The 42,569-nt window shown below is 50.2% G+C and carries 34 protein-coding genes; 12 read left to right on the top strand and 22 right to left on the bottom strand.

Annotated elements, in window-relative coordinates; genetic code table 11:
- Positions 1–310 precede the first annotated feature (310 nt).
- Entirely contained in the window at positions 311–1,222 is a 912-nt protein-coding gene (locus LZD49_RS21425; RefSeq protein WP_234669716.1) for a pentapeptide repeat-containing protein, read from the bottom strand.
- A 335-nt stretch (positions 1,223–1,557) separates the two neighbouring features.
- Here LZD49_RS21425 and LZD49_RS21420 point away from each other — a divergent pair, with 335 nt between their 5' ends.
- On the top strand, positions 1,558–2,796 hold the full coding sequence (locus LZD49_RS21420; protein ID WP_234669715.1) for a Tm-1-like ATP-binding domain-containing protein: 1,239 nt from the start codon (positions 1,558–1,560) through the stop codon (positions 2,794–2,796).
- A 38-nt stretch (positions 2,797–2,834) separates the two neighbouring features.
- Positions 2,835–3,701, top strand: a complete 867-nt coding sequence (locus tag LZD49_RS21415; protein WP_234669714.1) for a phosphoenolpyruvate hydrolase family protein — start codon at positions 2,835–2,837, stop codon at positions 3,699–3,701.
- Between the two features lie 116 nt (positions 3,702–3,817).
- Here LZD49_RS21415 and LZD49_RS21410 read toward each other — a convergent pair whose 3' ends face one another.
- The 12 genes from LZD49_RS21410 to LZD49_RS21355 all read right to left on the bottom strand — a co-directional run bounded on the left by LZD49_RS21410 (position 3,818) and on the right by LZD49_RS21355 (position 22,344).
- Complete coding sequence (locus LZD49_RS21410; protein ID WP_234669713.1) at positions 3,818–9,397, bottom strand: choice-of-anchor D domain-containing protein; 5,580 nt, start codon at positions 9,395–9,397, stop codon at positions 3,818–3,820.
- Positions 9,398–9,650: 253 nt separating this feature from the next.
- The gene (locus LZD49_RS21405; RefSeq protein WP_234669712.1) at positions 9,651–10,310 is read right to left on the bottom strand and encodes a peroxiredoxin; all 660 of its coding nucleotides are present in this window, start codon (positions 10,308–10,310) and stop codon (positions 9,651–9,653) included.
- A 62-nt stretch (positions 10,311–10,372) separates the two neighbouring features.
- Positions 10,373–10,525 carry a hypothetical protein gene (locus LZD49_RS21400; RefSeq protein ID WP_234669711.1) on the bottom strand — a complete coding sequence of 51 codons (153 nt, stop codon included), beginning with the start codon at positions 10,523–10,525 and terminating at the stop codon, positions 10,373–10,375.
- Between the two features lie 396 nt (positions 10,526–10,921).
- Positions 10,922–11,275 carry a four helix bundle protein gene (locus LZD49_RS21395; protein ID WP_234669710.1) on the bottom strand — a complete coding sequence of 118 codons (354 nt, stop codon included), beginning with the start codon at positions 11,273–11,275 and terminating at the stop codon, positions 10,922–10,924.
- A 211-nt stretch (positions 11,276–11,486) separates the two neighbouring features.
- Positions 11,487–12,242 carry a LytTR family DNA-binding domain-containing protein gene (locus LZD49_RS21390; RefSeq protein WP_234669709.1) on the bottom strand — a complete coding sequence of 252 codons (756 nt, stop codon included), beginning with the start codon at positions 12,240–12,242 and terminating at the stop codon, positions 11,487–11,489.
- A 5-nt stretch (positions 12,243–12,247) separates the two neighbouring features.
- Positions 12,248–15,436: a histidine kinase dimerization/phosphoacceptor domain -containing protein gene (locus tag LZD49_RS21385; RefSeq protein ID WP_234669708.1), complete on the bottom strand. Its 3,189-nt coding sequence runs from the start codon at positions 15,434–15,436 to the stop codon at positions 12,248–12,250.
- A gap of 83 nt (positions 15,437–15,519) precedes the next feature.
- Positions 15,520–17,757 carry a xanthine dehydrogenase family protein molybdopterin-binding subunit gene (locus tag LZD49_RS21380; RefSeq protein WP_234669707.1) on the bottom strand — a complete coding sequence of 746 codons (2,238 nt, stop codon included), beginning with the start codon at positions 17,755–17,757 and terminating at the stop codon, positions 15,520–15,522.
- A 22-nt stretch (positions 17,758–17,779) separates the two neighbouring features.
- Positions 17,780–18,799: a xanthine dehydrogenase family protein subunit M gene (locus tag LZD49_RS21375; protein WP_255721095.1), complete on the bottom strand. Its 1,020-nt coding sequence runs from the start codon at positions 18,797–18,799 to the stop codon at positions 17,780–17,782.
- Positions 18,792–19,262 (bottom strand): (2Fe-2S)-binding protein, encoded by a 471-nt coding sequence (locus LZD49_RS21370; RefSeq protein ID WP_234669706.1) that lies wholly within the window; start codon positions 19,260–19,262, stop codon positions 18,792–18,794. The genes LZD49_RS21375 and LZD49_RS21370 overlap by 8 nt, the downstream gene beginning before the upstream one ends.
- A 124-nt stretch (positions 19,263–19,386) precedes the next feature.
- Positions 19,387–19,824 (bottom strand): response regulator, encoded by a 438-nt coding sequence (locus tag LZD49_RS21365; protein ID WP_234669705.1) that lies wholly within the window; start codon positions 19,822–19,824, stop codon positions 19,387–19,389.
- 233 nt (positions 19,825–20,057) lie between these two features.
- Positions 20,058–20,810, bottom strand: a complete 753-nt coding sequence (locus LZD49_RS21360) for an SDR family oxidoreductase (protein ID WP_234669704.1) — start codon at positions 20,808–20,810, stop codon at positions 20,058–20,060.
- A 130-nt stretch (positions 20,811–20,940) separates the two neighbouring features.
- Positions 20,941–22,344 carry a sulfatase-like hydrolase/transferase gene (locus tag LZD49_RS21355; RefSeq protein ID WP_234669703.1) on the bottom strand — a complete coding sequence of 468 codons (1,404 nt, stop codon included), beginning with the start codon at positions 22,342–22,344 and terminating at the stop codon, positions 20,941–20,943.
- A 217-nt stretch (positions 22,345–22,561) separates the two neighbouring features.
- Between LZD49_RS21355 and LZD49_RS21350 the strand changes: the two genes are divergently transcribed.
- Positions 22,562–24,958, top strand: coding sequence for an ABC transporter permease (locus LZD49_RS21350; RefSeq protein ID WP_234669702.1), 2,397 nt, complete (start codon positions 22,562–22,564; stop codon positions 24,956–24,958).
- A 27-nt stretch (positions 24,959–24,985) separates the two neighbouring features.
- Here LZD49_RS21350 and LZD49_RS21345 read toward each other — a convergent pair whose 3' ends face one another.
- Positions 24,986–25,423: a hypothetical protein gene (locus LZD49_RS21345; RefSeq protein ID WP_234669701.1), complete on the bottom strand. Its 438-nt coding sequence runs from the start codon at positions 25,421–25,423 to the stop codon at positions 24,986–24,988.
- 195 nt (positions 25,424–25,618) lie between these two features.
- Here LZD49_RS21345 and LZD49_RS21340 point away from each other — a divergent pair, with 195 nt between their 5' ends.
- The 3 genes from LZD49_RS21340 to LZD49_RS21330 all read left to right on the top strand — a co-directional run bounded on the left by LZD49_RS21340 (position 25,619) and on the right by LZD49_RS21330 (position 27,372).
- Positions 25,619–25,828 carry a hypothetical protein gene (locus tag LZD49_RS21340; RefSeq protein WP_234669700.1) on the top strand — a complete coding sequence of 70 codons (210 nt, stop codon included), beginning with the start codon at positions 25,619–25,621 and terminating at the stop codon, positions 25,826–25,828.
- Positions 25,829–26,008: 180 nt separating this feature from the next.
- Entirely contained in the window at positions 26,009–26,254 is a 246-nt protein-coding gene (locus LZD49_RS21335) for a hypothetical protein (protein WP_234669699.1), read from the top strand.
- Positions 26,255–26,607: 353 nt separating this feature from the next.
- On the top strand, positions 26,608–27,372 hold the full coding sequence (locus LZD49_RS21330) for a hypothetical protein (RefSeq protein WP_234669698.1): 765 nt from the start codon (positions 26,608–26,610) through the stop codon (positions 27,370–27,372).
- 86 nt (positions 27,373–27,458) lie between these two features.
- Here LZD49_RS21330 and LZD49_RS21325 read toward each other — a convergent pair whose 3' ends face one another.
- The 3 genes from LZD49_RS21325 to LZD49_RS21315 form a co-directional block, all read right to left on the bottom strand.
- Positions 27,459–28,439: a ThuA domain-containing protein gene (locus LZD49_RS21325; RefSeq protein ID WP_234669697.1), complete on the bottom strand. Its 981-nt coding sequence runs from the start codon at positions 28,437–28,439 to the stop codon at positions 27,459–27,461.
- Between the two features lie 111 nt (positions 28,440–28,550).
- Entirely contained in the window at positions 28,551–29,747 is a 1,197-nt protein-coding gene (locus tag LZD49_RS21320) for a cytochrome-c peroxidase (RefSeq protein ID WP_234669696.1), read from the bottom strand.
- A 58-nt stretch (positions 29,748–29,805) separates the two neighbouring features.
- A complete protein-coding gene (locus LZD49_RS21315) occupies positions 29,806–32,220 on the bottom strand; it encodes an ABC transporter permease (protein ID WP_234669695.1) in 2,415 nt (804 codons plus the stop codon).
- 346 nt (positions 32,221–32,566) lie between these two features.
- Between LZD49_RS21315 and LZD49_RS21310 the strand changes: the two genes are divergently transcribed.
- On the top strand, positions 32,567–33,469 hold the full coding sequence (locus LZD49_RS21310; RefSeq protein WP_234669694.1) for an AraC family transcriptional regulator: 903 nt from the start codon (positions 32,567–32,569) through the stop codon (positions 33,467–33,469).
- A gap of 87 nt (positions 33,470–33,556) precedes the next feature.
- Entirely contained in the window at positions 33,557–34,792 is a 1,236-nt protein-coding gene (locus tag LZD49_RS21305; RefSeq protein WP_234669693.1) for an MFS transporter, read from the top strand.
- A gap of 30 nt (positions 34,793–34,822) precedes the next feature.
- On the opposite strand, the gene LZD49_RS21300 is transcribed toward LZD49_RS21305, so the two are convergent.
- Complete coding sequence (locus LZD49_RS21300; RefSeq protein WP_234669692.1) at positions 34,823–35,683, bottom strand: alpha/beta fold hydrolase; 861 nt, start codon at positions 35,681–35,683, stop codon at positions 34,823–34,825.
- A gap of 609 nt (positions 35,684–36,292) precedes the next feature.
- On the opposite strand from LZD49_RS21300, the gene LZD49_RS21295 reads away from it, so the two are divergent.
- Genes LZD49_RS21295 through LZD49_RS21285 form a run of 3 tightly spaced genes read left to right on the top strand, consistent with a single transcriptional unit; the run spans position 36,293 to position 38,631 of the window.
- Positions 36,293–37,090, top strand: coding sequence for a glycosyltransferase family 2 protein (locus LZD49_RS21295; protein ID WP_234669691.1), 798 nt, complete (start codon positions 36,293–36,295; stop codon positions 37,088–37,090).
- Positions 37,068–37,922: a glycosyltransferase family 2 protein gene (locus LZD49_RS21290; protein ID WP_234669690.1), complete on the top strand. Its 855-nt coding sequence runs from the start codon at positions 37,068–37,070 to the stop codon at positions 37,920–37,922. Before LZD49_RS21295 ends, LZD49_RS21290 begins: the two co-directional genes overlap by 23 nt.
- A 4-nt stretch (positions 37,923–37,926) precedes the next feature.
- Positions 37,927–38,631 (top strand): glycosyltransferase family 2 protein, encoded by a 705-nt coding sequence (locus LZD49_RS21285; protein WP_234669689.1) that lies wholly within the window; start codon positions 37,927–37,929, stop codon positions 38,629–38,631.
- Here LZD49_RS21285 and LZD49_RS21280 read toward each other — a convergent pair.
- Together LZD49_RS21280 and LZD49_RS21275 are read right to left on the bottom strand one after the other, a co-directional pair.
- Positions 38,620–39,003, bottom strand: coding sequence for an FdtA/QdtA family cupin domain-containing protein (locus LZD49_RS21280; RefSeq protein WP_234669688.1), 384 nt, complete (start codon positions 39,001–39,003; stop codon positions 38,620–38,622). The two genes, LZD49_RS21285 and LZD49_RS21280, sit on opposite strands and share 12 nt — an antisense overlap.
- 23 nt (positions 39,004–39,026) lie before the next feature.
- Positions 39,027–40,025 carry a glycosyl transferase gene (locus LZD49_RS21275; protein ID WP_234669687.1) on the bottom strand — a complete coding sequence of 333 codons (999 nt, stop codon included), beginning with the start codon at positions 40,023–40,025 and terminating at the stop codon, positions 39,027–39,029.
- A 266-nt stretch (positions 40,026–40,291) separates the two neighbouring features.
- On the opposite strand from LZD49_RS21275, the gene LZD49_RS21270 reads away from it, so the two are divergent.
- Positions 40,292–41,074, top strand: a complete 783-nt coding sequence (locus LZD49_RS21270; protein WP_234669686.1) for a methyltransferase, TIGR04325 family — start codon at positions 40,292–40,294, stop codon at positions 41,072–41,074.
- Here LZD49_RS21270 and LZD49_RS21265 read toward each other — a convergent pair.
- Positions 41,071–41,742, bottom strand: coding sequence for a DNA alkylation repair protein (locus LZD49_RS21265; protein WP_234669685.1), 672 nt, complete (start codon positions 41,740–41,742; stop codon positions 41,071–41,073). The two genes, LZD49_RS21270 and LZD49_RS21265, sit on opposite strands and share 4 nt — an antisense overlap.
- A 137-nt stretch (positions 41,743–41,879) precedes the next feature.
- Positions 41,880–42,422 (bottom strand): RidA family protein, encoded by a 543-nt coding sequence (locus LZD49_RS21260; RefSeq protein ID WP_234669684.1) that lies wholly within the window; start codon positions 42,420–42,422, stop codon positions 41,880–41,882.
- Positions 42,423–42,569: the final 147 nt, after the last annotated feature.

The raw sequence follows: 42,569 nt of genomic DNA, 5'->3' as shown, positions 1-42,569 counted from the left end.
GCTGAATCGATTCTTCTTCATGTTCCTTTCCTTTTATGAAAATATAATCGGAAAGCTCCATTTATTCAACGATCACTTTTAGGGGAAGCTTACATCAGAGCCTCCACTTTTTTTGGTGAGTCACAATAAATAATTCCAACAATTGAGGGTTGGCTGCCTGATTCCTTAACAAATAGATGCGTAGAAAGAGGCGATTGTCTCCTACTTACCACGGAGCTTATTGACCAAGTGGTAGGCACTGCGAAAATTGTCTTTAGAAATGTTCTTCTGCTGTTCGTAAAATTCGGCATGGGTTTGAAGGATTCTTGTGTTAATGATGTTTAATACCACTCAATTGCTCACGTGAAATACTCTGAACCTTCGAAAGATCAACTCCATCAAAAATTGCGTTAGAGATGTCAGCATCGTCAAATTTTGCTCCATCAATAATGGCCCCAGTAAAATCAACCTCGCGCAAATCGCATCTAGAAAAATTGACACCAACCAAGGTGGCATTTCTGAAATTGGCTCTTTGACACATTGCATCGGCAAAATCTGCGTTAGTTAGCTCAGCGTTTGTCAGGTTTGCAAGTTCAAAAGCAGCACCCACACAAATCGCATTAGATAGATTAGCATTAACAAAACTTGACTTTCTTAATTTAGTATCAATCATCGAAGCCTTAGACAGATCGGCATTATCAAAGTCCAGCAGTCCTAAGTTCAAGAGATTAAAATTTATCCCATTAGAAGAATCGACCTCACTTGGAGCATAACCAGGCCTTTTCACAATCACGTCAATTGTCGCCTGGATTTCTTCAACATTCATTATACTGTCAGCTGTATGTTCTCTAATAAACGCTCCAAGGACTTGATTCACCACTAACTTATATGCCTCCGCCCCCTCCGAAATTTTTTGTAAGGCAAAAATCCCACCCATTCTAACATGCGAACTTGTACTACCTAATTGATCAACTGCCTTAGAATAACTCTCGACGGTAAATCTTTGCTGGGAAAGTTCTAAGTTATTTCGCGAGTCAACGACCTGTTCCCAGGAAAAAGCCAGTCCAGCTAACACAAGAACCCCTCCGATTATTTGGGCAATAGTTTTTCTTAATTCGTTCTCCACTTCCAGGAGTTCCTTTACCGAAAGTGAATCAGCCTTTCCCTTCAATTGCCATATTGGAACTTTCCAAAGCAAGAATAATGTCAAAAAAGAACAAACAAACATCAGTAGATAGGCCATTGATTTAGATATTTAACTGATGATACATAAAATATCGTATAGTGGTGACACGACTGGATAGGCACAAAAGGTAGCGATGGAAAAAAGAAACTTTTATTACCATGCGAAGTGCTCCAAAAACAAATAGCGAGTTTGGAGATAATCGAAATTTATTGATTAGCACACCATTCATGCAAATGCCTCGGATATTTCGACTGCAATTTTTTCTTATTTCTATTTAACGGTAGGTAGGTAACATCGAAAAAGAGACGCATTCCTATCACTTGTTTATTAATTGTCAAAGCAACTTTGTTAAGTATTTGCATTGGATACGGATATCTGGTTATACTTGCATTATGTCAATTTCGGATAAAAGCATTTTGATAGTCGGTTGCTTCGACACCAAGGGGGCTGTTTTCGCCTACCTCCGCGAATGCATTCTCGCTCGCGGCGAAACGGTTATCACCATCAATACCGGTATTTTCGGCACAACACAGGCCTTCCCGGTCGACTTTGAGTCAAACATCGTTGCATCCGCCAGCGGCAGCGACATGTATAGCCTCCGCCACGATCGTGATCGCGGCAAGGCTATTGACATCATGGGAAAAGGTGCCGCCAGCCTGGTTTCGCAGCTTTATGCCGAAAACAAAATCAAAGCGGTGATCGGCATGGGCGGTGGCGGTGGCACTTATATCGCGCTTTCGGCCATGCAAGGCATTCCCTTTGGCATACCGAAAGTTTGCCTCACCACACTGGCAACCAAAGACTTATCGCGGCAGATTGGCGATAAGGACATTATGCTGATCCCTTCGGTGGTAGACGTGGCGGGCATGAACCACATTCTCAGGCAGCTTGTGGCGCAGGCGGCAGCAGCCGTATGTGCCATGGCAGGTGTGGAAACTTTGAGCGAACACACCCGCTCACGGAGCATTGCCATCAGCATGTTTGGAAATACCACAGCCTGCGTCGACAAATGCACCGAACTTTTGAGTAATGCCGGATTCGAGGTGCTTGCCTTCCATGCCACAGGCGTAGGCGGTAAAACGATGGAATCGCTCATTCGCGAAGGATGTTTCGAAGCCGTGCTCGACATTACTACCACCGAACTGGCTGACGATTTGTGCGGCGGCATTTGCAGCGCCGGCCCCGAAAGACTGACCGCCGCAGCCGACATGGGCATTCCTCAGGTCGTCGTACCGGGTTGTATGGATATGGTCAACTTTGCACATCTGGACACCGTTCCGGCCGCATTCGCGGGCAGGCACTTGTACAGCTGGGCACCAGACGTGACGCTCATGCGCACCGACGAACATGAAAACGCGATCCTCGGCGAACGCCTGGCGCGAAAAGTGAGCCGGTCGCCTGCGGAGGCGACGATAGTGCTTCCGCTGCGGGGCATTTCCCAAGTAGCGTCGGAAGGCGGGATTTTCCACAACCCTGCTGCTGACCAGGCATTGTTTGGGGCGATCAGAGAACATGCTGGCAGCCACGTGCATGTTATCGAAGCCGATACGCATATCAATGATCCAGCATTTGCCCATTTGTTGGTCGACACATTGCTGGGCGTTTTGCGAAAGACAAATCATGAAATCTAGAATCAATATTATCCATTTATAAACACAACCGAAACGATATGCCTAACCCATGGACAGGTAAAGGAAACCCCTACACGAAACAGGAAGTCAGAGACCGCTTGCAAAACACGATCGATCAGGGCAAAGCCATTATCGCGGCCGGCGCCGGAACGGGCATCAGCGCCAAATTCATTGAAAAAGGCGGAGCCGATCTCATTATTATATACAATTCGGGCCGTTTCAGAATGGCTGGGCACGGCTCCACGGCTGGATTAATGGCTTACGGCGACGCCAATGCGGTAGCGATGGAAATCGGCGAGTTTGAAGTATTGCCAGTGGTGGAGGAAATCCCGGTGATATGCGGCGTCCACGGCTCCGACCCACGCCGGAGAATGTGGCACCATTTGTTGAAAGTGAAAGAAATGGGCTTTTCGGGTGTCAACAACTTCCCTACCCATAGCATAGTAGACGGCCATTTCAGGAACGTACTGGAAGAAACCGGCATGGGGTTTGCCAAAGAGGTAGAAATGATCCGACTATCGACGATGATGGACCTGTTTTCGATCGTTTATGTCGCAACGCCGGAAGAAGCCCGACAAATGGCGGAAGTGGGCGCTGACGCCATTATTGCACATGTGGGCACTACGGTAGGCGGTTCCATTGGTGTTGTGGACGCTACTTGCAGTATAGATGAAGCTATTGCCCGCACCCAGGAAATCGGAGATGCCGCCCGGGATGTGAATCCCAACGTATTTGTACTCGCACACGGCGGTCCGGTAAATACGCCCGACGACGTCCGCGAAGTGCTCTCCCGAACCGACATTCACGGATTTGTGGGCGCATCTTCCCTCGAACGCATGGGCATTGAGCAATCGCTGACAAATCTGACGCGTGATTTTAAGAAATTGACCTTGGGAAAATCTTAGGAGCAATAAAAAGAGGCTCCTTTATCGCTATGCTAAACAGGTGATAGCGACAAGAGAGCCTCGTTTATGTCAAAGTGCTTCTACCCAAATCATTTATACTAAAAACCTAGTTTATTTCAATACAAAAACAGCCTCCTGACCACCACACCCCCATCAGTTTTCACCCGGACAAGCACAATACCACTGGCAACAGACGATAAGTTCAGTTTCGGCCCTTTCGAAACCATCAAAATCCGTCCCGAAAGATCATAAACCGTCACTTCCCGAATTACCGCACCGGTTTTGATAAAAGCTTGCCGGGTGGCGTCGGCCCAGACGATTACTTCGTGGTGGGGATCGGCAAATTTCACGGCCTGGGTGCGCGAGTGCTCGAAGGTGCCGTCGAAATCAACTTGTCGCAGTCGGTAATAGTTGAGGCCCGGCGTGGGCTTTTCGTCCCGGAAAGCGTAGTCGTTGCTTTGCGAAGTCGTGGCATTGCCATCCACAAAACCGATATCTTCCCATGTGAAACCATTCATACTGCGCTCGATGTAGAAACCGGCATTGTCGGTTTCGGAAGTTGTGTGCCAATCGAGTCTGACGATGGAACCTGCCAAACGGGCATTGAATGACACCAGGTTAACCGGCATCGGATCATTAAAGCGAAGTTTGACCGCGTTGGATTGGTAAACTGCTTTCCAGCCAACAGCGAGCCCCGTCACCGCACTGAATGTGCCTGTTACCGACGTTGCCGTGAGAATTGTTATCTCATCACCGACTTCCGGCGTATAGTTGACGGTTACCGCCAGCGAGCCGCCAAGTGTTGCCGTTCCGATAACTGCTATTCGATCGTGGTCGGTACTTCCCGTGCCATTGACTTCGATATCCATGATGCTGTTGCCGAAATCCTTGCCATCGCTGAAAGTCAAGGTTCCGGGCGAATAACCCGGTGAAAGTGTTCCACCCGCGTTCGTAAAGGAAGCCGCAATTATTTGCCCGGCACCTTTGAATACACCCCCGGTATTATTGTTGAAAATGCCTGCCCCCTGCTGTGTGAGCAGGCTGGCTATCGCACTTACACCGCCAATCGTTACTTTTCCTGCATTGTTAAATGTATTGTCTTCCAGGAAAATACCTTCAACCGTATTGTCAACCTTGATATCCCCGCCTGCTTTGTTCACCAGAAACGACTGGTTCTGGATTCCGTAAGTACCCGCGCCTGCCACCGAACCGATCGTCAGGCCGGCTTCGTTGGTGAATGTACCGTTAAAAACGCGCAGCCCTGCCAGCGACGTGCGATCGATCCTGATATTCCCTCCCGCTTTGTTATCGAAAACCGTTTCATTGAAAATACCATGAACGCCCACGTTGGCATTGCCACCGATCGTAATATCCGCTTCGTTCGTGAATGTGCCTTTCAGCTGATAGATTCCGGTATCGGTCGTCCGGTCGATCCGGATATGTCCGCCGGGGCTATTTTTAAAATCCTTCTGGTTTGAAATACCGTACGTTCCCGCGTCTGCCACCCCGCCTATCGTGATCTCGGATCCATTGTCAAAAGTCCCCCCGAGGTGTGCGATAGCGATGCTGCTGGAGCGGTCAATGAAAATCCTTCCGCCGGCGGCATTTGAGAAATCGCCGGCACCTCCGGTCTCGATTCCATACTTCCCTACCGACGCCGATGCTCCGATGGTAATGTCGGCAACATTGCTGAAAGAGGATTTGGAAAAAATAGCCGCCTCCGTACTATTATCGATCTTAATATTTCCGCCCGCATTGTTGTTGAACTGGCCCACCAGGTCGATACCATACTTTCCTACGGAGGCCAACGCCCCGATCGTAATGCTCGATTTGTTGGTAAAAATAGAGGCAATATCGATGGCTGTCATGTTTGTCCGGTCGATGTTGATCGTGCCGCCCGCATTATTAGCGAAGGTTGCTTGCAATCTCATACCATAATCTCCACCCGAAACCGCTTCTCCGATGACGATTGCCCCCGAATTGCTGAATGCACCTCCCTGGTGCCGAATCGCGCTGGGAAGCACCGACGAGGGACCGCTCACACGGTCGATATGAATCACAGCACCGGTATTATTATTAAAAGTACCGGTGATAAAAAGTCCAAATCGCCCCACCGTTTCCAAACCGCCGATGGTGATCGTACCATCGTTAATGGCCGTCCCGCTGGTTTCCATGCCCTGGTTTCCCGTCCGGTTTATCGATAGGGTTCCCGCATTCACGAACATGGCGTTGGCATTACGCAGTCCCGTCGTTCCGGGTTTGCTTACTTCGCCCAATGCAATGCTTCCATTGTTCGTCAATGTGTCGGAGCCGATATTGATACCAAAGTTTACAGCACGGTCGACTTTCAACGTGGCACCGGCTTTGTTAACAAAAGTCCCCCAGCTATCAACCCCGATATTACCGGCTGTCGCTACTGAACCGACGGTGATATTTGCCGCATTCGTAAACGCCTCTTTGTCGTTGTAAATGGCGGTATTAGTTGTATTGTCAACACGAATGTCCCCTCCGGCACTGTTATCAAAGGTTCCGCTATTGTAAATACCATGGGATCCTGCACCCGCCGCTGCGCCGATGGTGATTGCCGCCGCATTGGTGAAGGTCGCGTGTATAGACTTTGTTTCGTCGAGATTGTTCACCAGCGCTTTGGCCGAGGAACGATCAATACTAATATTTCCACCAGTATTGTTGTTAAAAACAGCGTCGTTCCAGATTCCATGCAATCCGACAGGACTATTCGCCCCGATCGCGATGTCCGCATGGTTGGTAAATGTGCCGGATGCATTGTAGAGGCCGGTATCCAAAGTGCTGTCAATGCGGATCTCCGCACCCGCCAGGTTATTAAATATGCCCTGATTTATGATAGCATAGCTACCTACACCTTTGTTGGAACCCAAAATAAGCTGGCCACTATTGCTTACGGTGCCTTTATTGTTGAACCCTGCCGTAAAATCGAAAGGTGCGGCATAAGTACTAGACCCGTTGATCGTGAGCGTTCCTCCGGGGTCAATGGACAGCGAACTCTCCGCTTCCACGCGCACCGCGTAGGCAACCATGCTTTGACCATTCCCAATAACGGGGTCGTGGGTTGATACATTCGGAATGATTGCTTCGGTCAAGATTCCCGGGATACCCGGCGACCAGTTGGCTGCATTGTTCCAGTCCGAATTTTCATTACCCGTCCAGGTAGTCTGGTTTGTCAGGAATTCATATTCAAATGCGACAATGTACGTGCAAGCGCTTCCCAGGGGTGTGATTTTGGCATACAAAGTGTGGTTGCCTATACCTAGCGATACGTCCGGAACGAAGTGATCGGGTGCGGTGAAGGTCCCTGCCGGATGCGTTGCGTCGCTATCTTTAAAAATTCCGTCGATCATACCCGAAAATCCGCTGCCCAGGCTAAAAATCGGTGTCGGTTTGTCATGAACGATCACCTGATTGTTGGTAACAGTCCCGTTAATGCTGCCGTATTTCAGCGTGCCGTCGTTGGTAAAGGTACCGTCGTTGGCTAGCATATTGGTGATCAGGGTCAGGCCGCCATTGGTAATGGTTTTGGATAGATCATTTTTCAAATCACCACTTACCACAAGCACTTTCGCGCAATGGCTATTATTGAAATTCCCCGCATTCCACAAACCGAAATCCGCCGTAAGAGATGGGCTGCCTAGCGTCAGTTCTCCATTGTTCTGGACGGTACCCGCGTTGTAAAAGACTGTTGCCGAGCCGGAAACGGCCTTCACGCTATTGACGGTCAGGCTGGCTGTCGCTGAAACCGTAAGGGTTGCACCCGTTTGCACTTCCACGGTTTTGGCCAGCGCGGCTATCCCGGCACCGATCACCGGGGCGTTTGCCGAAGCCGCGATGATCACCTCATTGCCTTGCGCAGGCACGCTCGCGGGCGACCAGTTGCATGGCGTGTTCCAGTCGGTGTCGGTGGATCCTGTCCATGTGAGCGGACCCGACGAGGTGGTGGGCACGCAAACATCACTGCCCTCCCCTGCGATGGTAAATGTGTAAGGATTTTCATTCGAATCGTCGCTCGCAATGCTTACCACCGCGGTTTTCGCACCTAACGAACCGGGATCGAAAGTGATTTCAAACTGGCTTGTTGCTCCGGCAGCTATCGTGGCAGCGGGCTGGGATGTGACGGAAAAATCGGCGGAGCCACTCAGGTTCACCACCGGCGTACCGGTCAGTGTGAGGGGTTGATCGCCTTTATTCTCAATCGTAAAACTGCGTACGGCATTGCCTGCCAATGTGTAAACAGGACCGAAGTTAGTGAATTTATAGTCGACAGGATTGTTATCGCCGTTAGCTATATTGTTGCCGTTCCCTTTAACATTGATATCGGGGCCCGGTGCGGTGTATAGGTATGTAAAAGGAACAATGTAGCTGCATGCAGCGCTTTGGGGAGTAATTTTGGCATACAATATATGACTTCCCTCGGCTAAGCCGACCGGCACAAACTGGTTGGGTGCCGTGAAAGTCCCCGCAGATTGCGTCGCCCCGGCATCCGTAAAAATCCCATTAACCGTTCCCGTAAAATTGCTCCCATATGTAAAGATTGGCGCAGGGGCATCTTTGATGACCAGCGCATGATTGAGGTAGGGTTCTGTAAAAGTCCCATATTTTAAAACACCATTATTCGTAAATGAACCATTATTGGCCAGGTTGTTCTTTATCTGCACCAATCCCGCATTAGTTATCGTTTTCGAAGCCGAATTGGAAAGGTTACCTGCCAGTACCAGCAAACTGCCGCATTCGTTGATGGTCATCTGAGCATCGTTTTGCACGCCATCGGGTCCAACAAATGCTACTGCACCGATTTTAACCTGACCGCTGTTGCTGAAAGAACCTGCTGCATTGTATAGTCCTGCGACGGCTGAATGATCGATGCTGATACTACCCGTGCCCGCGTTTTCAAGGTCACCGAGATTTTCGAGCCCATAATTGCCTACGCCGCTTGCAGCGCCGATAATAACGGCTCCGGAGTTGCTAAAGGTTGCGGCTCCCACACCCGCGGGGTTGAAGTTATTCATCAGGCCGATCAGAGTCGTTTGGTCGATGTGAATTGTTCCCGCACTATTGTTTTGAAAGGTCCCGTCGTTCCAGATGCCGTGCTGACCGATGCTGGTGCCGTCGCCGATCACAAGGTTACCGCTATTGGTGAAAGTGCCGGAAGCATTATAAATTCCGGTATTCGCCCAGCGGTCGATCTCAATGGACCCGCCGACAGCATTATCAAATGTCTGCTGATTGACGATCCCGTGTGTGCCCACAGTGGCCGCCGATCCGAGGAAGATGCTTCCACCGTTGGTAATAGTCCCAAGATTGTTAAGGGCGGTGGTGAAGGTAGCAGGTGACGTGTAGGGTGCCGATCCGTTGATTGTCAGACTGCCCGACGCCTGGATAATAAGCGAGCTATTGGCCCCTACCAGCACCGATTTGGCCACAGCGTTGGTTGTGCCGGATATGATCGGGTCATTCGGACCGTCGGCGATCGTCACATCGACACTCGCATCCGGCACCCCGTTCGACCAGTTTTCTGAATTGTTCCATTCCGTATCAGCGCTGCCATCCCAGGTGGTCTGCGCCATTGCGCCCGACATTGCCATCAGCAACACCGGCAAAAGCATTACCAATGACCTCAGCCCAGCTTTTCGGATGATCGATGAAGCAAGTATAGTTCGTCTCATTTGTTGTGGTTTTAAACAGGAATGTACCAGGCCGATTGAAGTACTTGTTCTTTTTACAAACCAAGCCGGCGGATGACCGCCATTTGACCATGGACGATGGAAAATAGACCATAGACCATAGACCATAGACCATGTGTTCTATGTCATTGTATATTAATGGTCTATGGTCTATCGTCCATGGTCATTAAGCATACCGTCCATGAAACCGCACCCGGCGGTCGGCGGTCAGCGGTCGGCCGTCGGCCGTCAGCCGTCAAATCGGCTGCGCCACATACCGCAGGTACGGTTTCACGGTTTTCCAGCCTTCCGGGTATTTCTCTTTTGCCTCGGCATCGGATACGGCGGGAACGATGATCACTTCTTCGCCATTCTGCCAGTTCACAGGTGTTGCCACTCTGTGTTGGGCTGTGAGCTGCATAGAGTCGAGGACGCGCAGGATTTCGTGGAAATTGCGGCCCGTGGTCATCGGGTAAGTGAGGTTCAGCTTGATCTTTTTGTCGGGGCCAACGATGAAGACCGAACGTACAGTCTGGTTAGTCGCGGCGGTGCGGCCTTCCGAGGTGCCTGGCTCATCGGCCGGAAGCATGTCGTAGAGCTTGGCGATGGCGAGGTCGGGGTCGCCGATCATCGGGTAGTTGACGGCATGCCCCTGTGTTTCCTCGATGTCCTTTTCCCATTTCAAATGGCTTTCCACCGGGTCGACGCTCAGGCCGATCACTTTGCAGTTACGTTGCTGAAACTCGGGTGCGAGCCTGGCCATGTATCCCAGTTCGGTTGTGCACACCGGCGTAAAGTCCTTAGGATGGGAAAAAAGAATAACCCAGCCATCGCCGATCCATTCGTGGAAGTTGATGATGCCTTGGGTGGTGTCGGCCTGGAAATCCGGCGCGAGGTCGTTCAGTCTCAAACTCATTGTGTTGGGAGATTAAGGGGTTTATACATTTTTACGATCGTGCATGGAGGCATCAAGAGCTGTCAGAGAAGCGTATACCGCTTTTTACAGATCTCACATTCGTAGCATTCCGGTTTGAGTTTGCCCAACGAAACGATTTTCGCGATCCGGCCAGCGAGACACATCTTGTCGGTAACAACCAGGTTCCCCCCGCACACCGTGCAGCGGATTCCCATAATGGTCCGTTTTATGATGATTTTGTCCAGATCAAGCAAACCCATAACACCGCCAAAAATGGCGTTTGCCAGGCATATGGGCAAAAAAAAGGGATGAATGTAGGAGGTTTGGGATGAATGGGCGGCGGTTTGGGAAATGACGGATGACCGCTGACCGCTGACGGCCGACCGCTGACCGCCGACCGCCGACCGCCGACCGCTGACCGCTGACCGCCGACCGCCGACCGCCGACTACCGAACAATGCTGTGCCTGGGTCTTTTTATAAAAAACTGCAAATATCCAAACCCGATTTTTCAAAACTGCATGGTTTGAGATCAATGAAGACCAACAACGGTCGGTTGTCAGCGGTCAGCGGTCGGCCGTCAGCCGTCAGCCGTCGGCCGTCATCGCTCACATCACCCCAAACTGCTCTTAAATCTATTCATCTTTGCAAACAACTCTTCGGAACGAAGGTAGAGATTGGTAAATTCGTCGGATGAGATGTAACTCCTCCTTTGCGACAAATGAAGGCAGTTGACGCATTCAGCCAGCGATCGAATCGAGTATCCCAGAAACTTCTTTTGTTCGGCATTTGACTGCCCTATTGAACCCTCAGCAATATTCAATGAAACAGAATCAGCCGCTCTTCTAAATTGAGAAGTTAACGAAAACATTTCATCCTTCGGAAAGCGAAGCGTCAACAAATGAACTTCATCAGCAAACACGATAGCCAGCTTCCAGATTTCGAGCTTTTCAAATTTGTATGACATAGTTGAATGTGGGGACCGCCGACGGCCGACCGCTGACCGCCGACTATAGAGCATAGTTAATCAATAGCTAACGATAAATGCTATCGATTCTCGAATCAATAATCTGCCGCCGGGAATGAGTTATCAACCGTTTTCTCTCAAATCAATTTTATTGTCGAACATATGCGATCGGCCGTCGGCCGTCGGCGGTCGGCGGTCGGCGGTCCAATCATCACCCGTCCACCCTAATCCCCAACGCCCGCAACAACTCCTCCCGGTACGACTTACCGATCGGCAACTTCGTACCATGAACCGACAGCTCACTGGGAAAAATGTCATCTATAAAGTGGCTGTTCACTGAAAATCGCCGGTGGATGCGTAAAAAACGCTGTGGTTCTAGCTGCTCCATGAAATCGTTGATCGTGGAGCGGACCATTACTTTCTTTTGGGAAGCCAGGTGCAGAAGGACATAGTTCGCTTCACTTTCCAGGTAAAGGAGTTCGTCGAAGAAGATTTTCCGGAAAACATAGCCGTCCTTGACAAACATGAAGTTCTTGGCGTGATAGGATGCCGGTTTCTCCTGCTTTGTGAGGTTTTGGTGCCTGGCCTGGCTGGCAGTGAAGTTATAGAATGCGATCTCTATCGCGGCGTAAAGCTCTTCTTTGGTAAACGGTTTGACGATATAGGCGTGCGGCTTTACCTTCTTGGCGCGGTCGATGGTTTCGATGTCGCTGTTGGCTGTCAGGAATATGAATGGGAGCTTGTAGGTTTCGTTGAGCTGTTCGGCCACATCGAAGCCGTCCTTGCGGCCGGCAAGCTGAATGTCGAGCAGGAGCAGGTCGGGCCTGTCGTTTTCGAGCATTTCGAGTGCTTCGGTGTAGTTGATCGCCGGCCCGCAATGCGTGTAGCCGAGCTCATCGAGGGTGCTTAGTATCGTCCGCGCGATGACGAGTTCGTCTTCAACAACGCCTATTTTCAGATCTGACATAAGGGTTAATCCTGGTTTTTTCGTATTTCCCGATTGGTGAAATGGATGGTAAACATCGCGCCATTCACGGTTTCATAATGCACCGTTCCTCCGATCTGTCGGCTCAGGTCATTGACGAGCTGCAAGCCAAGGGTCTTCGCCTTGCCGGGATCGAACAGCTCCGGCAATCCTGGCCCGTTGTCGGAATAGATTAGCCTGAACCTCCCTTCCGAAGCCGTTTCAATGGTCACTGCTATTTCACCTTCGGGCACATTTGAAAACGCATATTTAAACGAATTTGACAACAATTCGTTCAAAATAAGCCCCAATGGAACCGCAGAGTCTATATCGAGGTGCAAATCAGGCACTTCTATCGCCAGCGAAACATTCTTTTCCTTTTGAAATACGCTTTGTACCTGCCTCGCCAGGTCATTCACAAAACGTTTCAGATTAATACTACTCAGGTTTTCGAACTGGTAGAGGTTCTGGTGGATCAGCGCAATACTTCTGACCCGGTTGCGGCCTTCCTGCAATGCCTCCCTCGCGGCCTCGTCGGAAAGGCTTTTGCCCTGCAATTCCAGCAGGCCGGAAATTACCTGGAGGTTGTTTTTGACCCGATGATGGATCTCTTTCATGAGAACATCCTTTTCAAGCAGCAAGGCTGTCTGTTCCGAAAGCGATTGCTTCAACTGCATAGTCCGCTCATTCACGGTTTCTTCCAGCCGCTTCTTCTCCCACGCCAGTTGCTTGACCCTGAACCGGATAAACAGGTAAATCAATGATCCAAGCAATATTCCGACGGCCAGAAAGAAGTACCATTGCAGATAAATCGGTTTTAAAACACTCAGCGGAATGCTCAGCTCACGCTTATTCCATGCGCCTTCCCTGTTTTGCGCTTTGATCCTCAGCACAAAATCGCCGTAGGGCAAGCCGCTGATCCGCACCGAGTTTTCATTGATATATACCCAGTCTTTATCCAGCCCTTCTATCTGGTAAGCATACCGGTGCCCCTCTTCCTTGGTGAAATCGAGTAATTGGAAATCCAGCGTAAAGAATTTGTCGTCGGGTTCGAGGACTATGCCCGAATTTCGCAATAGATCGGCTGTTTTATTTACCAGTTCATTCGCCGAGCCCACAAACTGGTTGAATGCAATAACCTGCAAAGGCACTTCAAGTGCCGCAGTATCGGTGTGGAACTCGCGCGGATCGAAGCCGATCACGCCATTCAATCCCCCAAAATACAATTTGCCGTCATCTGCCTTGAATGAAGATGTCCGGTTGAATTCGTTGTGGGAAATACCGTCGGTGGTGGTATAGGTACTAACCGAAAAATTACTGGGATTGAAACGGATCAAACCGTAATCCGAGCTGATCCAGAGATTCCCGGAAGCGTCGGGCTCGATCCGGTACAGTACATCGGACGGAAACCCGGCCGTAATGTTGAACTGCCGGAAAGCATTCGTTTGAGGGTTCCATCGATACAGGCCCTCGCCGTTGGTAGCGAGCCACCAGGTACCGTCGGGCCCTTGCCAGGCATCCAGCAAACTCAGCCCATTCAGGAAAGGCGATTGTAACCGGGCCATCCGCATGAGCCTGCCACCCGGCGACGGCCTGTCGGTCAGCTGATACAAGCCGTTTTCAGCCACTGCCCACACCATACCCGCTTTATCCCGCAAAAAACGATAGATAAACTTAGCGTCGGGCATAGAAGCCGTCTCCAGCGGCAACGAGTCGATCCGGTTGGTAATGGAATTGAAAACTGAAAACCCGTCGATCCTGCCCAGCAATAAAAGACTGTCGTTCAATGAGTAAAGCGACCATATTTCCGATGGCGGCATAGGCAGGCCAATCATCCTGTTCCGGGCCTCGTCGTAACGCGCAAGGCCTGCGCCGCCCGTATAAATGCTGCCATTGTGCCTTCCCAGGCCGTAGTTGATATACGGATTTTTAATAGCCTGCGTCAGCCCGCCCTCCTGCCTGAATGTGTGGGCCCAGATATTCGCGACGACCTTACCGCTACTGTCGGCATAAATGCCCCGCGCCTGGCCGTTGGGCTCGTCGGACTGCTGGCTCGTGGAAAAGTAAGGTTTGAAGCGGTTCTTTTTGATGGTGAGCTGCATGACGCCCGACGACGTACAAAGCCAGAAATTCCCGAGCTTGTCCGGGAAAAGCCGGTATATAAACAGATTTTCAAACCCCCTCATTTCCGATTTCCCTATGACCCGCAGGAATGCATTTTTATTCCAGATATAGAGCGCATCAGTGGCAATATAAAAAGCCGCGGCCCTGCCGTCTGTCGCAGGCCAGATCTGAAACCAATAGCGGCCTTTCACCCGATCCAAATGATATCTTGCAAGATCCGGAACCGGAACCAGCTCACCATTTTGGGCCAGCTTTTCTACAACAAACGTGTCCTCGCTATCCGCTGTGTTGTAGGCGATCAGCAACTCTTTCCGGTCTGTGAGGCCAATAGGCAGTGAGCGCAGCACATTATGCTGCCGGAACGGGACAACGCTCTTGCCCGTAACCATATATTGTGTTTGCTGATTAATGAGCTTCAAATGGGCGACCCCCTGAATAAATGTGCAAACTGGCCCTGTGGTGCGGTAATCAAAGAGAGAATCCTGTCTGACCCATTTGTTCATTTCCAATATCAGCCGGAAACCTTTCTTAGCGGAATACCGCCAGTACCGGAAAGGCGAAGCCGTTAGGAAACTGGTTTCATCGGTGCCGTCATTAGCGATCCAGTAGACGTCCCGCTCCTTGAAAGGCAAATCAGGAAAAGTGGCTGTCAGCGTTTTGACTTCCTGGGTGGCAGCATCCATCACATCCACCTTTCCAATGGTGGTGAGCTGGAAGCCCACACTACCATATTGAATGAAAAGTCGGTTGGCATCATCGACAGCCAGTTGTACGACCTTGTTCTCCTGAAGCCGGTTTCTTTGACGGGTAAAAAGCAAGGTTTTGCTCCCGTCGAAACGGTTCAACCCATTGCGGGTACCAAACCACAGAAAGCCGCCCGCATCCTGCACCCCGCAAAATACCTCATGGGACGCGAAGCCGTTCTCGACGGACAGTAACCGTTTCGTGATGGTGTAATCCAGGCGAATGGAATCCTGCTGCCCGAGCAATGCATGGGCATAAAGCAGCAATATCAGAAACCAGCGCTTTTGAAAACCGCTTTCAGCCAGTTTCAACACCCGACGATCTGCCAAGGATAGATTGATTTGATGATGGAAATGCCAAGATAACGCATTTTACATCATCAGAAACCATTAACCGATGGCAACAGGGCAACTCAAAGAAGTTTGTCAAAATGAATGGGTAACTCACGGATACGCTTGCCGGTTGCGTGGAATACTGCGTTGGCCACAGCAGCCGGCATGGCTACCAGCCCGATCTCCCCTACCCCTTTAACACCCAATTCATTGATCAGATCGTCCCTCTCATCGGCAAAAATCACGTCGAGCTCGTTGATATCGGCATGTACCGGTATATGGTATTCGGCGAGATTCTGGTTCATGTATTTGCCCAGCTTTTCGTCCAGGATCGTTTCCTCATGCAATGCTTTGCTGATACCCCACACCATCGATCCGGTGATCTGGCTGCGTGCTGTTTTCGGATTAATGATGGTACCGGCCGCAACGGCGGTGATCGCCCTCGTTACGGTGATCATTTTCAGTTCTTTATCCACTTCTACTTCCACAAAAGCGGCACTATGCGTTGCCTTTGCGTATTTTCTCAATTTCAAAACATGCGGGGCACCCATATTCGTCGTTTTCACAGGCCTCCCGCCATTCGCCGCCACAATCTCCTGAAATGAAACGGAGACGGACGGACTCCGCCGCAAAAAAATACTACCATCCCTGAATGCAACATCCTCGCCGCTGACGTTTTTGAACGGCGAGCCGTCGATGTCCTTGGCCTTTTTCAAAAGCTTCTTCTTCAACGCTTTCACGGCAACGACAATACCGACACCGGTGGATGCAGTCATCGACGACCCACCCTGAAACATGGAAAAGGGCTTCTTACTGTCGCCGTAGTTAAATGTGACATTTTCCATCGGCATGCCTAGCTCATCCGCTGCCACCTGTGTCATCACGGTCAACGTCCCTGTGCCGATATCCGTGACGGCATTGTTCAAAACCAGCTTGCCGTCCTGGGTGATCATCGCTTCCACACGTGACGGGAACTGGTAAGCGTCCCAAATGCCCGTGGCCATGCCATAGCCCACAAACTTGTTGCCGCGCGTCATGCTGCCAGGCGCAGGACTGCGTTTTTCCCAACCGAATTGCTTGGCCGCCCGCATATAACACTCGCGGAGTGCCTTACTCGTAAATGGCTTGCCTGTTACAGGATCGGTCTCAGCATAATTGCGCAACCGGAATTCGAGCGGGTCGATACTTGCTTCGTAGGCCAGCTCGTCCATCGTGCATTCAATTGCATGCAGGGCCGTCACGCCGCCGGGCGCACGCATATCCAAGGGTGTGAAAAGATCCAGGGAAGCCAGTTTATATTCAAAAAGCGTATTGGGCGCCGGGTAAAGTTTGTGGCTCCACTGAGCCACGGTTTCTACATAATCCTCAAACTGGGAAGCTTCTGAAATAGCCAAATGGTTCAATGCGGTGAGACGGCCATTCGCATCCGCTGCGAACCGCAACCGCTGATAACTTTGCGGCCGGTGCGGGAATGGGTACATCTGCTTCCGTTCGAGCACTACCCTGACGTTCCGCTTCAAAAACAATGACGCCATCACGCACAGGTAAAGCTGATATTGCGGCCTCAACCCGGCGCCGAATGCCCCGCCAACAAATGGCGACAACACCCTTACATCCTTGTAATGCAAGCCAAAGACATTGGCCACAAACAGCTGGTTGTTGACCGTTCCCTGCGTTTTATCATAAATCGTCAATTTGCCTTCGCCCTCATACACAGTGGTAGTGGCAAACAACTCTATCGGATTATGATGTTCCGTACCATGCCGGAATTCAGAATCGACCTTTACGGGCGAATCTTTGAACGCTTGTTCGAAATTGCCTGTTGGCGGCGGCGGAGGTGGTTTTAGCATGGTCGCCAGCCCCTTCTCGGGTTTGCGGGCCTTCTCGAGATTGTGATCAAGGCAAGTTTCAAATGGTTCTTCCTGATATTCGATAATAACCAGCGTGGCGGCATAGCGTGCGGTTTCGAAATCTTCGGCGATCACCAGCGCGAGCGGCTGTCCGTTGTACTTCACCTCCGCATCGAGCAAAGGTTTGAAAACGACTCCGGGTGGCGCGTCCATATCTGTATATTTCAGGTCGACCGATGCCACGTCCGGCCTATTTTCATGGGTAATGACCTCCAAAACACCGTTCAACGCCTTCGCCGCGCTAACATCGATACGGGTAATCTTTCCCTTCGTGATCGTGCTATTGACGACATAGCCGTATAGCAGATCAGGAACATCATATTCAGCTGCATACCTGGCCGCACCGGTGACCTTCAACTTCCCTTCCAGCCTGCTGACCGGCCTTCCTACCATTGGTTGTAATTTCATAATATCGGAATGTTGATGAAAATCAGGCCGATGGCTGCGCGCCCGGAAGCTGGGTTTCGGGGTTTAGGGCCATCATTCCATTGCGGATAATCGCCCTTCTGGCCAGTTCTATTTTAAAATTGTTGTATTTAAATCCTTTTGCATCGGCCAGTATCACTTCCGCAGCCGCGGCAAAAGTTGCTTCGTCCGCCGTTCTCCCGATCAGCACAGATTCAGCCTCATGCATACGCCAGGGCTTGTGTGCGACGCCCCCCAGCGCGAGGCGCGCATCGCGTATGATGCCGCCGTCCAGTTCCAAGGCAGTAGCCACAGAAACCAGCGCAAAAGCGTAAGAATGCCGGTCCCGGAGTTTGAGGTAGGAATAGTTTTGTGCAAATCCTCTGACAGGGAGGTCAATTGACGTGATGAGGTCGCCGTGGTGCAAATGGTTATCGATATCAGGTGCATCGCCCGGTAGACGGTGGAAATCTGTAAAGGGAATGCTTCGTTCGCCGTTATTGCCGGATACATTCACAACCGCTCCCAGCGCGGCGAGCGCCACGCACATGTCCGAAGGGAAAACCGCGATGCATTGATCGCTGGCTCCCAGAATGGCGTGAATGCGATTATAACCCTCCATAGCCGGACAGCCCGAACCGGGCTCACGCTTATTACAAGGCACATCGGGATCATAAAAATAATAGCATCGCGTCCGTTGCAGGAGGTTACCGCCGTTCGTGGCCATGTTCCGGATTTGTGGCGACGCACCGGCCAGAATGGCTTTGGAAAGCAGCGGATAGCGCTCCTCCACCAACGGGTGATAGGCGGTATCCGCATTCGTGACTAACGCGCCCAGCCTCAGACCGCCATTTTCCAGTTCGGTAATATGCTTGTGATTGTGCAGGTGATTGATATCGACCAGCAATTTGGGATGGACAAGATTATATTTCCAAAGATCTACGAGATTGGTACCACCGGCGATGAACATGGCATCTTCCGAAGCGGCAACGGCATCCGTTGCGTCGATAGCATCTGTCGCTTGTTTATATTCAAAATTATTCAAGGCCGCCTCCTTCCTTGACTTCCATGATCGCGTTTATGATCCCCGTATTGGCACCGCAGCGGCATAAATTGCCGCTCATCAGCTCCTTTACGTCCTCTCTCGTCCGGGCTTTACCTTCATTGAGCATACCAACGGCGCTGCATATTTGCCCAGGTGTGCAATAGCCGCATTGAAATGCGTCATGCTCGATAAATGCCTGTTGCAGCGGATGCAGGTCGTCACCACTGGCAATGCCTTCGATGGTGGTAACGTCCGAGCCATCCTTCATCACAGCGAGCGTCAGGCAGCTCAGGATACGTTTGCCGTCGCACAGCACGGTGCAGGCACCGCACTGACCATGGTCGCAGCCTTTTTTGGTACCCGTCAGTTTCAGCCGCTCGCGCAACGCATCCAGCAGTGAAACCCAGGGAAGCACTTGGAGCGAATACCGACGTTGATTTACATTCAGTACGATTGTCGTCATCAGCATTTGGAAATTTGCCGCTTCCAGTCAAAGATTATGCCATCACCCGGCAGACCGCATTCCGGCCTTTGCCAGTCGGCAGGTCACGGTTCGTCGATTTACCGACCTCTCGAGTCCCCCCGTATCAGGTATCAGCAAGCTGTAAATGCACGTAAAAATCATTTTCAGAGCGCGCGCTCCAATCAATTGCCATCACATTGGACAGCAGGTTGCTCAGTTCGTCCATCGAGCTTGGTTTCGACAGATAACCCGTGGCTCCCAGCTTGCGCGCCTGCTCCACGGTGAGGCTGTCCTGGTCTGTCGAGAACAGAAATACCGGAAGGACTTTGGAAAAATGTTCGCGGATGTTCATCAGGCATTCAAGGCCCGTCAGAATCGGCATGTTAATGTCCAGGAAGACCATATCAGGCTTCCTTGAACCGGCTATTTTCAACGCGTCCAACACTTCCTGACCATTCCCAAAAACACGGAACGCGCAGTCGGCCTTAATGCCCGCTAGTGTGTGTTCAAAAAAGTAAACATCGTCATGGTCGTCCTCTGCCAAAAAAATCAGTTGCTCCATTGCTGTTCACCGGTGCGGCCGGCTGTTGCGGGTTTGAAGTTTGATTCATGGAAAGTAATCGCGTTGTGCCTTTCCATTTACTCAACTAGGTAAATTCTATGCCATAAATAAGCCTTTGAGATTACCCTGCAACACTTGCAGACACCGGCCGGTACCGCATCCTTACGCACAAAGAAACCCCGGATATAAAAGCAACCGGGGCTTTTGTTCTACAATGCTGGGGAAAGTACAGCTTACTGATTAGCCCCGCCGTTGACCAGCAAATGCTGGCCATTTACGAACGATGAGAGATCGCTGGCAAAGAATTCGGCTACATTGGCTACATCTTCCACTTCGGCAAGCCGGCCCATCGGACAGCTGTCGAGCAGGGATTTTCTCAGCTCGGGATAGCTGCCTTCTTCTGCAAAAATACCCGAGTGATCTACGGCAAAAGGAATGATGGAATTGACAGTCACACCGCGGTGGCCAATTTCTTTGGACAAAACATCCACCAGATAACGCGGGGTAGTTTTGCTCCCTCCATACACCGCCATTCCCTGAACAGGAAACGCCGTAGTACTGGAAGCGATGTAAATGATGCGGCCATTATCCGTGACGTTCAAAGCGGCCTGCTGCATCGTGAAATACGCGCCCTTGGTATTAATGGAAAACAAATGATCGAACTGTTCTTCGGTAAACTGGGTCACCGGCGTTTCCACCATTTCAATCCCCGCATTAGCGACCACGATGTCGATTTCGCCGAATGCTTTTTTGGCCTCTTCGAAGAGCCGTTGAATATCGGCTACTTTACTGACGTCGGCCTGAACGGCGATTACCCGTGCGCCCATCGCGGTGATGTTGCTTACGACTTCATCGGCCGATGCCTTGTCGCGTGAATAGTTAATAACAATGTCGGCACCGAGCGCTGCGTAACGTTCTGCGATGGCTTTACCGAGGCCTCTGGCTGATCCTGTGATAAGGGCTACTTTGTTTTTGAGCGAGTTCATGGTCTTTTTGTTTCGTGTTAAATAACAATACAAAGGTGTCCGATGAGCCCCGCCCGCGACGTACAAGGATTACAGCAAGAGTTGCAAATTTCTCAGAATGGCTAGCAATATTTTTCTTTTCATTGGTCAATCAATCGGCATTCAGCTTGGGAAGCGATTTCCACCAGGCAAGCAGTTTGCCGCTCAGTTCCCCAACCACTTTCGGTTCGTTGCTTTGAAGATTGTTGGTTTCGGCCTTGTCTTTTACGATGTTGTACAGTTCAACCTTGCTGCCGTCACTGTCCATCAGGAGCTTCCACTCGCCCGACCGTACGGCAAGGCGCGGGCTGCGGTCGTTGCCTTTCGGATAATTGTAGGCGATGTCGTTCCGGCCATATTCCCAAAACATTTCCTTTTTCCGCAGCGAGGATTTACCCAGAAACACCCCTGAACGATCGATACCGTCGCCAGCATAGTCATCGGGAATTTTAACGTCGGCCAGCTTCGATAATGTCGGTAAAAGGTCGGTAGCATGCACCTCCGAGCGGTTATCGGTGCGGTTGGCCGGAATGTGGCCAGGCCAACTGATGATGAATGGCATCCGTATCCCGCCTTCGTAAAGCGAGAGTTTTGAACCTCTTAGTCCACCACTCCTCCGTCCGCCAAAAGTGGGTAGCGCACCATTATCACTGGTGAAGATAATGATCGTATTTTCTGCCAGGCCAAGTTCTCTCAGCCCGTCGAGCAGCCTACCGATCTGCACGTCATATTCTATCAAAACACTTTTGAATGCAGCTTCATCCTGAGGCTTCATCGGAAACTTGCCCGTGTACTCAGTCTCTACCCGCGGCACCCAGGGTGTATGCACGTCGTCGGGCCAGAGGTTGATGAAACAAGGCTGCCCTTTGTGTCGCTGCATAAAATCCAGCGTTTTGTCTACAAAATATTTGCTCCGGTCCCATCTTTTGATACTGTCTTTTTCAGACCAGATCCAGTTAGTAGCTGTAATCGCCGGGTCGGGTTGCGGGCTTTCGTAGGTGCTGGCGTGCTCGTCGAAACCATATTCAGTGAATCCGGGCGCATTGGTCACGTCCCTGCCGCCGCCCATATGCCATTTGCCGAAATGGCCGGTTGCATACCCCGAATTCTTGAAAAACCAGGCAATGGAAGGTGCTTGCGTATCCAGGTAGTCGATCTGCCCGGCGTCTTTGTTATGCTTTTTGGTGTCCAGAAAAGTAGTGAAATTCCATTTCCCCGGTTGCATGCCCGTAAGTAAGCTCGCCCGCGAAGGTGAACAGATAGGCGCGCCGCTGTAATATTGTGTGAGTTTCAAACCGTTGGCTGCCAGCCTGTCGATATTGGGCGTCGGGACGAAATTGCCTCCATAGGCACCCACATCGCCGTAGCCCATGTCGTCCGTCAGTATCACGATAATGTTCGGCTGCGATGGCCCTTTTGTACTCCTGCGCTGTGCGGAAACAGGCAGTATATTGACAGACAACACAATGCACAGCAGAAGCCTGCGCCATTTAATTTCTCCTATACGGTTTTTCATTGCAAATAAAATAGCGCCATGAAGGCTTGTATGTTTCAAAAATAGCCTTACTGGTCCACTAATATAGTAAATCGATAGAATTGAGGATTAAATTTCGCCGTCCTGCGTCAGGCCTTTTGTAAAGTCAGCAAATTTTTATAGAAATTTTAATTTAATATACAGTATAATTATATATAAATGTATTTTAACCTAAAACGAACTTTGCAAAAATACAGCTATGCTTTCACACTACTTTTCATTTGCCTGGCGGAGAATCTGGCAAGAAAGGCAAACCAACCTGATCCGGGTTACAAATCTGAGTATCGGTTTCGCCAGCGGACTGGTCATCTTCCTGGTGGTCAACTATATGCTGACATTCGACCGGCATCATCCGCATATGGAGCGGGCATATTGGATTGTGACTGACATTAAACGCGAAGCGATCATGGAAACCGACGCAGCACCCCGTCCCATGGCCGAAGTGCTACGCCAGAGTTATCCGTTTGTCGACAATGCGGTGAGACTGGAAACGCTGTTTGGTCGTACCGTCAGCATTCCCGACGGAAAGGGCGGCTGGGCGAAGAAGTTCAACGAGGCGCGCAACATATGCTTCACCGAACCACAGTACTTCGATATGTTCACGGTAGAATGGGTCGGCGGTGACCGCTCCACCGCCCTGGCTGCGCCTAACAACATCGTGCTCAGCGAACGTTATGCGGAAAAATATTTCAACACAAAGCTTCCACTCGGTCGTACGCTGCGGCTCGACAACAGGGTGGATCTCACAGTTACCGGCATTATCAAAAACCCGCCACCCAACACACAGCTCCGCTACGACGGGCTTATATCCTACGCCACCATTCCAGGACTGGAATCACCAGCGGCGATGCAGGACTGGCAAGGGCTTCAAAGCATGTGTTTCGTACGGTTGCGGGAAGGCATCTCGACCGACCGTCTGACCGGTGCCCTCGAAGTTCTTCGGGAAAAATACTTACCTCCTGCCGAGACTTCGCATTATGCCTACCAGGTCCTTCCGCTCGCCGAACTGAACCACGAACGTAGCGGCATGGCCCCGCGGCCAGTGCTGTATGCGCTAATTGCGGTTGGCCTGCTACTTGTCGCTGCTTCCTGTATCAATTATATCAATCTTGCCACCGCACAGGCTTTGCAGCGCGCACGCGAAGTGGGTGTGCGTAAAGCGGTTGGAAGCAACCGGGCGCAATTACTGAAACAGTTTCTGCTGGAAACGGCCATCCTCACGACTCTGGCCGTAGGCATGGCCCTGGTGGTCGCTCAGTTGGCTATGCCGCTGGTAAACGGCACATTGGCGGGGCAGGTCGAAATGCTGGATCCTTCGATCTCGATTCTCGACCTGGTCAAACCCAGTGCACTGGCATGGTTTATCCCATTGGTAATAGGTGTGGTTTTAACGGCTGGCCTGTATCCGGCCTGGGTCCTGTCCGGTTTCAACCCTACCGAGGCATTGACCGGCCGCCTGACCCGTGCAACAGGCGGTTTCACCATCAGGAGAACGCTTATTACCGGCCAGTTTTTGCTCACGCAACTTTTCCTGATCATCGTGCTCGTTATCACGGCACAGCTACGGCATATGCAGCAGGTTAACTGGGGTTTTAGCCATGATAACAGGATGACTATCTGGCTTCCGCAGCAAACCGTCCCCTATGCCCAACTGAAAGACAAGTGGCTGGGTATTCCGGGCGTCGAGTCGGTTAGCTATGCGAGCGACCCGCCGGCTTCTCCTTACAACCGCCCCACCCCTTTCAGCTTTCACACCGCTACCGAGCCGGAGGCTTTTGAAACGTCTTTCAGGGCCGTGGACGAACATTACACGGATTCCTTCGGGCTTACGCTCCTGGCAGGCCGGAACTTCACCGCCGCCGACACCACGGGCAGCGAGGTGCTCATCAACGAGACGTTGGTAAACAGGCTGGGAATCAAACAGCCGGGCGACGTGTTGGGAAAACGGATGCGGATCAAAGATGCAGAGCGGACCATCGTAGGCGTTGTGAAGGATTTCAGGAGCGGTAACCTGCACCAGCCTATTGTGCCAGTCACACTCATTCACGACTTGAAGCACACGACCATGGCCGTACTGACCATCACGGAAAAGCAATCGGAGACCACACAAAAAGCAGTACAGGCAATCTGGGATTCCTCCTTGCCTGACCAAACCTACCAGGCGGGCACCGTCAATGATCTCCTGAACTCATTCACCGAAATGGAGCGTCTGCTGGCCGGGTTCGTCCAAATTTTCGCATTCATTGCCATCGCTATGAATTGCCTGGGATTGTATGGTCTGGTGACATTTATGGCGGCAGGCCGCGCAAAAGAAATCGGTATTCGCCGGATCCTCGGTGCACGGACCGAACAATTGTTGTGGGTCTTCGGCAGCGAATTCAGTCGCCTGCTTATCATAGGGTTTCTTTTCGCCGCCCCGCTGGGATGGTGGCTGACATCCAGCTGGCTGCAACAATACACGCACCGGATCGAAGTGAACGGCTGGCTATTGCTGGCGACGATCGTTGCCACGGCCGCAATCACAGCCGCGACAGTCCTCGCCCATGCATTGAAAGCATCTACCGCCAACCCGGTGCAGCACCTGCGGACGCAATGACGTTTGTCGCGTCCGCAGGAATGCCTGTTAGCAGCAGGTCACCTGGCCGATTTCCTGCCTTCCGCTGATCCTGCTAAAAAAGGACTGCAGTTGGCCGGATATTCTGGCCAGGGGATACATGTAGAAAAGGCTTCGTCGTTGGCGATCAGGCTTTACCGGGTTGCCTTTACCGGAACCGTGCATATTCGAGACCGAAACGATAATATCGAGAGCCCCGTTGGTGAGCGCACAAATGTCTTCGTGCAGTTCGTCAAGCACGGAAGATACCGGCCTGCGGAGATGATTGCGGTCGGCGATCTGAATGGTGGTGTTGACTGCAAAGTCGTAGATTTCTTGCGAGAGCATATCGCAAAGCTCGCACATATCGGCCCGTCGCTCGGGCAGAATAATGCTTCTTGCTTTCATTTCCTGGATTTTACGCTCGGTTTTCTGAACCAGTTCGGTCCTGATTTCATTCAAAGTCATAAGGGCGCTGTTAGAGGAGTTTGTGCAATGGACGCATGAACGTACTCAGAAAGATTATTAATATTTCGTTAGAATCAAAGGTTTTAATTTTTTTCTAATGTGGTTTGGGCATACACGAATCTCGCTATCAAAATAAAAGCGATACCGAGCAGCGTTTTCAAATGGGTCGTTGTCAAAATCATAACAGGTTGGGACTTGAAAGACCTGGTAATCAACGAGCCGGGCGTTTCGCCCCAAATAATTTCTCAGATCGCATTTCATCACAAAATATACGAAATCACGCGCCATGAAACTATGAAGGAATCCCAGCGTATGTGGCCACCCGTTTTCGCTCCTGCCCGCAAGAGCAGCCTCCGCGCAAAAATGCTGCAACGATCAACTTCATACCTCACCAGGGGCTGGTGAAATCAGATTGCACGACCGAAGACGTCAGCAGCGGCCTGGTGGATCAACTGGAACGTGACGCAAGATTGCCTGAATAAATAATATAATATTTCAGTGATATATTTTTGTATATTTAAGACGACCTAAATTATTCAGAATGAATTAGTTCAAACTCGACAATCACCCTAAACAGTAATCCTCATGAAAGCATTATTTACCCGTAAAGCGGGAGTAGCGATTTGCCTTCTTATGATGACCGGCCTCCCCTGGTCATGTGTCGATCACGCTGAGCCCTTGAAGAGCGTGACTTGTTCTTGCCCGGTACTTGATAACAGCGGCATTATTGGTTATGACACTAAAACGATGGATTGTCCGGGTGGAAAGGCCAAATGCGAGTGCGGCGGCCTGGCTGACCGCGGCAGGATTAAGGTATTTGAATGCAACTAAAGCTGACAAATAGGCCACATTCAGCGAAAATCGTCACGGTATTTTGTAAGCCAAAAGCGGATTAACGAAATATCGTGCCTTTTTTTAATGCCTCTCCTATCAACTAAGCTCAGCCTCACCATGTTAACTTTTGGCATAGCTATTGGTTTGTCAAACACATTCCAATCCAAACTTCAACTCCCATATCAGAGAAATCCCCCCGACCTGCCTTTAACATAGCCTGGGAGCAGCCATCCACTTGACGTTCAGCATTATCAAAAACCATTCGTGACCGTTCACTCAATAGCGAACCAGCCCACGGCAACCTTCGGATGTATTTTCGGTTCAGCATTAAAAGTATTAATCTGTTAGCCATGAACGCATTCTTCAAAACCGCACCATTTATCAAAATGAAAATTTACATTACCGCCATCCTGGTGGGCTCCATGCTCGCCTGCAAAACCGCCGAACTGAAAGTAGATCAAGACTTGAAAAATGAAACGGAAATCTACACCGTGAAAGGCCGGCAAGGTTCGCTGATCGGGCAGACACTTTCTTTTGGCACATTCAAAACGAACAAGATCAAACGCGGCTGGACATTTGGTTACAGCATCCCGTTCATCGTCAAATTCAACGGCGCCAGCGAGAAAATCAGTTTTACACAGTTTGACGCCAACGGTCTCGGCGCGGATGTAGCGTTGGTGAGCAAATTCAGGGAAACGGAACTGTCCCCGCTGGAAGATTACTTTTCCATTTCCCTCAAATACAAAAATTTCTGCGCGGGTTCTGTGAAAATCAATGAAACGGGCTGGGATTTCATTGTCCATAATATTGATGGTGCCGAAAGGAGCCTTAAAGGGAACAGTACTGCAGGCTTTATCCGAAACGGTCAGAGCCGTATCGAAATCACAGGTATCCGCGAGTTGGAAGGGGCGTCAAAATTACTGACGCAAAACGACGTGTATGGCTATGAATTCCGGAGAGCCGGTAAAGTAATCGGCGCCGTATCGACCATCAACAATGGTAAAGTATGGTTCAGGAATGGCCTGGATGAAGAAATGAAACTGGTACTTGCCAGCGTTTCGTCGGGGTTGATGCTTCGTAATTCGGTTGAAGATGAAGCGTTGAGCTTGAAATAACAGTCTAAATTTTTGACACGCAAAAAAGCCGTGGAGTGCATTCCGCGGCTTTTTTTGCGTGTAACTATCGGCATTCCAATTTACTACTACTGGTCAAACTTCCGCTGGCTCGTCTTGTCTTCCGTAGGAAAATCGGCCGGGATGGGAATGTCAACTTTGCCCGTCGCGACCCACTGGCTGCCACGTTGAAGGCTGGTTATAAAGCCGACACATTCAACCGAATAGTCGGCATGACCCAGTGCCATGTGAAAAATGCGGCCTTTTCCATATCGAAGCGCCATCAGCATCGGCTCATTTCGGTCGGTGCCATTGTTGCTTTTGGGAGAGAAGGCAGTAGCGAGAATCTGCATGTTTTCGGCGGGGCCTCGCAGGCGGTCATATAGTTCGTCGCGACTATGCAGCCAAGTTGCCGGCATGCCCTTCGTGATCGGGTGATTGGGTTCGCGGATGGTAATTTTGAATTCTGCCTGAGCGCCGTGAGAACCGGCCTTACCGGGCTTTGTGTCGCGTATTTCCTTGCCATTTTCATCGAAATATACATAAGGGCCGTCTTTTTCGGTCCGGTCGCCCCAGCCGCCGAGGCCGATCATCTGGTTGTAGGCTGTCCATTCGGGAAAAGAATTGTTGGCCGCGTGGATCACTACCAGGCCGCCGCCGTTTTTCATGAATTTCTCAAAATCCTTTTGTGCGTCAGCAGACCACGGCGCCGCATTCCAGCCAAAATTGCTGATCACCACGTCGTAGTTGGAAAATTTGGGATGAAAAGCGGAATCCATTTTGGGCTTCGGCAGCGCTTGCGTGGGTGTACCACCCTTCACGGGGTAAGCCTCTGCGAGCCTATCGCCCTGCCAGGTGTAGTGCGTTCGCTGAACGTCCACCGTAAATTTTTTGGTATTTTCCAGGTAATACTTCATCATGGCCGTGATCTTGGGCCATTGTTCGTGATTGTTCTGCCCGTCGACGATCAGCACACGCAAGGGCGAACGCTGGGCGAGGGACGAAAGTGAAAACGGGCCCAAGCCGATCAGGATGAGCAGGAAAAACAGAAGCTTGGAGTTTTTTATCATATATGGATGGTTTACCGGACGATGCAAGGGTATCCGTAACGGCATTTTGCCGGTAGCCAAGGTAAACCAATGGATTTTCTAAATCAAGCAACGCCAATGATGCCGGGATCGTTAGCGCCCCATTACCGGCAATCCGCTTGGGACACTTTCAGGAATGATTTTATCAAATGAATCGTCGTTGAGTGTATTCAAAAACTCCACGATCCGGGAAATGTCTTTAAAATTGACATCCAAATGTGTGGCAAGCGGGTCCATCTGTTTTGCCTGCACCAGTGGGTTGGGCAGCTTGCCGCCGGCGATATCTTCATAAAACATCAACACCTGATCCAGCGTCGTGAACTTACCGCTATGCATGTAGGGGGCCGTATACCGCAGATTGCGAAGCGAAGGTGTCCTGAATGCGTAATTTTTGTTAGCGCCGAAATCACTTTCTTTCCGGTTTCCAGTATCGGGCACGCCCAACGTGTGTAGTTTAAAATCAGAAAACATGGGTCCGGAATGGCATTTGGCACAACCTGTGACCAGGAAGGCATTCAAACCCTCCTTCTCGCCTGTGGACAATGCATTGCTATCCCCACGCATATACTGGTCAAACCGGGTGTTCGTGGCGATCAGCGTTCGTTCATAAGCGGCAATGGCACGGGAAAGGTTAAGCTGGCTAATCGATGACGCTTCGCTGGGAAACGCTCTGGAAAACAGTTCGCGATAAGCAGGAATTTTAACAAGCCTGCTTACCACCTCATCCAGGACATTGCTTTCATGAAATGCACTTCCCCGCATTTCCTCTAACGTTTTAATCGGTTCCAAAGCTTGCTGTTCAAGGCCCCTGGCGCGCATATCCCAGAACATCGGGGCCGACGCCGGATCGTATTCCGCATTTTTTAACAAACCGTTGAAAGCCGTATTCAGAACACTTTGAGAGTTGCGCTTCACAAACGGGATATCGTTCGGGTCGGAGAACCTGCGATTCTGTCCACGCCCGACGCCATTTACGCCAATCGACGTTTCGAGAAATTCGGCATAGTTGAATTCCGGTTGATGACACGTTGCACACGCGATGTCCTTATTGCCCGAAAGCACCGGATCAAAGAACAGCAGACGGCCTAATGCTACTTTTTCTGGAGTTGAGGGATTATCCGCAGGATCGGTAGCGGTCAACGGCAATGCACCGAGATCGGCGATCGTCTCAATCTGCTTTTCCTCCTTTTTGAAAGTCGTACTCCGCTCTCCGCCGCAAGAAATAAGAGACAACCCAAGAACCAGGACCAAAACAAACTTCCAAATGACTTTAATGACAAACCCTGACATTACTTTCCCATTCTGCTACCAGACCTTAAAGGCAGCGATAGCGCGGAATTACTGCACACTAATCCGCCCGCAAGTTTTTCACAGGGTTAAGCAAAGCCGTCTTCACGGCCTGAAAACTGATGGTAACCACTGCAAGTAATAGCGCTGAGAGGGCGGCCAGTACCGGAGCCTGCCAGCCGATCGAAATACGATAGGCGAATGAGCCCAGCCATTGTTCCATCGCATACCATGCCAGTGGCAATGATACGGCAATGGCAACCAGCACCAGAACAATAAAATCGCGTGACAACAGCATTGCTACGCTGCTCACCGATGCGCCAAGAACTTTCCGTACGCCCACTTCTTTTACCCGCAGTTTTGCGGAGTAGGCCGACAATCCGAAAAGACCAAGACACGAAATGAATATCGATAATGTCGCAAATCCGTTGAAAACCCGACTCATCCGGTTCTCGGTCAGGTATAGTTTGTCAAGATTCTCGTCCAGGAAAGCGTAGGTAAATTTGTTGGCTGGCGCGATTGTCTGCACCTGGTTTTCGAGGAATTTGATCGTCACTGGTACCGCACCGGCTTTTACCTTTACCAGCAGATAATTGGTGCGATAGGGATTGTATGCCACCACCAGCGGTTCGACACCTGCATGAAGTGATGCAAAATTGAAGTCCTTTACCACGCCAACAATAGTACCGGTGTCGCCTTCCGCCACAAATGCTTCGCCAACCGGGCTTTTCAACCGGTAAGCCTTCACAGCCGCTTCGTTCAGTATAAATTCGGCGTTTTTGATCTCCGGAAACTGGCTACGGAATTTCCGCCCGTCCTGAATCTGGATGCCCAATGTGGTCAATATCTTGTCGTCCGTCCAGAGCATCCGGGCATTTTCCGGCAGATCGTCCTGGCCGGTACGGTGAAGCGGGAAAGCTTCATAGTTACCGAAACGCTCGCCCGGGAGGGTCGATGTCAGCGAAAAGCTAGCAATGCTGCTGTTTTTTGACATTTCATCCATCAAAACACCATACTTCTCCCGCATTTGGTCATACATCGTCACCGCGATGACCTGGTCTTTGTCAAATCCTAAATCCTGATTGTGAAAGAGCTGCATTTGCCGGTAGACGATCATCGTTCCGAATATCATAAATACAGATACGGTAAATTGGAAAACGATCAACCCTTTTCGCACGATATTGACCGCGGGGCCGGATAGCTTTTTGCCTTTCAGCGACACCACGGGGTTGAAACGTGCCACAAACCAGGCCGGATATAACCCGGCCAGCAGCGCAATACCGACGATGAGCAAAGTCACAATCGCTGCATTCTGAATGGTAAGCATGCGATCGAATACAAAACCGCCCGAGGCGACATTGGAATAAAGGGGCATCACCAATTTAAAAAGAAGTATTGCGAGCACCGTCGACAACACCGTAACCAGCAACGACTCGCCCAGGAACTGCCGCAACAACTGGCCGCGTGTGCCGCCCACGACTTTTCTGAGGCCGATCTCCTTCATCCTGTTGAATGCCAGTGCGGTGGAGATATTGACGAAATTGACCGTAGCAACAAGCAGGATAAAGATTGCCGCAATACCAAAAATGTAAACGTAAGTAATATCGCTGTTGGCATACATCTCCTTTTCCAGCTTCGAATGCAAATGGATGTCTCGGATGGGCTGCAAATGCAGTTGACGGGTCGCGAGGATTTTCTCGCGGGACTCTCCCGACGGCGCATAAAACCGGGCGTCGAATTCGGGGAACCCCGCTTCCACCTGTTGACGCGAAGCATCTTTTCTCAGCAACACATAATTATAGAAGCCCGACCAGCCGATGTTTTCCATCGAGGCCTTATCTAGATACCTTTCGATGGTCGGCATCGAGACCAGGTAATCGAATTGGAAATGGCTTGGAAAAGGGAATGCTTTCACCACGCCCGTCACGAGCATTGGCAATCTGCTGCGGTCGTCGACGATCGTCTTGCCGACCACCTCGGTATTCCCGAAATACCTTTTGGCCATTGCTTCGGTAACCACGATGGAATTGGCATTTTTGAGAGCGGATTTTGGGTCACCAGCCGCGAATGGCAGATCGAACATCGCTATCACGTCCTCGTTGGCGAAAAATCCGCCCTTTTCCTCAAACCGTTTTACATCGCCCCCGTTCCCGGTCACGCTGAACAACTGGTACGGGTACAGCCTATGCAGCCTCACGATCGCTTCTATTTGGGGGAATGCCTGTGCAAGTGCCGGGGCAAGCGGCGGCGGCGTGGCAGCCCAATGCCTGTCATCCTCGCCTTTGCTTTCATAAGTTACGCGGTAAATGCGATCGGCTTTTTCAAAGCCCTGGTCGTAACTCAGCTCATGCCGAATGTGAAAGATGATCAGCAGCACACCGGCAATGCCGACAGCCAGGCCTACGATGTTGACGACAGAAAAAGTCTTGCTTTTCCAGAGATTGCGCCAGGCGATTTTGAGGTAGTTTCTAAACATAATGACGAGGATGTGTTTTCAGAAACGGAAAGATTTTGCAAAGAACCTACAAAAAAATGAATGCCAAAATCATAACTACTTATCTGTCAGTATTTTACATAAAAACTAAATCTAAAATTCTGTCCGATATCGCACAGCAATGCCCGGCAGGGAACATCCGGACGCCACCCTGAATTAATTTTGAATAAGTGAATGTTTGAATTGCTCCATAAGGCGCGCAGGACTCCGGGAACAAGATGCTGGTTGCCGGAAAGACCGTAAAGGGGCCACACCTCGTGCAAGGCGTTTGAAATAAGTTGGTAAAATGTTATCTTTGACTTTGATTTGTATAATAGATGCGAAGCCAATGCATACCGAAACACTGCAACAGTTCTACGAACGCACCAAGCAACCCATGCCCGCCGAACTGGCATCACAAAGCAACGTCAGTCATTTTAATGTCAAGCAACGCACCTGCCTGAATAAAATGACACCCTATAACCGGCGTGACTACTACAAGATATGCCTGATTGTTGGGGAGGGTGTGCATCTCGCAGACGGCAGGGAAACGCCTATTCAAGGCGCGGGGATTATATTTTCGAATCCAACCGTACCATCCTGCTATCAGGCTATTTCAGAATCACAAACGGGTTACTATTGCTTGTTCAACGACACGTTTTTACTGAACAGCATCCGGCAGGAAGTGCGTTACCGGAGTGCGTTGTTCAACCCCTCCATTGAGTCTGTCGTTGCGCTGGGCCCGGATAACGAGCAGCGCTTCCGCTATCTTTTCGGCGAGATGGAGCGCTTATTATCAACCACATACAGTTATAAATTTGATATGATCAGAAGCCTTTTACAGATGATCATTCTGGAAGGTATTCATATGCAGGCGCCTGTGGTGAGCGACAATAGTCAAGACCGCCTGATTTCCCGTTTCTTCGGATTGCTCAATCAGCAGTTCCCGGTCGATTCCCCCGAGAATCCGCTCAGGTTGCTCACACCGGCCGCATACGCCGATCAGCTGAACATCCACGTCAACCATTTGAACAACGTACTCAAACGATCGACGGGCAAAACTACCCGGGACATCATTCACGAGCGCATTGTGGAGGAAGCGAAAACATTGCTGGCGAATACCGACTGGGACGCGGCTCAAATCGCCTACACGCTCGGTTTTGAGTATCCATCCCATTTTAACAAATATTTCAAGCAGAATGCCAGCGTCACACCGCTGCTGTACCGGGAGCAGCTCCGGCAAATCGGATGACATTTGATTTGTATAAGCATTGCTTTGATTCTTATTACCACCGCCCCTGCTTGCATACCTACCTTTGTAATAGGTAAATGCAAGCACATGAAAACAATTAAAGAATCCAACAAAGCAATTAGTACCATACTGGCGCTCAGCCTGATCCCTATCACCGGGTTTGCGCTCGATGTGTTCATTCCTTCACTTCCGGCCATGAGCGCACAATTGCACGCTTCGCCCTCGGCAGTGCAACTCTGTATCTCCATTTTTCTCGCGACCTATGGCATAAGCCAGCTGCTGGTGGGTGGACTACTAGACAGTTACGGCCGTTTTTGGCCCAATATCGTGGCGTTGGCCGGTTTTAGCCTGGCCAGCTTTGCCATCGCGAACACCGAAAATCTGGAAGTGATCTATGTGATGCGGGGCGTGCAGGGTGTTATGTCGGCCATTATTGTGGTTAGCAAACGGTCGTTTTTCTTCGACCTGTTCGAGGGCGAAAAACTGAAACATTATACCAGCCTTTTTTCAGTGATCTGGTCCGCCGCACCAATTATTGCGCCATTCCTTGGTGGTTATCTTCAAACGAATTTCGGATGGCAATCCAACTTTTACTTTTTGGCCTGGTTCGGCATTGTTTTCCTGGTGCTGGAACTAGTGTTCAGCGGCGAGACGATCGTAACCAAGGTTCCTTTTCGGCTGAAAACCATCGGTAATGCGTACCGGTCGATGCTCAGCACACGTGATTTCACGTCCGGTCTGCTCATTTTGGGCTTGTCGTATGGGGTTTTGATGATCTACAACATGTCGAGCCCATTTCTGATCGAGGAAGTGATGCACTACTCTGCGACGGTTACGGGTAATTGCTCCATGATTTCGGGTTTGGCCATGCTTAGCGGAAGTTTACTTTCGAAGGCGTTGATCTCCAAGCCATTTTACAAAAAACTATTCACCGCTGCTGTCGCTCAGCTCGTAGTCTCTGGCTTGCTGATCATGCTGACTTTGCAAATCCACAACCTCTACACGCTGATGGCTTACGTCATTCTGTTGCACGCCGCCTCGGGTTTCATTTTCAACGGAATGCTGGCTTACTGCCTCACACGCTTCACCCAATTCGGCGGCCTGGCGAGCGGCCTGACGGGCGGAGGCTACATTCTCTCCACGTCTGCATTCAGCTATGTCGTTGTGAAAACCATTCAGATAGATAGTCAGGTATGGCTGGGTGCTGGGTACGCGGTGCTGGTGATCGCGGTACTCGGCCTGATCATCCGCACCAAATGGCTCGAACGTGGCGTAAGCAGTTCGAAGCTTCAAGAACAAAATGTTACCCTGATTGTGGAGTAGGCCCAGGCCAAGGAAGCCGGAAAATCTCTGTTAGTGACGGGCTTCCTTGCCGCTGCTTCCCTTAAAGAAGTCGATTGCAATTTTGCAAAGCATCTCACTTTTCGATTCGGGCATATCGTGTCCGGTATTCGGGTAAATGCACAACTGTCCCTTTTTAAGTGCTCGAAAAATATCCATGCTGTGTTCCAGTCTGATCATATCACGGTCGCCCCGGATAACCAGTACCGGAATGTCTATCCCGGCCAATTTCTCGTCCGGAACCTTGATTTCCCTTGCCCACATTTGCTGTGTGTCTTCCCAGAACCTGATCCATTGATCGGGTTGGGGGTTCATGCTTTGATAATGTTTAAGCCACTCCTCATCCTCTTTGACCGCCTCCACCGTGTATTCCTTCAATAAGTCACGCCCTTCCTGTGTCAAGCCGCTCGACTTTGTATTTGAACCGCCGCTAACTACTTTTTTGACTTTGTCCGGTCTGTTTGCAGCCAGCAATAAGGCCGTATTTCCCCCCATACTCCAACCCATGACGTAGAGGCTGTCCAATTTCAGTTGATCGATTATCGCGGAGCAATAGTCCGCCAAAAGGGCGCCGCTCAGGCTATCGGCCTGCTCCGACCGCCCATGCCCCGGCGCATCCGGCGCAATGACCCTGAAATGTTTGGACAGTTCAGGAATAATGTCCCCCACGTTTTCAATAGAGCCAAGTCCCTGATGAAGCAATAGCAGAGGCGTACCTTCACCATATTCCTCGTAATAAATCTTCGTTTCCTGAATGTTCAGATATTTGCCGTTGTTCGACCCATACTTGATCGGTTCAGCGGGTTCGTCTTTGGCTTTTTGGCAACAAGTAAGTACCAGGAATAGCGAGGAAATGTAAATAATATTCTTCATGCTATATAATGACTGTAAACTAATGGTGATCAACTCTATGCAGATACGCGTCCGACATCACTTCTGCGGCATTCATCTATTTATTCGTACCCCACATAAAATTCGTGTCATCGATTCACAAACGATGCCCATATCACTGCGCAGGTCGGTAGAATTTCGAACGGATGGTTTTGGTAAAAATTTATAAGAAATTAGAAAAAAATTAGAAACCGCTTTTCGGTATTTCTTTTACTTTTTCGATCTTTATGACATCACAGTTAATAAATGAACTCAATCCCTAACGACCGTAAAACATGTCCTCTCTCAACCATTTACTCCCTAGCTGGTTATCAGAATTCCGGCGACCGAAACCGCAAACGTATATCAATATAAGTAACTGGCGGTTTCTGTAACAAATCCCGTTTCTGGCTCAATTTTCCTTCCTTTTTTACGATAGCAGCATCCGCTTTGCCTAAGGGCTTGTCAAGCGGTTACAACCATGGATATACTATGTGTGTCTCGTGTTAACTATCATTTTTTCGGAAGGCCGAAAATGTAGACAAAGATCAGGTTCAGGACAGTTTTGAATATCTGGCACCAAGTGTATCAGGAAAATAACTTAGAGTATTGATGTATTCCGCTCCGGCAACTACGCTCATTATTGCAACTTATAATTGGGTGGAAGCGCTGCATTGCAGCCTTGTAAGTGTTACAAAGCAAAAAGTACTGCCTACGGAGGTCATCATCGCCGACGACGGATCCGACCATCGCACGCGCACGCTGATCACCAGCATGCGGGCCAATTTTCCCGTGCCCATTATCCATGTGTGGCACGAGGATCTGGGATTTCGCAAAAGCCGGATCCTCAATCAGGCTGTGGAACAGAGTTCAGGCAAGTATGTCGTTCAGGTGGATGGCGACGTGTTGCTGCACACGTCATTTATACGCGACCACCTGGCGGCTGCCCAGCGCGGGACTTTTATCCGTGGCACCCGCGCAAGATTAACCCCGGCAAAGACCAACGAATTACTACTGAATGCCGACAACGAGGTCAATTTTTTTTCAAAAGGGGTTTATAATCGGTTTAATGCAATGCGGCTGCCCGTACTGCGGTCGCTGGGACAACGCATTGAAATGAAATCCCGCAGTGTCCGCGGCAGCAACCTCGCTTTCTGGAAAGACGACTTCATCCGCGTGAATGGCTACAACAATGAGCTGAATGGATGGGGCCATGAGGACGAGGAGCTGGCAGCGCGGTTTATCAACAATAACATCGCTAAAAAGATCGTGAAGCTGAGCGCGGTGCAATACCATCTCCATCATGAAGAATTACCCAAGTCAAACGAAGCATTTCATCGCGAGATCATACAACATACCCTGCTAACAAAAGTCAAAAGATGCGCCAATGGATACGAAAATCTTCTCTAAAAGCTCGCTGATCATTTCCACCTACAACTGGCCGGAAGCATTGCAGCTTTGTTTGCTTAGTGTTAAAGGGCAGTCGGTAATGCCCGATGAGGTGATTATCGCCGATGATGGCTCCACCCACCAAACCGCGGAGGTGATCGAATCCATGCGGCACGGCTTTCCGACGAAACTCATCCACATCTGGCAGGAAGATGAAGGCTTTCAATTATCAAAAATCCGTAACAAAGCCATCGCTGCGAGCTCCTCCGATTACATTATCCAGATCGACGGCGACCTTATACTACACAAACATTTTATCAAAGACCACCTCACATTAAGCAAGCGAGGGACATTCGTGACCGGAAGCAGGGTTTTGATGGACAAGGTTTTATCTGAAAAACTACTCGATGCACAAAAATCCAGGGTGTACCCTTTTCAGTCGGGCCTGGGAAATTTTTCGAACCGGTTCAGCATTTCATGGCTGTGCAATTATATGGCCGACCGTTACAAAACATACGACATATTTGCCTTGCGTGGTTGCAATATGGCATTCTGGCGGGACGACCTCCTTCGCGTGAACGGCTACAATGAACTGTTTCACGCCTGGGGGCGCGAGGACAACGAAATCGCGGTGCGGCTGCTCAATGCCGGATTGAAAAAACGCGCCATCAAATTCGGCGGGGTTGTTTTTCATATTTATCACCCGGAAGTGGACCGGTGCGGCTGCCCTCAAAATGACCTGCACCTTTCAGAGGCATTACGGCACAAGACGGTTTTTTGTGATCAGGGACTTCATCAGTATCTCGCGACCATGGAGCCAGTCGCCTTGGCGGAAAAGGAATTCGCATTATAAGTACATGGCTAATAACCCATTGATTTCCATTATCCTCGTCACATACAACGCGGAAAGATTTTTGCAACGGTGTCTGGACAGTATTTACAACCAACGTTACCCCCATATCGAGATCATCATCATGGATGGCGGCAGCGAGGACGGGACCCGGGATATTATCAAAAAAAATGATGGAAAGCTTGCTTTCTGGAAAAGTGAGAAAGATGCCGGCATTTACGATGCCATGAACAAGGCCCTCGGCCACATCCGGGGACAATGGGTCTATTTTATCGGGGCCGACGATATTCTTACCCCTGCATTCAGCCTGCTCGCCGGAGAACTGGCCGATCCTCATGTGGTTTACTACGGCAACGTTTTGAAAGCCGGACGGAAATACCTGGGACGAATGTCTCCCTACAAACAGGCCAAAACCGGCATTAACCACCAGTCCATTATCTATCCCGCGAGCGTATTTTCCATGCGAAGATATGATACGCGGTACCGCATATCGGCCGATCACGTATTCAACATGCAGCTACAAGGCGACCAGCATTACCGGTTCGAATTCAGGGATTTCGATATCGCAATTTTCAACGATACAGGCATATCCTCCGTTCAGAAAGATGCAGTATTTGAAAAAGAAAAAGCCGGGCTGATCCTGAAACATTTCGGCACCGGCATTTACCTCAGGTTTTTATTCAAAAGACTGAAAGAGCGGTTAAGCCAATGACATCTCGTACTCCATCGGCCCCGATACCAGTTCCTCCGCTTCGAAAGGCTCCGAAGCGAGCACCATCAAAATAGATTCATGGGGAAATTCACCCATCTGGTACCTGTCCTCGGGTGCAAGCAGCAGGCATTGATCGGCTGTATCCAGGACAAAATGCTGCTCTTCTGTGCCGGTATGGCTGGTAATGAGGCAGCTTCCTTTCAGACAAATAACCGCCTGCCGCATTGTTTTATGACTATTTTCGCTGTGCCCTAGCGGGCTGGCACCATTGACATAAAAAATACGCTTGATTTCAAACGGAATAACACGTTCGATGACGGTAAGGCTTCCGCGGGTATCCCTGAAAGTTTTAAGGTTAATTAACTGAGCCAAGGGGCGAGTGGGTTGGGTTAAATTTAAATTAGGTTAGGTAATGCAGTCTCTTTGGTGTAGTTCTTATAATGCCCTCGCAATCCGAATTTGATGCGTCGCGACAAGCTGACGGTAATCCATTTCAAAACCATTGGGGTCTCATGGAAAACAGCCTTGGCGTCGGTCTCCAAAATTTGGGATTCAGCGGCGGCGAGCGCCTTAAAATAAGCGCCGTAAACAAACCGGATAATGTCCTTAGAGAGCCGGTATTGTTCGCCGGTCAGACGGAAGCTTTTATCGATACAATACCGGAAGTCATGGAAATGATAGAAAACCAGCGGCACCTTTTCGGCACCGGGCTTTTTCACAAAAAGCTGCCCGCCTGCATTTCCGCACATACAATCATTGACATTCCAGGGAGCTACGCCCCCTCCGGCATGTTCCAGCACATGCACTCCCGGGAACCGCTCTGTCCAGTCGTCGAGATATTTCTGGTCGCCGAACTTCCCGTCTTCGAAACGGTTATAGCACCATTCCAGGCAGGCTTCCATCCACCATTTCAGCACGCTAAGGCCTTCCTCCGTATTTTTGAAGGTTACAAATTGCACGCAGTAAATGCCACTGGTTGCAGACTGGTCGTACTCGGGATTGTATCGATGTGATGTAATAAGTACAGATTTCTCGCCCATCTCGTCAGTCAGCACTTTCGGATCGGCGAAGAACAGCAGGTCGGCATCCAGATACGTGCAGTGATCGAGCGAAAAAGTGTGAATGCAATGCCATATTATGAAAGAACTGCAAGTCCAGCAATATTCGCCCGGCGTACGGCTGGCTTTGACCGAAAGCAGCTCCGGCGTTTCAAATTCACGCAAGGAAATGATCGTCGCCCGCGGTAGGGCCAAACGACGAAGCAAAGCATCGCAATCGTCGTCGAATGCGAAGATATATAGGTGAAAATCAACCCCTTGACGAGCCAGCGAATTGTACATCGCCAATCCCCGCGAGAGGTAGCTTGAATTGAAAAGGGTACAGAAACTCTGCATAAATTTTGTTAGGGGCAGAAGAGGGAGCGCTTCCAAATACAAATATCAGCGAATATTGCGAATGCCGCTCTCCCCGATTGTTAAAATAATATATCCCTGACTAAACTTTTGTGTGCATGGTTGTAAGGAATCGATAGAAATAATTGATTGTCAGGTACATGAAAGCAACATCTTGTTCATTATCATGAAGTTGAGATGCTAAGATCGTATTATAATTTGCTTATCACGGATAAGCTCTAACTTGCGCAGCATTCTAAAAGGAAAATATGTCGTTTTTTAGACCTAAAAAGAAGAACCCTTACGGCTGGTTTGGTGATTACAAAAGCTGGGAAGCATTGGCTTCCCTCTCCGGCGGTTACGAAAGCGGGCCGATTTTGGAAAAAGTGAAGCAGGCGCTGTTAAAGATCAGGAATGGCGAGGCGGTATATGAACGCGATTCTGTGTTGTTCGATGAGAAAATCTATCCTTACTCCGTCATTTCAGCGCTGCTTTATACCGCCCTGGAATGCGGCAACCAGCTGAATGTAATCGACTTTGGCGGGTCGTTGGGGAGTACGTATTACCAGGTACGTGACCTGATCCCTCCAACGGTCAAACTGCATTGGAGCGTTGTGGAACAGGACAACTTCGTGCGGTGCGGAAAGGAATCTTTCGAAGGTGATTTCCTGAAATTCCACTTCACGATAGACGAAAGCATGGCCGCGCAAAAGGCCGACATCCTGCTGCTATCAAGCGTGGTACAATACCTGGAAAAGCCGCATGAATTTTTGGAAGAGATTATGCGCCACAATTTTAAATATATTCTTATCGACAGGACGGCATTCATGAAGGACAACCGCCCCGACCGGCTCACGTTGCAAATCGTGCCTCCCGAGATTTACGAAGCCCGGTACCCATCCTGGTTCTTCAACGAAAAACGCTTCCTGGAACACTTTCGCGGTTACAAGATCAAAATGGAATTCGAATCATTTGTGCCTGGCGAGCAGGAAATGGAGATCGACCATGCAAAGGTGGGTTACGATAAGGGCTTTTTTCTGATTAAAGACTAAGCTTTGCTTTCGCGTTTTACCATTTCGTTGATCCATATCGGCGCGAAAGGTGATGTGCAACCCTTGGAAACTGGATAATCGCGGTAAATGCCTAGCTTTTCGCCGATAGCGAGCGCACGCGCGCGAAGCGCAGGAAAGCGTATGCCAATCTGTGCGAGGGTTGTGTTCATGGTCCATTGCACTTCCGGGGCCGCAACCGGCATTTCTTTTTCGATACGGTCGAGCAAACCGGGGATATCGATACCTTCGGGTTCGCGGCTCACACGCCCTGCGGTTAGGCTCCATCCTGCCCGTGCAGCCCAGGGATGGTCGGTTTGCATCCATGCCTGGCGCAGTTCCTCCCTGGCCGGGTGTTCTTTGATCACATAAGACGAAAGCCATTCTGCCACCTGAGCGGTCTCGATCTGGCGTACCATCCTGTCCAGGTCTGTCGCCGACAGCAACTTAGGCTTGATGATTAAAAGAGACAAAAGCTGCGCATCAAGATTTTGGGTTTGCCACAAGGCCAGGCCCAGTTCATGATCGATCTTGATCTTGTTGGCCAGCGTCCGGATATCCCCCAACTTCACACCAAACTGATTATCGTTTGCGCCGTTGCGGATATTGAGCGTGCGCACTTTTTCATTTCCCAGTGATTCTAGCTTGGTAAGCACTTCATCGGCGGTCATAGCAATGGCGTTGAATGGTTGGCATTTAATCCTTCAATAATAAAGTTTTTCGTATAAAAACGAACCATTGTGTTGCCTTAAATAAAAAACCGCCGGCAAGCATTGCTCACCGGCGGCTACTGGGACAAGGAATTGCATTAAGGCTCTACCTCCACGATCATTTCGATTTCAACTGCGATACCCGACGGCAAAGAGGCTACCCCAACGGCAGAACGGGCGTGTTTGCCGCTTTCGCCAAATACTTCCACCATAAAATCGGTAAAGCCATTGATCACTTGTGGCTGTTGTGTCAATGTCGGCGTCGAGTTCACCAGGCCAAGGACTTTCACCACTCTTTTCACCTTATTCAAATCGCCGATCTCATATTTCAACGAACCCAGCAATGCGATCCCGCAGAGTTTCGCAGCTTCCTTGCCTTGCTCGACGGTGAGGTTATCGCCCACTTTTCCGAGGATTTGTCCGCCACCGGGCTTATCCGGGCCATGACCGGAAAGGTACACCAGGTTGCCCACGCGGACAGCACGCAGCAGATTGCCCTTTGACGGATTAAGCTTGGGAAGCGTAATGCCCAGCTCGGTCAGTTTTTTCTCTACGTCCGGACGGTTTGTTTGTGCAATACTTTGACTACTAACGGCTAGCAAAATGAGCAACAGCGCGATCAGGGGAGTTGGTTTTAACATAACAGGTTTAGATTGATCTGTGAATACGGCCAAAAATAGGGATCATTCCGCAACAAGATGCGCCTCTTCCTCAACTTATATCCTCTCTGATTCGGCAAAACAAATATTTTAATACTTATTCAACAAATAGTTAAAAACATCACTATT

Source organism: Dyadobacter sp. CY261, from assembly GCF_021440085.1.
Lineage (GTDB): Bacteria > Bacteroidota > Bacteroidia > Cytophagales > Spirosomataceae > Dyadobacter.
The sequence above is the reverse complement of the archived record's forward strand: the minus strand, read 5'-3'. Positions and strand labels throughout refer to the sequence as shown.

Excerpts from the sequence above, each read along its gene's own strand:
- LZD49_RS21300 (WP_234669692.1), bottom strand. The coding sequence starts at position 35,683 with ATGAAGAATATTATTTACATTTCCTCGCTATTCCTGGTACTTACTTGT.
- LZD49_RS21285 (WP_234669689.1), top strand. The coding sequence starts at position 37,927 with ATGGCTAATAACCCATTGATTTCCATTATCCTCGTCACATACAACGCG.
- LZD49_RS21395 (WP_234669710.1), bottom strand. The coding sequence starts at position 11,275 with ATGTCATACAAATTTGAAAAGCTCGAAATCTGGAAGCTGGCTATCGTG.
- LZD49_RS21420 (WP_234669715.1), top strand. The coding sequence starts at position 1,558 with ATGTCAATTTCGGATAAAAGCATTTTGATAGTCGGTTGCTTCGACACC.
- LZD49_RS21260 (WP_234669684.1), bottom strand. The coding sequence starts at position 42,422 with ATGTTAAAACCAACTCCCCTGATCGCGCTGTTGCTCATTTTGCTAGCC.
- LZD49_RS21390 (WP_234669709.1), bottom strand. The coding sequence starts at position 12,242 with ATGTCAGATCTGAAAATAGGCGTTGTTGAAGACGAACTCGTCATCGCG.
- LZD49_RS21335 (WP_234669699.1), top strand. The coding sequence starts at position 26,009 with ATGAAAGCATTATTTACCCGTAAAGCGGGAGTAGCGATTTGCCTTCTT.
- LZD49_RS21425 (WP_234669716.1), bottom strand. The coding sequence starts at position 1,222 with ATGGCCTATCTACTGATGTTTGTTTGTTCTTTTTTGACATTATTCTTG.
- LZD49_RS21410 (WP_234669713.1), bottom strand. The coding sequence starts at position 9,397 with ATGAGACGAACTATACTTGCTTCATCGATCATCCGAAAAGCTGGGCTG.
- LZD49_RS21290 (WP_234669690.1), top strand. The coding sequence starts at position 37,068 with ATGGATACGAAAATCTTCTCTAAAAGCTCGCTGATCATTTCCACCTAC.
- LZD49_RS21415 (WP_234669714.1), top strand. The coding sequence starts at position 2,835 with ATGCCTAACCCATGGACAGGTAAAGGAAACCCCTACACGAAACAGGAA.
- LZD49_RS21310 (WP_234669694.1), top strand. The coding sequence starts at position 32,567 with ATGCATACCGAAACACTGCAACAGTTCTACGAACGCACCAAGCAACCC.
- LZD49_RS21320 (WP_234669696.1), bottom strand. The coding sequence starts at position 29,747 with ATGTCAGGGTTTGTCATTAAAGTCATTTGGAAGTTTGTTTTGGTCCTG.
- LZD49_RS21360 (WP_234669704.1), bottom strand. The coding sequence starts at position 20,810 with ATGAACTCGCTCAAAAACAAAGTAGCCCTTATCACAGGATCAGCCAGA.
- LZD49_RS21365 (WP_234669705.1), bottom strand. The coding sequence starts at position 19,824 with ATGGAGCAACTGATTTTTTTGGCAGAGGACGACCATGACGATGTTTAC.
- LZD49_RS21345 (WP_234669701.1), bottom strand. The coding sequence starts at position 25,423 with ATGACTTTGAATGAAATCAGGACCGAACTGGTTCAGAAAACCGAGCGT.
- LZD49_RS21330 (WP_234669698.1), top strand. The coding sequence starts at position 26,608 with ATGAACGCATTCTTCAAAACCGCACCATTTATCAAAATGAAAATTTAC.
- LZD49_RS21315 (WP_234669695.1), bottom strand. The coding sequence starts at position 32,220 with ATGTTTAGAAACTACCTCAAAATCGCCTGGCGCAATCTCTGGAAAAGC.
- LZD49_RS21380 (WP_234669707.1), bottom strand. The coding sequence starts at position 17,757 with ATGAAATTACAACCAATGGTAGGAAGGCCGGTCAGCAGGCTGGAAGGG.
- LZD49_RS21400 (WP_234669711.1), bottom strand. The coding sequence starts at position 10,525 with ATGGGAATCCGCTGCACGGTGTGCGGGGGGAACCTGGTTGTTACCGAC.
- LZD49_RS21265 (WP_234669685.1), bottom strand. The coding sequence starts at position 41,742 with ATGACCGCCGATGAAGTGCTTACCAAGCTAGAATCACTGGGAAATGAA.
- LZD49_RS21370 (WP_234669706.1), bottom strand. The coding sequence starts at position 19,262 with ATGACGACAATCGTACTGAATGTAAATCAACGTCGGTATTCGCTCCAA.
- LZD49_RS21405 (WP_234669712.1), bottom strand. The coding sequence starts at position 10,310 with ATGAGTTTGAGACTGAACGACCTCGCGCCGGATTTCCAGGCCGACACC.
- LZD49_RS21350 (WP_234669702.1), top strand. The coding sequence starts at position 22,562 with ATGCTTTCACACTACTTTTCATTTGCCTGGCGGAGAATCTGGCAAGAA.
- LZD49_RS21295 (WP_234669691.1), top strand. The coding sequence starts at position 36,293 with ATGTATTCCGCTCCGGCAACTACGCTCATTATTGCAACTTATAATTGG.
- LZD49_RS21275 (WP_234669687.1), bottom strand. The coding sequence starts at position 40,025 with ATGCAGAGTTTCTGTACCCTTTTCAATTCAAGCTACCTCTCGCGGGGA.
- LZD49_RS21355 (WP_234669703.1), bottom strand. The coding sequence starts at position 22,344 with ATGAAAAACCGTATAGGAGAAATTAAATGGCGCAGGCTTCTGCTGTGC.
- LZD49_RS21270 (WP_234669686.1), top strand. The coding sequence starts at position 40,292 with ATGTCGTTTTTTAGACCTAAAAAGAAGAACCCTTACGGCTGGTTTGGT.
- LZD49_RS21325 (WP_234669697.1), bottom strand. The coding sequence starts at position 28,439 with ATGATAAAAAACTCCAAGCTTCTGTTTTTCCTGCTCATCCTGATCGGC.
- LZD49_RS21305 (WP_234669693.1), top strand. The coding sequence starts at position 33,557 with ATGAAAACAATTAAAGAATCCAACAAAGCAATTAGTACCATACTGGCG.